The sequence below is a fragment of the Enterobacter sp. MGH 37 genome (assembly GCF_000534515.1).
In the GTDB taxonomy this organism is placed as follows: Bacteria; Pseudomonadota; Gammaproteobacteria; order Enterobacterales; family Enterobacteriaceae; genus Enterobacter; species Enterobacter kobei.
Window position 1 is genome coordinate 1,524,438 of the sequence record NZ_KI973206.1, and the last position, 57,546, is coordinate 1,581,983.

Annotated in this window: 54 protein-coding genes (2 of these 54 running past the window's edge); 34 read left to right on the plus strand and 20 right to left on the minus strand. The window is 55.9% G+C overall.

Going from position 1 to position 57,546, the window contains the following annotated elements; all coding sequences use genetic code 11:
* On the plus strand, window positions 1–536 hold the 3' portion of the coding sequence (locus L383_RS04100; protein WP_014882127.1) for a sn-glycerol-3-phosphate import ATP-binding protein UgpC. 535 nt of this gene lie to the left of the window's left edge; only the last 536 of its 1,071 coding nucleotides appear in the window; the start codon falls outside the window, past its left edge; it ends in the stop codon at window positions 534–536.
* Window positions 533–1,279, plus strand: a complete 747-nt coding sequence (gene ugpQ / locus L383_RS04095; RefSeq protein WP_023331794.1) for a glycerophosphodiester phosphodiesterase — start codon at window positions 533–535, stop codon at window positions 1,277–1,279. The genes L383_RS04100 and ugpQ overlap by 4 nt, the downstream gene beginning before the upstream one ends.
* Here the strand turns inward: ugpQ and L383_RS04090 are convergent.
* Window positions 1,263–1,640, minus strand: coding sequence for a DUF2756 family protein (locus L383_RS04090; protein WP_023331795.1), 378 nt, complete (start codon window positions 1,638–1,640; stop codon window positions 1,263–1,265). The genes ugpQ and L383_RS04090 overlap by 17 nt on opposite strands.
* A gap of 123 nt (window positions 1,641–1,763) precedes the next feature.
* Between L383_RS04090 and ggt the strand changes: the two genes are divergently transcribed.
* Window positions 1,764–3,509: a gamma-glutamyltransferase gene (ggt, locus tag L383_RS04085; RefSeq protein WP_023331796.1), complete on the plus strand. Its 1,746-nt coding sequence runs from the start codon at window positions 1,764–1,766 to the stop codon at window positions 3,507–3,509.
* Window positions 3,510–3,596: 87 nt separating this feature from the next.
* On the opposite strand, the gene yhhY is transcribed toward ggt, so the two are convergent.
* Window positions 3,597–4,085 (minus strand): N-acetyltransferase, encoded by a 489-nt coding sequence (yhhY, locus tag L383_RS04080; RefSeq protein WP_014882131.1) that lies wholly within the window; start codon window positions 4,083–4,085, stop codon window positions 3,597–3,599.
* Window positions 4,086–4,341: 256 nt separating this feature from the next.
* Between yhhY and L383_RS04075 the strand changes: the two genes are divergently transcribed.
* The 5 genes from L383_RS04075 (at window position 4,342) to gntU (ending at window position 9,283) form a co-directional block, all read left to right on the plus strand.
* The gene (locus L383_RS04075) at window positions 4,342–5,379 is read left to right on the plus strand and encodes an oxidoreductase (RefSeq protein ID WP_014882132.1); all 1,038 of its coding nucleotides are present in this window, start codon (window positions 4,342–4,344) and stop codon (window positions 5,377–5,379) included.
* Between the two features lie 123 nt (window positions 5,380–5,502).
* Entirely contained in the window at window positions 5,503–6,198 is a 696-nt protein-coding gene (locus L383_RS04070) for a pirin family protein (RefSeq protein ID WP_000639796.1), read from the plus strand.
* 91 nt (window positions 6,199–6,289) lie between these two features.
* Window positions 6,290–7,285, plus strand: a complete 996-nt coding sequence (gntR, locus tag L383_RS04065; RefSeq protein ID WP_014882133.1) for a gluconate operon transcriptional repressor GntR — start codon at window positions 6,290–6,292, stop codon at window positions 7,283–7,285.
* 126 nt (window positions 7,286–7,411) lie between these two features.
* Window positions 7,412–7,939, plus strand: coding sequence for a gluconokinase (gntK, locus tag L383_RS04060; protein WP_014882134.1), 528 nt, complete (start codon window positions 7,412–7,414; stop codon window positions 7,937–7,939).
* A 3-nt stretch (window positions 7,940–7,942) separates the two neighbouring features.
* Window positions 7,943–9,283, plus strand: coding sequence for a gluconate transporter (gene gntU, locus L383_RS04055; protein ID WP_014833577.1), 1,341 nt, complete (start codon window positions 7,943–7,945; stop codon window positions 9,281–9,283).
* Window positions 9,284–9,409: 126 nt separating this feature from the next.
* Here gntU and plsB read toward each other — a convergent pair whose 3' ends face one another.
* Entirely contained in the window at window positions 9,410–11,830 is a 2,421-nt protein-coding gene (gene plsB / locus L383_RS04050; protein WP_014882135.1) for a glycerol-3-phosphate 1-O-acyltransferase PlsB, read from the minus strand.
* Between the two features lie 154 nt (window positions 11,831–11,984).
* Here plsB and L383_RS04045 point away from each other — a divergent pair, with 154 nt between their 5' ends.
* The 4 genes from L383_RS04045 (at window position 11,985) to L383_RS04030 (ending at window position 14,801) form a co-directional block, all read left to right on the plus strand.
* The gene (locus L383_RS04045) at window positions 11,985–12,353 is read left to right on the plus strand and encodes a diacylglycerol kinase (RefSeq protein ID WP_014882136.1); all 369 of its coding nucleotides are present in this window, start codon (window positions 11,985–11,987) and stop codon (window positions 12,351–12,353) included.
* 108 nt (window positions 12,354–12,461) lie between these two features.
* Entirely contained in the window at window positions 12,462–13,070 is a 609-nt protein-coding gene (lexA, locus tag L383_RS04040) for a transcriptional repressor LexA (protein WP_014882137.1), read from the plus strand.
* A gap of 63 nt (window positions 13,071–13,133) precedes the next feature.
* A complete protein-coding gene (dinF, locus tag L383_RS04035) occupies window positions 13,134–14,471 on the plus strand; it encodes an MATE family efflux transporter DinF (RefSeq protein ID WP_014882138.1) in 1,338 nt (445 codons plus the stop codon).
* Between the two features lie 120 nt (window positions 14,472–14,591).
* Window positions 14,592–14,801: a CsbD family protein gene (locus L383_RS04030; RefSeq protein WP_014882139.1), complete on the plus strand. Its 210-nt coding sequence runs from the start codon at window positions 14,592–14,594 to the stop codon at window positions 14,799–14,801.
* A 48-nt stretch (window positions 14,802–14,849) separates the two neighbouring features.
* On the opposite strand, the gene zur is transcribed toward L383_RS04030, so the two are convergent.
* Entirely contained in the window at window positions 14,850–15,362 is a 513-nt protein-coding gene (zur, locus tag L383_RS04025) for a zinc uptake transcriptional repressor Zur (protein ID WP_023331798.1), read from the minus strand.
* Between the two features lie 115 nt (window positions 15,363–15,477).
* Between zur and L383_RS04020 the strand changes: the two genes are divergently transcribed.
* The 4 genes from L383_RS04020 to pspG all read left to right on the plus strand — a co-directional run bounded on the left by L383_RS04020 (window position 15,478) and on the right by pspG (window position 18,906).
* Complete coding sequence (locus L383_RS04020; protein WP_014882141.1) at window positions 15,478–15,966, plus strand: cupin domain-containing protein; 489 nt, start codon at window positions 15,478–15,480, stop codon at window positions 15,964–15,966.
* A gap of 223 nt (window positions 15,967–16,189) precedes the next feature.
* Entirely contained in the window at window positions 16,190–17,449 is a 1,260-nt protein-coding gene (gene traF, locus L383_RS04015; RefSeq protein WP_176602214.1) for a conjugal transfer protein TraF, read from the plus strand.
* Between the two features lie 82 nt (window positions 17,450–17,531).
* Window positions 17,532–18,527 carry a tRNA dihydrouridine(20/20a) synthase DusA gene (gene dusA, locus L383_RS04010; protein ID WP_023331800.1) on the plus strand — a complete coding sequence of 332 codons (996 nt, stop codon included), beginning with the start codon at window positions 17,532–17,534 and terminating at the stop codon, window positions 18,525–18,527.
* 136 nt (window positions 18,528–18,663) lie between these two features.
* Window positions 18,664–18,906, plus strand: coding sequence for an envelope stress response protein PspG (gene pspG, locus L383_RS04005; RefSeq protein ID WP_014882144.1), 243 nt, complete (start codon window positions 18,664–18,666; stop codon window positions 18,904–18,906).
* Between the two features lie 184 nt (window positions 18,907–19,090).
* Here the strand turns inward: pspG and L383_RS04000 are convergent, their stop codons facing one another.
* Window positions 19,091–20,074, minus strand: a complete 984-nt coding sequence (locus tag L383_RS04000; protein ID WP_023331801.1) for a quinone oxidoreductase — start codon at window positions 20,072–20,074, stop codon at window positions 19,091–19,093.
* Window positions 20,075–20,140: 66 nt separating this feature from the next.
* Between L383_RS04000 and dnaB the strand changes: the two genes are divergently transcribed.
* The 6 genes from dnaB (at window position 20,141) to L383_RS03970 (ending at window position 25,779) form a co-directional block, all read left to right on the plus strand.
* Window positions 20,141–21,553, plus strand: a complete 1,413-nt coding sequence (gene dnaB / locus L383_RS03995) for a replicative DNA helicase (protein ID WP_008503375.1) — start codon at window positions 20,141–20,143, stop codon at window positions 21,551–21,553.
* 16 nt (window positions 21,554–21,569) lie between these two features.
* Window positions 21,570–22,649: an alanine racemase gene (alr, locus tag L383_RS03990; protein WP_014882146.1), complete on the plus strand. Its 1,080-nt coding sequence runs from the start codon at window positions 21,570–21,572 to the stop codon at window positions 22,647–22,649.
* A 119-nt stretch (window positions 22,650–22,768) separates the two neighbouring features.
* Window positions 22,769–23,962 (plus strand): aromatic amino acid transaminase, encoded by a 1,194-nt coding sequence (gene tyrB / locus L383_RS03985; RefSeq protein ID WP_014882147.1) that lies wholly within the window; start codon window positions 22,769–22,771, stop codon window positions 23,960–23,962.
* Between the two features lie 217 nt (window positions 23,963–24,179).
* A complete protein-coding gene (gene aphA / locus L383_RS03980) occupies window positions 24,180–24,893 on the plus strand; it encodes an acid phosphatase AphA (protein ID WP_023331802.1) in 714 nt (237 codons plus the stop codon).
* 113 nt (window positions 24,894–25,006) lie between these two features.
* Entirely contained in the window at window positions 25,007–25,423 is a 417-nt protein-coding gene (locus L383_RS03975) for a secondary thiamine-phosphate synthase enzyme YjbQ (RefSeq protein ID WP_014882149.1), read from the plus strand.
* A 2-nt stretch (window positions 25,424–25,425) separates the two neighbouring features.
* The gene (locus tag L383_RS03970; RefSeq protein ID WP_014882150.1) at window positions 25,426–25,779 is read left to right on the plus strand and encodes an MmcQ/YjbR family DNA-binding protein; all 354 of its coding nucleotides are present in this window, start codon (window positions 25,426–25,428) and stop codon (window positions 25,777–25,779) included.
* Window positions 25,780–25,781: 2 nt separating this feature from the next.
* On the opposite strand, the gene uvrA is transcribed toward L383_RS03970, so the two are convergent.
* Window positions 25,782–28,604 (minus strand): excinuclease ABC subunit UvrA, encoded by a 2,823-nt coding sequence (gene uvrA / locus L383_RS03965; RefSeq protein ID WP_023331804.1) that lies wholly within the window; start codon window positions 28,602–28,604, stop codon window positions 25,782–25,784.
* A gap of 251 nt (window positions 28,605–28,855) precedes the next feature.
* Between uvrA and ssb1 the strand changes: the two genes are divergently transcribed.
* A complete protein-coding gene (ssb1, locus tag L383_RS03960; protein WP_014882152.1) occupies window positions 28,856–29,383 on the plus strand; it encodes a single-stranded DNA-binding protein SSB1 in 528 nt (175 codons plus the stop codon).
* 59 nt (window positions 29,384–29,442) lie between these two features.
* On the opposite strand, the gene L383_RS03955 is transcribed toward ssb1, so the two are convergent.
* Window positions 29,443–29,724 (minus strand): YjcB family protein, encoded by a 282-nt coding sequence (locus L383_RS03955; protein ID WP_014882153.1) that lies wholly within the window; start codon window positions 29,722–29,724, stop codon window positions 29,443–29,445.
* Between the two features lie 527 nt (window positions 29,725–30,251).
* On the opposite strand from L383_RS03955, the gene L383_RS03950 reads away from it, so the two are divergent.
* The gene (locus tag L383_RS03950) at window positions 30,252–31,823 is read left to right on the plus strand and encodes an EAL domain-containing protein (RefSeq protein ID WP_023331805.1); all 1,572 of its coding nucleotides are present in this window, start codon (window positions 30,252–30,254) and stop codon (window positions 31,821–31,823) included.
* On the opposite strand, the gene soxS is transcribed toward L383_RS03950, so the two are convergent.
* The gene (gene soxS / locus L383_RS03945) at window positions 31,824–32,150 is read right to left on the minus strand and encodes a superoxide response transcriptional regulator SoxS (RefSeq protein ID WP_008503387.1); all 327 of its coding nucleotides are present in this window, start codon (window positions 32,148–32,150) and stop codon (window positions 31,824–31,826) included.
* Between the two features lie 98 nt (window positions 32,151–32,248).
* Here soxS and soxR point away from each other — a divergent pair, with 98 nt between their 5' ends.
* The 4 genes from soxR (at window position 32,249) to L383_RS03925 (ending at window position 37,193) form a co-directional block, all read left to right on the plus strand.
* Entirely contained in the window at window positions 32,249–32,707 is a 459-nt protein-coding gene (gene soxR, locus L383_RS03940) for a redox-sensitive transcriptional activator SoxR (RefSeq protein ID WP_023331806.1), read from the plus strand.
* A gap of 373 nt (window positions 32,708–33,080) precedes the next feature.
* On the plus strand, window positions 33,081–33,752 hold the full coding sequence (locus L383_RS03935) for a glutathione S-transferase family protein (RefSeq protein WP_023331807.1): 672 nt from the start codon (window positions 33,081–33,083) through the stop codon (window positions 33,750–33,752).
* A gap of 294 nt (window positions 33,753–34,046) precedes the next feature.
* Window positions 34,047–35,396 (plus strand): guanine/hypoxanthine transporter GhxP, encoded by a 1,350-nt coding sequence (gene ghxP, locus L383_RS03930; RefSeq protein ID WP_014882157.1) that lies wholly within the window; start codon window positions 34,047–34,049, stop codon window positions 35,394–35,396.
* Between the two features lie 150 nt (window positions 35,397–35,546).
* Window positions 35,547–37,193 (plus strand): Na+/H+ antiporter, encoded by a 1,647-nt coding sequence (locus L383_RS03925; RefSeq protein ID WP_014882158.1) that lies wholly within the window; start codon window positions 35,547–35,549, stop codon window positions 37,191–37,193.
* Window positions 37,194–37,273: 80 nt separating this feature from the next.
* Here L383_RS03925 and L383_RS03920 read toward each other — a convergent pair whose 3' ends face one another.
* A complete protein-coding gene (locus tag L383_RS03920; RefSeq protein ID WP_023331808.1) occupies window positions 37,274–38,161 on the minus strand; it encodes a LysR family transcriptional regulator in 888 nt (295 codons plus the stop codon).
* Between the two features lie 102 nt (window positions 38,162–38,263).
* Between L383_RS03920 and L383_RS03915 the strand changes: the two genes are divergently transcribed.
* Window positions 38,264–38,674: a CidA/LrgA family protein gene (locus L383_RS03915; RefSeq protein WP_014882160.1), complete on the plus strand. Its 411-nt coding sequence runs from the start codon at window positions 38,264–38,266 to the stop codon at window positions 38,672–38,674.
* Window positions 38,667–39,356, plus strand: a complete 690-nt coding sequence (locus L383_RS03910) for an LrgB family protein (protein WP_023331809.1) — start codon at window positions 38,667–38,669, stop codon at window positions 39,354–39,356. Before L383_RS03915 ends, L383_RS03910 begins: the two co-directional genes overlap by 8 nt.
* Window positions 39,357–39,388: 32 nt before the next feature.
* Here the strand turns inward: L383_RS03910 and actP are convergent, their stop codons facing one another.
* The 3 genes from actP to acs all read right to left on the minus strand — a co-directional run bounded on the left by actP (window position 39,389) and on the right by acs (window position 43,446).
* Window positions 39,389–41,038 (minus strand): cation/acetate symporter ActP, encoded by a 1,650-nt coding sequence (gene actP, locus L383_RS03905; RefSeq protein WP_014882162.1) that lies wholly within the window; start codon window positions 41,036–41,038, stop codon window positions 39,389–39,391.
* A complete protein-coding gene (locus tag L383_RS03900) occupies window positions 41,035–41,349 on the minus strand; it encodes a DUF485 domain-containing protein (RefSeq protein ID WP_014882163.1) in 315 nt (104 codons plus the stop codon). Before L383_RS03900 ends, actP begins: the two co-directional genes overlap by 4 nt.
* Window positions 41,350–41,487: 138 nt before the next feature.
* Window positions 41,488–43,446 (minus strand): acetate--CoA ligase, encoded by a 1,959-nt coding sequence (acs, locus tag L383_RS03895; protein WP_023331810.1) that lies wholly within the window; start codon window positions 43,444–43,446, stop codon window positions 41,488–41,490.
* Between the two features lie 423 nt (window positions 43,447–43,869).
* Here acs and gltP point away from each other — a divergent pair, with 423 nt between their 5' ends.
* A complete protein-coding gene (gltP, locus tag L383_RS03890) occupies window positions 43,870–45,183 on the plus strand; it encodes a glutamate/aspartate:proton symporter GltP (RefSeq protein WP_014882165.1) in 1,314 nt (437 codons plus the stop codon).
* 80 nt (window positions 45,184–45,263) lie between these two features.
* Here the strand turns inward: gltP and L383_RS03885 are convergent, their stop codons facing one another.
* Window positions 45,264–45,938 carry a tetratricopeptide repeat protein gene (locus L383_RS03885; protein WP_023331811.1) on the minus strand — a complete coding sequence of 225 codons (675 nt, stop codon included), beginning with the start codon at window positions 45,936–45,938 and terminating at the stop codon, window positions 45,264–45,266.
* Between the two features lie 106 nt (window positions 45,939–46,044).
* Entirely contained in the window at window positions 46,045–48,192 is a 2,148-nt protein-coding gene (gene fdhF / locus L383_RS03880; protein ID WP_078309985.1) for a formate dehydrogenase subunit alpha, read from the minus strand.
* A gap of 257 nt (window positions 48,193–48,449) precedes the next feature.
* Here fdhF and L383_RS03870 point away from each other — a divergent pair, with 257 nt between their 5' ends.
* Window positions 48,450–49,181 (plus strand): response regulator, encoded by a 732-nt coding sequence (locus L383_RS03870; RefSeq protein WP_032629669.1) that lies wholly within the window; start codon window positions 48,450–48,452, stop codon window positions 49,179–49,181.
* Window positions 49,182–49,184: 3 nt separating this feature from the next.
* Here the strand turns inward: L383_RS03870 and lpxO are convergent, their stop codons facing one another.
* The 4 genes from lpxO to L383_RS03850 form a co-directional block, all read right to left on the minus strand.
* Window positions 49,185–50,093, minus strand: coding sequence for a lipid A hydroxylase LpxO (lpxO, locus tag L383_RS03865; RefSeq protein ID WP_014882169.1), 909 nt, complete (start codon window positions 50,091–50,093; stop codon window positions 49,185–49,187).
* A 233-nt stretch (window positions 50,094–50,326) separates the two neighbouring features.
* Window positions 50,327–51,268 (minus strand): ABC transporter substrate-binding protein, encoded by a 942-nt coding sequence (locus L383_RS03860; RefSeq protein ID WP_014882170.1) that lies wholly within the window; start codon window positions 51,266–51,268, stop codon window positions 50,327–50,329.
* 32 nt (window positions 51,269–51,300) lie between these two features.
* Complete coding sequence (locus L383_RS03855; RefSeq protein ID WP_014882171.1) at window positions 51,301–52,296, minus strand: ABC transporter permease subunit; 996 nt, start codon at window positions 52,294–52,296, stop codon at window positions 51,301–51,303.
* Window positions 52,297–52,298: 2 nt separating this feature from the next.
* On the minus strand, window positions 52,299–53,813 hold the full coding sequence (locus L383_RS03850) for a sugar ABC transporter ATP-binding protein (RefSeq protein WP_014882172.1): 1,515 nt from the start codon (window positions 53,811–53,813) through the stop codon (window positions 52,299–52,301).
* A gap of 181 nt (window positions 53,814–53,994) precedes the next feature.
* On the opposite strand from L383_RS03850, the gene L383_RS03845 reads away from it, so the two are divergent.
* Together L383_RS03845 and yjdP are read left to right on the plus strand one after the other, a co-directional pair.
* Window positions 53,995–56,274 (plus strand): hybrid sensor histidine kinase/response regulator, encoded by a 2,280-nt coding sequence (locus tag L383_RS03845; RefSeq protein ID WP_023331815.1) that lies wholly within the window; start codon window positions 53,995–53,997, stop codon window positions 56,272–56,274.
* 69 nt (window positions 56,275–56,343) lie between these two features.
* Entirely contained in the window at window positions 56,344–56,664 is a 321-nt protein-coding gene (yjdP, locus tag L383_RS03840) for a DDRRRQL repeat protein YjdP (RefSeq protein WP_014882174.1), read from the plus strand.
* A gap of 82 nt (window positions 56,665–56,746) precedes the next feature.
* Here the strand turns inward: yjdP and phnP are convergent, their stop codons facing one another.
* Window positions 56,747–57,505, minus strand: coding sequence for a phosphonate metabolism protein PhnP (phnP, locus tag L383_RS03835; protein ID WP_023331816.1), 759 nt, complete (start codon window positions 57,503–57,505; stop codon window positions 56,747–56,749).
* Window positions 57,506–57,514: 9 nt separating this feature from the next.
* Window positions 57,515–57,546, minus strand: the end of a protein-coding gene (phnO, locus tag L383_RS03830; protein ID WP_023331817.1) for an aminoalkylphosphonate N-acetyltransferase. It continues 403 nt past the right edge of the window; only the last 32 of its 435 coding nucleotides appear in the window; the start codon falls outside the window, past its right edge — the gene reads right to left on this strand; it ends in the stop codon at window positions 57,515–57,517.

Genomic DNA, 57,546 nt, shown 5'->3' on the forward strand with positions numbered 1-57,546 from the left:
AGCTCCATCGCCGTCTGAAAACCACCTCCCTGTACGTGACCCACGATCAGGTCGAAGCTATGACCCTTGCCCAGCGCGTGATGGTGATGAACAAAGGCATCGCCGAGCAGATTGGTACGCCGGTGGATGTTTACGAGAAACCGGCCACCCGCTTTGTGGCGAGCTTTATCGGCAGCCCGGCAATGAATTTGCTGGAAGGGCGTATCAGCAATGCAGGCACGCACTTTGAGCTGGAAAGCGGGATGGCATTACCGATCAACTGGTACTATCGTGGCTACGCCGGGCGTAAGATGACGCTCGGGATCCGCCCCGAGCATATCGGTTTAACCTCTCAGGCGGACGGCGGCGTGCCGCTGGTGATGGACACGCTGGAGATGTTGGGGGCAGATAACCTGGCGCACGGGCGCTGGGGCGAGCAAAAAATGGTGGTGCGTCTGGCACATCAGGAGCGCCCGAAAGCAGGCAGCACGCTGTGGCTGCACCTGCCGGAAAATCATCTGCACCTCTTTGATGGTGAAACAGGACAACGAGTATGAGCAACTGGCCTTATCCCCACATCGTCGCCCACCGTGGCGGCGGTAAACTGGCGCCGGAAAATACCCTGGCGGCGATTGATGTTGGCGCGCGCTACGGTCACACGATGATCGAGTTTGACGCCAAGCTGTCAAAGGACGGCGAGATTTTCCTGCTGCATGACGACAACCTCGAACGCACCAGCAACGGCTGGGGCGTGGCGGGTGAACTGCCGTGGCGCGATCTGCTGAAAGTGGATGCCGGAAGCTGGTACAGCGGTGAATTCAAAGGCGAACCGCTGCCGCTGCTGGCGGAGGTGGCGGACCGCTGTCGTCAGCACGGCATGATGGCAAACATTGAAATCAAACCGACCACCGGCACCGGGACGCTGACGGGTAAAGTCATTGCGCTGGCCGCGCGTGAGCTATGGGGAGGGATGACGGCGCCGCTGCTCTCCTCGTTTGAAATTGACGCCCTGGAAGCGGCCCAGGCTGCCGTGCCTGAACTCCCGCGTGGGCTGCTGCTGGACGAGTGGCGTGAGGACTGGCGCGAGCTGACGACCCGCTTAGGCTGTGTCTCTATCCATCTCAATCACAGGCTGCTGGACGAGGCGCGGGTGAAGATGCTCAAAGACGCGGGTCTGCATATTCTGGTTTATACCGTGAATAAACCCCAGCGTGCAGCCGAACTGCTGCGCTGGGGCGTGGACAGCATCTGTACCGATGCCATAGACCTGATCGGCCCGAACTTTAGTTCTGCGGGTTAAGCATACTGCCATTCGACTGCGACGGCAGCATATGCTGCTGTCCGCTGCCTGACGACGTCATCCCACCTAACATCCCACCGTTTTTATTCGGCAGCGGCTGCTCACGCACCTGTCCCTGCTGTACGCGCTGGGTGTTGGCGTTCATCTGATTTTGCAGGCTCTGCTGCTGCATCTGGGTCTGTGTTTTCAACTGCTGGTTCAGCATCCCTTTTTGCTGTTGCTGCTGGCTCATCATCTCCGTCTGCATACGCTGCTGGCTCGGGATGACATAACCCTGCTGGTTCGGGTTGTTCATGGTGTTAAGTGGCTGTGCGAGCGCGGCAAACGGGATCAGCGCCGCAAGAATCAGTAAGCGTTTCATTGTCATTTCCTCCTGTTGAGGTCTCTCTTAAGTTTACCCTGATTTCACCATGACGATGATTTTTTAGGAGTTGTGAACCAGGCTTAAGCGGGGAATATGGATCCCTTCACCTGGAGAACAATAATGATGAAACCAACGTTTTTGCGCTGGGTCGCCATCGCCGCGCTGATGGCAGGCGGGACATTTAGCGTGGCGGCCAACCCGCCAGCGGCTCCGCCAGTATCGTATGGCGTGGAGGAAGATGTTTTTCATCCCGTGCGGGCAACCCACGGTATGGTGGCGTCCGTGGATGCGCTGGCAACCCATGTGGGCGTCGACATTCTCAAACAGGGCGGTAACGCGGTAGATGCGGCGGTCGCGGTGGGATATGCACTGGCGGTAACGCACCCGCAGGCGGGGAATCTGGGCGGCGGCGGCTTTATGATGCTGCGCACCAAAGACGGCAAAACGACCGCCATCGACTTCCGCGAAATGGCGCCTGCTCAGGCGTCCCGCGATATGTTCCTCGACGACCAGGGGAACCCGGACAGTAAAAAATCCCTGACTTCCCATCTCGCAAGCGGCACGCCGGGCACCGTGGCGGGCTTCTCGCTGGCGCTGGAGAAATACGGCACCATGCCGCTGAACAAAGTGGTGCAGCCAGCCATTAAACTGGCCCGGGACGGCTTTGTGGTGAATGACGCTCTGGCGGACGATCTCAAAACCTACGGCAGTGAAGTGATTCCCAATCACGAAAACAGTAAAGCCATCTTCTGGAAAGACGGCGAGCCGTTGAAGAAGGGCGATAAGCTGGTGCAGAAGAACCTCGCCAAAAGCCTTGAGCTGATAGCTGAAAACGGTCCGGACGCGTTCTACAAAGGGGCGATTGCTGACCAGATTGCTGAAGAGATGAAGAAAAACGGCGGGCTCATCACCAAAGCGGACCTGGCCGAGTATAAGGCGGTAGAGCGTGAGCCGATTAGCGGAACCTATCGCGGCTACGAAGTCTTCTCGATGCCACCGCCGTCCTCCGGCGGGATCCACATCGTGCAGATCCTCAATATTCTTGAAAACTTCGATATGCATAAGTTCGGCTTCGGCAGCGCGGATGCGATGCAGGTAATGGCGGAGGCCGAAAAACGCGCCTACGCCGACCGCTCGGAATACCTCGGTGACCCGGACTTCGTGAAGGTGCCGTGGCAGGCGTTGACCAACAAGGCATATGCCAAATCCATTGCTGATGAGATCGACATCAACAAGGCTAAACCGTCCAGCGAGATCCGCCCCGGCAAGCTGGCACCGTATGAAAGCAACCAGACCACCCACTTCTCGGTGGTGGATAAAGACGGTAACGCGGTGGCGGTGACCTATACGCTCAACACCACCTTTGGTACCGGGATTGTGGCGGGCAACAGCGGCATTCTGCTTAACAACGAGATGGATGATTTCTCTGCCAAGCCGGGCGTGCCGAACGTCTACGGTCTGGTCGGCGGCGATGCGAATGCGGTTGGGCCGAAGAAGCGACCGCTGTCATCCATGTCACCCACTATCGTGGTGAAAGACGGTAAAACCTGGCTGGTCACCGGCAGTCCTGGCGGAAGCCGGATTATCACTACGGTATTGCAGATGGTGGTCAACAGTATCGATTTTGGGATGAACGTCGCCGAAGCGACCAACGCGCCGCGTTTTCATCACCAGTGGCTGCCGGATGAACTGCGCGTTGAGAAGGGCTTTAGCCCGGACACCATCAAACTGCTGGAGCAACGTGGACAGAAGGTGGCGGTAAAAGAGGCGATGGGCAGTACTCAGAGCATTATGGTCGGGCCGGACGGCGCGCTGTTTGGGGCGTCGGACCCGCGCTCGGTGGATGATTTAACAGCGGGGTACTGATTTTGTTGCCCGGTGGCGCTGCGCTTACCGGGCCTACAACGGCACGAATGTAGGCCGGGTAAGGCGAAGCCGCCACCCGGCAACAAATTACTTCATTCTCGCCATATAATACGCATCCACATACTCACCGTTGCGCAGGGCGTAGCGCTTGCCAGTACCTTCAATCTCGAATCCGTGTTTTTTGTACACGGCTATTGCCGGCTCGTTATCCACAAACACCGTTAATTCGATGCGGTCGACGCGCAGCCAGTTGTCGCACATGTCGATCATGGTGCGGATCAGCGCGCTGGCGACGCCGCGGTTGTGCCACTGTGCGCCTACGCAGATACCAAAATCGGCCACGTGGCTGCGGCGCGGGCGCTGGGCAACATCAATGGTGAGGTGCCCAACCACGATATCGTCAATACAGGCAACCAGTTGCTTAATACCGGGCTGGTCGCCTAGCCGCATCTGCCACATTTCCAGCGAAGGGTGAGGAACCTGTAGCGTGTTGTGGTACACCTCCGGCTGGGCGTGGATCTGACGAATGGCGTCATAATCTTTCGGTTCCGCGTGGCGTATCACAATCTCACTCATCCCTTGTTCCTCAGTCAGTTAAATGTCCCTCTCAACATCATTGACTTTAAAATTTGAGTCAACCGCTATTTTTTGCAAAAAGTATTGGACAAGTGCGAATGAGAATGATTATTATTGCTCTGCATTCAGGAAGACCCCTACGGGAACCTGAAAGCACGACATTGCTCACATTGCTTCCAGTATTACTTTAGCCAGCTTTTAGCTGGCTTTTTTTTTGTTATGGTTAGACTCAATAACCTTCCAAAAGGACTGAGCCATGACACTACATTGCGCATTTATTGGATTTGGTAAAAGTACGACCCGCTATCACCTGCCGTATGTTCTCAACCGTAAAGACAGCTGGCACGTCGCGCACATCTTCCGCCGCCGCGCGAAGCCGGAAGAGCAACTCCCGCAGTACTCCCATATTCATTTCACCAGCGATCTCGATGAGGTGCTTAACGACCCGCAGGTTAAGCTGGTGGTTGTCTGCACCCACGCCGACAGCCATTTTGACTATGCGAAACGCGCGCTGGAAGCGGGCAAAAACGTGCTGGTGGAAAAACCGTTCACCCCAACCCTTGCCGAAGCGAAAGCGCTGTTCGCGCTGGCAAAAAGCAAAGGGCTAACCGTGACGCCGTACCAGAATCGTCGCTTTGACAGCTGTTTCCTGACGGCGAAAAAAGCGATTGAAAGCGGTAAGCTCGGTGACATTGTGGAAATCGAAAGTCACTTTGATTACTACCGTCCGGTAGCGGAAACCCAACCCGGGCTGCCTCAGGATGGCTCTTTCTACGGGCTTGGCGTGCACACCATGGACCAGGTCATCTCCCTGTTTGGCCGGCCGGACCACGCTGCGTATGACATTCGCAGTCTGCGCAATAAAGCCAACCCGGACGATACCTTTGAAGCGCAGCTGTTCTACGGTGACCTGAAAGCCATCGTCAAAACCAGCCATTTGGTGAAAATCGACTATCCGAAATTTATCGTTCACGGCACCCGTGGCTCGTTCATCAAGTACGGTATCGACCAGCAGGAGACGAGTCTGAAGGCCAACATTATGCCGGGTGAACCGGGCTTTGCGGCGGATGATTCCGTGGGCGTACTGGAATATGTCAACGACGAAGGCGTAACGGTCAAAGAAGCGCTGAAGCCGGAAACCGGCGACTATGGTCGCGTCTACGATGCGCTGTTTGAAACGCTGACCCGCGGGGCACCCAATTACGTCAAGGAATCTGACGTTCTTACCAACCTCGAACTGCTCGAACGGGCGTTCGAACAGGCTTCTCCTGCCACGATCACCCTCGCGAAATAAGCAAAAATGGCTCCTCTGCGCTTGTTCACAATTTTTGAACAGAGGAGTCAATTTTCACCCTCTATGATCCCAGGACGTTTGCGTCCACACTTACTCCATCGAAACGAACTGAGGGTGAAAACAATGATCTATTTACGCAAAGCAAACGAACGTGGTCACGCGAATCATGGCTGGCTGGACTCATGGCATTCATTCTCGTTTGCCGACTACTACGACCCGAACTTCATGGGCTTCTCTGCACTGCGCGTCATTAACGACGACGTGATTGATGCAGGTCAGGGCTTCGGTACCCACCCGCACAAGGACATGGAAATCCTGACCTATGTGCTGGAAGGGGCGGTTGAGCACCAGGACAGCATGGGCAACAAAGAGCAGGTTCCGGCGGGCGAGTTCCAGATCATGAGCGCGGGTACCGGGGTGCGTCATTCCGAGTACAACCCGAGTAAAACGGAAAAACTGCACCTGTATCAAATCTGGATCATTCCAGAAGAGACCGGCATCACGCCGCGCTATGAGCAGCGCCGCTTCGACGCCAAACAGGGCAAACAGCTGGTGCTGTCCCCGGATGCGCGTGAAGGTTCCCTGAAAGTGCATCAGGACATGGAGCTGTACCGCTGGGCGCTGGCGAAAGATGAACAGTCTGTGCATCAGATTGCCGCTAACCGCCGCGTCTGGATCCAGGTAGTGAAAGGTGAGGTGTCCATCAACGGCACCAAAGCCACCACTGCCGATGGTCTGGCGATCTGGGATGAACAGGCACTCTCCGTGCATGCCGACAGCGAAAGTGAAATCCTGCTGTTTGACCTGCCGCCGGTCTAAATAATTTCTCAACCTTCCCTTTAAACGGGGAAGGTTGAGCTTTGTCCGTGATAAACTGAGCAAATCTCTCACTTCAAGATTTCTCAGGACGATGAAAAAGAAACGCCCCGTACTTCAGGATGTCGCCGATCGCGTCGGTGTGACCAAAATGACGGTCAGCCGCTTTTTACGTAACCCGGAACAGGTTTCCGTGGCGTTGCGTGGCAAGATTGCCGCAGCCCTTGATGAACTGGGTTATATCCCCAACCGCGCACCCGATATTCTTTCCAATGCGACCAGCCGTGCGGTGGGTGTCCTCCTGCCTTCCTTAACCAACCAGGTTTTCGCCGAGGTGCTTCGCGGCATTGAAAGCGTCACCGATGCGTTTGGTTACCAGACCATGCTCGCCCACTACGGGTACAAGCCGGAGCTGGAAGAAGAACGTCTTGAATCCATGCTTTCCTGGAACATCGACGGCCTGATTTTAACCGAACGTACGCACACCGCCCGCACGCTCAAAATGATTGAAGTGGCGGGTATTCCGGTGGTGGAGCTGATGGACAGCCAGTCGCCGTGCCTCGACATCGCCGTGGGTTTTGATAACTTCGAAGCGGCACGTCAGATGACGGCGGCCATCATCGCCCGGGGACATCGTCATATCGCCTATCTGGGCGCGCGTCTTGATGAACGTACTATCATCAAACAGAAGGGATACGAGCAGGCGATGCTCGACGCGAACTTAACCCCGTACAGCGTAATGGTTGAGCAGTCCTCTTCCTATACGTCGGGTATTGAGCTGATGCGTCAGGCGCGACGCGAGTATCCGCAACTGGACGGTATTTTCTGTACCAACGATGACCTTGCGGTCGGTGCAGCGTTCGAATGCCAGCGTCTGGGGCTGAAGATCCCGGAAGATATGGCGATTGCGGGTTTCCACGGCCATGACATCGGCCAGGTGATGGAGCCGCGTCTGGCGAGCGTGCTGACACCGCGTGAACGTATGGGCCGCATTGGCGCAGAACGCCTGCTGGCGCGCATTCGTGGCGAGACGGTTACGCCTAAGATGTTAGATTTAGGTTTCACCTTGTCACCGGGTGGATCTATTTGAGCTGACAAATTTGAACTAGCTCACACTTATTCACTTCGCGCACGTTTGGATATTGCTTCTCTTTTGCCCCGGCAGGACAATGTTACCGATAACTGTTACCCGTAACAATTGACTGAGGGACACCCTTTGAGCACGACTAATCATGATCACCACGTTTACGTCCTGATGGGCGTGTCCGGTAGCGGTAAATCTGCCGTGGCGAGCGAAGTGGCGCATCAACTCCAGGCTGCGTTTCTTGATGGTGACTTCCTCCATCCGCGCAGCAACATCATGAAAATGGCCTCCGGCGAGCCGCTGAACGACGACGATCGCAAACCGTGGCTGCAGGCGCTGAACGACGCCGCATTCGCCATGCAGCGTACCAACAAAGTTTCGCTGATCGTCTGCTCCGCGCTGAAAAAAACCTACCGCGATCTGCTGCGCGACGGCAACCCGAACCTCTCTTTCATCTACCTGAAAGGCGATTTCGAGGTGATTGAAAGCCGACTGAAGGCGCGTAAAGGTCACTTCTTCAAAACCCAGATGCTGGTGACGCAGTTCGACGCGCTCCAGGAGCCGGGTGAAGATGAGAAAGACGTCTTAGTGGTTGATATCGATCAGTCACTGGAGGGTGTTGTAGCCAGCACCATCGAGGTCATTAATAAAAGGCAGTAAGTTTTGAGTACATTAACGCTAGTTTTGACAGCAGTGGGTTCGGTATTGCTGCTGCTGTTTTTAGTGATGAAGGCGCGTATGCACGCCTTCGTTGCTTTGATGGTGGTTTCTATTGGTGCAGGTCTCTTTTCCGGTATGCCGCTCGACAAGATCGCTGCGACGATGGAAAAAGGGATGGGAGGCACGCTCGGCTTCCTGGCGATAGTGGTCGCGCTGGGCGCGATGTTTGGCAAGATTTTACATGAGACGGGCGCGGTCGATCAGATTGCCGTCAAGATGCTGAAATCCTTCGGCCACAGCCGCGCGCACTATGCGATTGGTCTGGCGGGTCTGATTTGCGCGCTGCCGCTGTTCTTCGAGGTGGCGGTTGTGCTGCTGATTAGCGTGGCATTCTCTATGGCGCGTCATACCGGTACCAACCTCGTGAAGCTGGTCATTCCGCTGTTTGCGGGCGTGGCGGCAGCGGCAGCGTTTCTGTTGCCTGGGCCCGCGCCGATGCTGCTGGCCTCCCAGATGCACGCTGACTTTGGCTGGATGATCCTGATTGGCCTGTGCGCCGCGATCCCGGGAATGATCATTGCCGGCCCGCTGTGGGGCAACTTCATTAGCCGTTACGTTGAGCTGCACATTCCGGATGACATCACCGAGCCGCATTTGGGCGAAGGCAAAATGCCGTCCTTTGGCTTCAGTCTGTCACTGATCCTGCTCCCGCTGGTCCTCGTGGGTCTGAAAACCATCGCAGCGCGTTTTGTGCCGGTGGGCTCTACCGCCTACGAATGGTTTGAGTTCATTGGTCACCCGTTTACGGCGATCCTGGTGGCATGTCTGGTGGCTATTTACGGCCTTGCGATGCGTCAGGGAATGCCGAAAGACCGCGTGATGGAGATCTGCGGTGCCGCGCTGCAGCCTGCGGGTATTATCCTGCTGGTGATTGGTGCCGGTGGCGTGTTCAAGCAGGTGCTGGTGGATTCTGGCGTGGGCCCGGCTCTGGGTGAAGCGCTGACCGGAATGGGCCTGCCGATTGCGGTAACCTGCTTCGTGCTGGCGGCGGCCGTGCGTATTATCCAGGGTTCCGCCACCGTGGCGTGTTTAACTGCGGTGGGTCTGGTAATGCCGGTGATTGAACAGCTGAACTACTCCGGTGCGCAGATGGCAGCGCTGTCTATCTGTATCGCGGGCGGTTCAATTGTGGTCTCTCACGTTAACGACGCTGGCTTCTGGCTGTTCGGTAAATTTACCGGCGCCACCGAAGCGCAAACCCTGAAAACCTGGACGCTGATGGAAACCATCCTCGGTACGACGGGTGCGATTGTCGGGATGATTGCCTTTACGTTGCTGAGCTGAATGCGGTGATTTAACCCGGCTCAAAAATAAGGCCCGGTAGCGTTAACGCTGACCGGGCCTTAATCTTTTCATCTTATGCAGAACATCAGGCCGGGAAAGGTGAAACCACCACCCGGCTTTTTTACATCATTCGCCCTGCGTCGCGCTCTCAATCGTCAAGCGCACATCTGACGTAATCAGCTCTGCCAGCATCTGGTAAACCTTCAGCGTCTCTTCTGGCTCGGCATCGCCCGTATCACTGATGAAGCCTTCATCACGCAGCGTCAGCACGAGGGAACTGAAGACCGCTTTGTCGAAGAATTCTGGTGCGTTAATGCCGTGCAGCACAGACAGGCGCTGTGCCAGCGTCCGGCTCTCTTTCTCCAGCGTACCGCGGTTGATCGACGGGTTCGCACTCAGCAGCCAGAACGTAATGGCGTAGCGCTGCAGCGTTTCGCGCGCACCGGCCGCCAGCAGCTGCAGGGTTCGGGAGCGTGACGGATTGATATGCAGCTCATCGTTGGCAACGGTGATCAGCCCCTGACGACGAAGTTCTTCCGTCAGTTTATCCAGCTCAACGGCCAGCTCATCTTTGCTCCAGCGCAGGAACAACTCCGCTTTCAGCATCGGGTAGAGCGTATCAACGTGACGCAATAGCTCCTGACGTGAAATGTGGCGATGCTGGGTAATGATAGCCGCCATCAGCGACGGCAGCATCAGCATATGCGCGATGTTGTTGCGATAGTACGTCATCAACACGGCCTGTTCGCGCGGCAGAATGATAATGTCGCCGATCGTATCCTTCTCGACTTCAAACTTGTTCATCTGCAACGCGTGATCGATGAGCTCGCTGGCGGTAGCCGCAGGAACCGTTGAATCAACCGAGTAAGGCACGTTGCGCATCATGTCCAGGTAGCAGTCCAGCTGCTCCGTGAGCTGTTCACGGGTCAGGGAGCGCTGACGAGAAGCCAGTAGCGCGGTACAGCACAGGTTCATGGCGTTAGCCGCCCCCGCGTTGTTAATACGCACCATCAGCTCGGATGCAATGCCGTTAACCGTTGGTGTCAGCCAGGCAGGACGAACCGCTTCGATAGGATCGATGGATTCGCGCCACTCCGGAACGTGATGGTTCAGGTACGTCATCAGCGGCATTGGCTCGCCAAAGTTCACGTAGCCCTGACCCAGGTTGCGTAACTTGCTCAGGCCGCGCAACATCTGCGGCAGGCTCTCTTTCTCTTTGGTTGCGCCACGCAGTTCTTTGGCATACGTACCCACTTCCATGACGTGCTCATAACCAATGTAGATAGGCACCAGCGTGATCGGACGGGTTCCGCCGCGCAGCATCGCCTGAATGGTCATCGACAGCGTGCCGGTCTTCGGATCAAGCAGACGTCCGGTACGGGAGCGACCACCCTCCACGAAGTACTCCACGGAATAGCCGCGGCTGAACAGTTCGCCCAGATACTCGCGGAACACGGTGGAGTAGAGCTTATTGCCCTTGAAGGTACGACGGATAAAGAAGGCGCCCAGGCGGCGGAAGATCGGGCCCGCTGGCCAGAAATTCAGGTTAATACCGGCCGCGATGTGCGGTGGTACCAGCCCCTGGTGATAGAGCACGTAGGAGAGAAGCAGGTAGTCCATGTGGCTGCGGTGGCAGGGGACATAGACAATTTCATGGCCATCATGCGCCAGCTGGCGTACACGCTCGGCGTTATGAACGTTGATGCCCTGATACAGGCGGTTCCAGGTAAAGCCGAGAATACGATCGGAAAGGCGAATCATCTCGTAAGAGAAGTTCGCGGCAATCTCTTCCATCAGCGCAATGGCGTTCTGCTGGGCTTTCTCATGCGAAATCTTCTTGCTACGCGCTTCGTCTTCAACGGCGCGGGCGATCGCTTTGGAGGCCAATAGTTTGTTGAACAGGTCCTGACGCGCCGGGAGTCGTGGCCCGACGGCCGCGAGGCGCTGACGGGCGAAGTGCATACGTGCTACGCGCGCCAGCTTCTGCGCGATGATCTTGTCGGTACCGTGCTCATCTGCCATTCGGCGCAGTGAAACGGAAGGGGAGAAGCGCACAAAGCTGTCGCGTCCCAGCCAGGAGACCGCGAAGAACTTCTGGATGCCGTTAAGCATACGCAGCGGCGGATTCTCTTCGCCTTTTTCACGGCCCGGACGGCGGCCAAACATCACCGATACCGGCACCATCTGCACATCCAAATCGGGATTGCTGCGGTGCAGGTCGAGATAGTCGTGGAACAGCTTAATGGACTCTTCTTTTGGCGTGTAATAGGTAAATACACGCGGCCCGCCATGAATGAACACGTAGCGCGGCAACAACGTGCCGTCGACTTCCAGCGGTTCAAGCGGGTCAGGTAAGTCATGCGCCAGACATTGGGCGCGAAGGGTCAGTAAGTCTGCCTTCGAGTTATAAGGCAAAACGTACATAATAGGACGCGACGTATCGAGCCCCAATTCCAGCGCGGGTTCTGCTGGGATAGACTTGCTTTTTACCAGGATGCTTAATGGTAAATTAAGTAATTTGTAGTAAATTCGTGGCCAGCCGGACATAAACGATGTAAAGCCTCTGGTTAATAATGCAATTGCGGCGCAAGGATAACAGAAAGCGCGCAAAATTTCTGTTGTTACCCGTCATACTTCAGGCTGTAGCGAAACGCGCTACAGTTCCTGTTACTGACGCTTTTTTTCATAAAAGGTTCTTTTAATGGCCAATAATACCACTGGGTTAACGCGTATCATCAAAGCCGCCGGCTATTCATGGAAAGGTTTCCGTGCAGCGTGGATCAACGAAGCCGCCTTTCGTCAGGAAGGTGTCGCCGCTATCATCGCGGTCATCATCGCCTGTTTCCTTGATGTCGATGCTATTACCCGCGTACTTCTCATCGGTTCCGTGCTTCTGGTGATGATAGTGGAAATTCTCAATAGCGCTATTGAGGCCGTTGTTGACCGTATTGGCTCAGAATTCCACGAGCTCTCCGGTCGCGCGAAAGACATGGGTTCTGCCGCTGTGCTGCTGGCGATTATCACTGCAGTCATTACCTGGGTCACGCTGCTTTGGTCACATTTCCGATGAGCCTCGAGGAATAATTAAGTCCCTGGTTTTTTGTGCAGTTTTTGGTTCCAAATTCACCTTTGACTGTATATACTCACAGCATAACTGTATATACACCCAGGGGGCGGAATGAAAGCATTAACGACCAGGCAGCAAGAGGTGTTTGATCTCATTCGGGATCATATCGGCCAGACGGGTATGCCACCCACGCGTGCGGAAATCGCTCAGCGTCTGGGCTTCCGTTCTCCGAATGCTGCCGAAGAACACCTGAAAGCGCTGGCACGTAAGGGCGTGATTGAAATTGTTTCAGGCGCGTCACGCGGTATCCGCCTGCTGGTGGAAGAAGAGACGGGCATTCCGCTGATAGGCCGTGTTGCTGCGGGTGAGCCGCTGCTGGCGCAGCAGCATATCGAAGGCCACTACCAGGTTGATCCTGGTATGTTCAAGCCGAGCGCAGATTTTCTGCTGCGCGTAAGCGGCATGTCGATGAAAGATATCGGCATTCTCGACGGCGATCTGCTGGCGGTACACAAAACGCAGGATGTGCGGAACGGCCAGGTGGTGGTCGCGCGCATTGATGACGAAGTGACCGTTAAGCGTCTGAAAAAGCAGGGTAACACCGTTCAGTTGCTGCCCGAAAACAGCGAGTTCTCTCCCATTGTGGTCGATCTCCGCGAACAGAGCTTCTCTATCGAAGGTCTGGCGGTCGGTGTGATTCGCAACGGTGAATGGCTGTAATCTCTTCCTGACAGGCTACGGTTCCGCTGTAGCCTGCCTTATTGACCACTCCCGGTGTTTCTCATGTCACTGCTGACGGCATCCGATAAGGCATTGTGGCGTCTTGCACTGCCGATGATTTTCTCCAATATCACCGTGCCCTTGCTGGGTCTGGTCGATACGGCCGTTATTGGGCATCTCGATTCCCCTGTCTATCTTGGCGGCGTGGCGATTGGCGCGACGGCAACCAGCTTCCTCTTTATGCTGCTGCTCTTTTTGCGCATGAGCACCACCGGACTCACGGCACAGGCGTATGGTGCAAAAGATCCGTTACGTCTGGCGCGGGCGCTGGTGCAGCCGCTGATTCTTGCGTTGGGCGCGGGCGCGTTAATCGTTTTACTCCGTGATCCCCTGATTGACCTTGCGCTCCATATCGTTGGCGGCAGTGAGGCGGTACTGGAGCAGGCGCGACGTTTTCTCGAAATCCGCTGGCTCAGTGCGCCCGCTTCGCTGGCAAATCTGGTTCTGCTGGGTTGGTTACTGGGCGTTCAGTATGCTCGTGCGCCAGTGATTCTGCTGGTCGTGGGAAACCTGCTCAACATCGTGCTGGATCTCTGGCTGGTGATGGGCCTCCATATGAACGTGCGGGGCGCGGCACTGGCGACGGCGATTGCTGAATACGGGACCTTTGTGATGGGGCTGTGGATGGTCTGGCGCGTGCTGGCGATGCGCGGGATCTCCCTCGCGCTGCTGAAAACCGCATGGCGCGGCAATATCCGTAAGCTGCTGGCGCTTAACCGTGACATCATGCTGCGCTCGCTGCTTCTGCAACTCTGCTTCGGCGCGCTGACGGTCTTCGGTGCACGGCTGGGGCCTGAAATCGTCGCGGTCAACGCGGTATTGATGACGCTGCTGACGTTTACCGCCTATGCGCTGGACGGCTTTGCCTACGCGGTTGAAGCACATTCAGGGCAGGCGTATGGAGCGCGTGAAAGCGGGCAGCTTCATGATGTCTGGCGGGCAGCCTGCCGTCAGTCAGGACTGGTAGCGCTGGTGTTTGCCGTGGTCTATGCCTGCTTCGGCGAACAGATTGTTGCCTTACTGACCTCTCTCCCTGCGCTGCGCGAACTGGCGAGCCACTATCTCATCTGGCAAGTCATCTTACCGGTGGTGGGTGTCTGGTGTTATCTGCTGGACGGCATGTTTATTGGTGCGACGCGCGGGGCGGAAATGCGTAACAGTATGGCCGTTGCGGCGGCGGGATTTGGCCTGACGCTGCTGACGCTTCCCTGGCTGGGTAATCACGGTTTGTGGTTGGCGCTTGCGGTCTTTCTCTCTCTGCGTGGCCTGTCGCTGGCTTTTATATGGCGCCGCCACTGGCAAAACAATACCTGGTTTCCTTCGCGTCACGATATATCGTGATGGTTAAAGATTCCGAATATGAAATCAACCGCCGAATCCTTAACTACAATAATTATCACGTCCAGCAGAAAAGAACGTAACGGACGTTACGACCCGACGCTTAACTAAGAGGACACGATGATGAATAAAGACGAAATCGGCGGCAACTGGAAGCAGTTCAAAGGTAAAGCGAAAGAACAGTGGGGTAAGCTGACGGATGACGATATGACCGTCATTGAAGGTAAGCGCGATCAGCTTGTCGGTAAAATTCAGGAACGTTACGGCTACGCGAAAGATCAGGCGGAAAACGAAGTCAAAGACTGGGAAACCCGCAACGATTACCGCTGGTAACGCTGAATAACCTACTGGGGCGGCTTTAGGCCGCCTTTTCTTTTGCTGCTAACGCGGCTTTTTTTTCACCAGAATAGAGTGGTCATGCTGACACTCATCCTGATGTCGACACGCTTCCACCTCGACACACGCTGAACACAGCCCGTGTGCTTCAATCACATTATGACGCAGGGCAAACCCCATTCTTGCCGCCAGCGTATGCATAATGTCTTCCACGCCTTCCGCAGCTTCTTCTTTCACTACGCCACAACGGTTGCAGATAAACATGGCCGACGTGTGGGTGGGCTGATCGAAAAGATGGCACAGTACATAGCTGTTTGTGGATTCCACTTTATGAACAAATCCTTGTTCCAGCAGGAAATCCAGCGCGCGATACACTGTCGGCGGTTTAGCCTGCGGCTCGCTTTCACGGAGCAGGTCGAGCAGGTCATAGGCGCTGATGGCACCCTGTTGTAGGCTCATCAGACGTAAGACTTCAAGGCGCTGCGGAGTCAGGCGCACATTGCGTTGCGCGCACAGCTTTTCGGCCTGCGCTAACAGCTCTTTTGTGGACTTATCCATTGAGCACCTCGGATGTTCTGGGACGTAAAACCCTCACTTTATCATGTTCTGGTAAAAACACCGATATCCGTCAGGCTGTGCTATACCTGACGCATCGCAAATCGGGAATATCATCATGAAAAAACCAGACTGTATTAAGCACTGGCGCGACATAGAAGGACCGGATGACGCCACCTACCCCGACAGTAATGAGCTCTTTTCTATCGGTGCACCGCTGGCCCGCAGCCTTGGCCTCCGACGTATCGGCATTCATCATGAGCGTTTATTGCCCGGGCGTCGGACATCCTATCCCCATGCAGAGAGTGACGAAGAAGAGTTTATCTACGTGCTTGAGGGCTATCCTGAAGCCTGGATTAATGGCTATTTGTGGAAACTTGAACCCGGCGACAGCGTGGGATTTCCTGCCGGAACTGGCGTCTGCCATACCTTTATCAACAACACGGATGAAGAGGTTCGGTTACTGGTGGTGGGCGAGGCCAACAAGAAGCACAACCGCATCTACTATCCGCTCAATCCGGTCTATGCCGCCACGCGGGAGGATCGCTGGGTTGACCATCCTCCGCAGTTTTTTGGCCCGCATGATGGAAAACCTGTGAAAAAATAATTTCCTCTTCTATAAATATTGAAGGCCGTCACAAATTACAACAGGCCGTAAAGGAATTTCACTTAGGGAAAGAAATAGCGGGTCTTTTGCTTCTTATTCACAGCAATAGTTCGTTCCTGTTTGGGTGATAACAGACAGGGGTTATCTAATAACAAACTATTACGGGCATACTGTGAAAAAACATTTTAAATTTTCGGTGGTTAGCATTGCTGTTTCCCTGTTTATGGCAAATCAGGCGGGAGCAGCCAATACCTGGACAGAATCACGTAGCGACGCCATGGGCGGGACGGGCGTAGCCGCTGGCAGTTATGGCAGCGGAGCGTTAATCAACCCCGCGCTGCTGGCAAAGGCAAAACCGGACGATGATGTGACGGTCATTTTGCCATCCGTTGGGGTGCAGGTGACGGATGAAGACAATCTTCAGGATGAGATTGATACCATCAACGACAAAATCAATCACTATAAGGATGTGGTTGATAACCTTACGCCTATTGAAGTCATCACCAATCCGTTAGGTTCGATCAACCAGTTCCAGGGCGCGGCCAAAGATCTTGCCGATGAACTGGACTATCTCAAGGGTAAAACTGCACGTGCAACGGCAGGGGCAGGACTTGCCGTGAGTATCCCTAACGATGTGCTTTCCGTGGCCTTTATGGCCAAAGGTTATGCTCATGGTCGGGTTAGCTCATCTATCGACCAGCAAGATATTGATTATCTGCGCAGTATTCAACGAAGCGATGTGGTTGCGGCCGGTGTTGCTCTGGATGCAGCGCTGAATGGCACGGATCAGATTACCAAAAACCTCAACTCAACGGCGTCTGGCCGTGCGGCGATTGTGTCCGACTACGGTATTGCGGTTGCCCGTCAGTTCGATCTCGGGGGCATCCCGGTTTCTGTTGGCGTCACGCCAAAACTGCAAAAAACCTGGATCTATAACTACACCACTTCCATCTACGATTACGACAGTAATAAGTGGAACGATAGCCGCTACCGTACAGACGATACGGGCTTTAACGTTGATGCTGGTATTGCCGCTGATTTTGGCGAAAACTGGACGGTCGGCCTGAGCGGGCAAAACCTGATGTCACGCGATATCGACAGCAAGGATATCCGCATCCGCAACGGGCGTACGGGAGAAGTGGTGAGCTATAAAGACACCTACCAGATCCGTCCGCTGGTCACCGCGGGCGCCGCCTGGCACAACGATCTTGTTACGCTGACCGCTGATGGCGATCTGACCGAAACCAAAGGTTTCAAGAGCGAAGATACGTCGCAGTATGTTGGGGTAGGTGCTGAAGTAACCCCGCTGAGCTGGCTGGCGGTACGCGCAGGTTATCGCGCTGACGTGAAGGGTAACGACAGCAACGTCTTTACCGGTGGTGTCGGCTTCGCGCCGTTCAACACCGTGCATGTTGACCTGATGGGCCTCTACGGTGAAGACGAAACCTGGGGCGCAGGGGCACAGCTAAGCATGACGTTCTAAAGTGCACCGGAGGCGCTGCGCCTCCGGCTTTTCTTTGTGCTATAGTAGCGCCCCTTTTCCACCAGATGCTTAAAACTTCGCCATGTTGTCAGAATACCAGACCGCTTTCCCAGCACACCGTTTCTCCATTGCGCCAATGCTCGACTGGACGGACAGACACTGCCGCTTCTTCCTGCGTCAGCTCTCCCACCATACGCTGCTGTACACCGAAATGGTGACCACTGGTGCAATCATTCACGGCAAGGGCGACTATCTGGCATACAGTGAAGAAGAGCATCCGGTTGCCTTGCAGCTGGGTGGCAGCGATCCGGCCGCGCTGGCGCAGTGTGCGAAGCTGGCGGAAGCGCGCGGCTATGACGAGATTAACCTCAACGTTGGCTGTCCTTCAGACCGTGTGCAAAACGGTATGTTCGGTGCGTGTCTGATGGGGAACGCGCAGCTGGTTGCCGACTGTATCAAGGCGATGCGTGATGTGGTCTCCATTCCCGTGACGGTCAAAACCCGTATCGGCATTGACGACCAGGACAGCTACGAATTCCTGTGCGATTTCATCAACACGGTGTCCGGCAAAGGCGAATGCGAGATGTTTATCATCCACGCCCGTAAAGCCTGGCTCTCCGGCCTGAGCCCGAAAGAGAACCGTGAGATCCCACCGCTGGACTATCCGCGCGTATATCAGCTTAAACGTGATTTCCCGCATCTGACGATGTCGATCAACGGCGGTATTAAGTCGCTTGAAGAAGCCAAATTGCACCTCGAACATATGGACGGCGTGATGGTCGGACGCGAGGCCTATCAGAACCCGGGCATTCTGGCGACGGTCGACCGTGAAATCTTTGGCGTTGACGGCGCCGATACCGATCCGGTTGCCGTCGTGCGCGCCATGTATCCTTACATTGAGCGCGAGCTGAGCAACGGCACGTATCTCGGCCACATTACCCGCCATATGTTGGGCCTGTTCCAGGGCATACCGGGGGCGCGGCAGTGGCGTCGTTACCTCAGTGAGAACGCACATAAAGCCGGTGCGGATATCGAGGTGCTGGAACATGCGCTGCGACTGGTCGCAGATAAGCGATAATTTTCGCTAAAAGATCGTCAAATTCACCACGCCCTGCATATCATTGCGGGGCGTTTTTCTTTAAGAACAATGGTTTAGTTTTGGCATGATTCTTGTAATACAGACTGTATTACTCGGGAATTCGTGGGAGAGCACCATGCTGGAACTACTTTTTGTCATTGGCTTTTTTGTCATGCTGTTAGCCACGGGCGTTTCGCTGCTCGGCATTCTCGCTGCGCTCGTCGTGGCGACGGTGGTGATGTTTATCGGCGGACTGTTTGCCCTGACCATCAAACTGCTGCCGTGGTTATTACTGGCCATTGCGGTGGTGTGGGCGATACGGGCGATTAAATCACCAAAACTGCCGACTTATCAGCGCAATAACCGCTTCCGTTACTAAGGTATTGAGGGGTTCGTCACATACTTGTAACTTTCCCGGCAGCATTACTTAGAACAGAATAGGATTTACTTATCGAATCTGTCACTATGGCTGCCGCTACAGAATTCATCGAGCTGTACCCTACATACAGCCGAACTAAAAAAAGAAAGGGCTTCCCACGGGAAGCCCAATTTCTTTTTGGGGCTCAGGGAATGAGTAAACTTGAACCCTGTGTCGCCCGGCTTTCCAGCACCTCATGCGCACGCTGCGCATCGGTCAGCGGATATTTCTGCGCATCCGCCACGTCCACCTTAATCACGCCGCTGGCGATCAGCGAGAATAGCTCGTTGCTGGCTTCCTCCAGTTCTTCCCGGTTGGTGATATAGCCCTGCAGGGAAGGGCGGGTCACGTAGAGCGAGCCTTTCTGATTCAGGATGCCAAGATTGACGCCAGTGACAGCGCCTGACGCATTCCCAAAGCTCACCATCAGCCCGCGACGTTGCAGGCAGTCCAGCGACGCCTCCCAGGTGTCTTTGCCCACCGAGTCATACACCACACGCACTTTTTTACCGCCAGTAATCTCTTTCAGGCGCTCGACGATGCTCTCTTCGCGATAGTTGATCACCTGCCACGCCCCCGCGTCCAGCGCACGCTGCGCTTTTTGGGCATTGCCCACGGTACCGATGAGTTTCGCGCCTAAGGCTTTCGCCCACTGGCAGGCAATCAGCCCCACGCCACCCGCTGCGGCATGAAAAAGAAACTGCTCGTCGGGTTTAATTTCATAGGTTTTGCGCAGCAGATAGTAAACCGTTAACCCCTTCAGGAACGAAGCGGCCGCCTGCTCGAAGGAGATTGCGCCAGGCAGCAGAGCGGCTTTATCCGCCGGAACGTTGTGGACGGAGCTGTAAGCGCCCAGCGCAGATTGCGCATACACCACGCGGTCGCCCTCTTTAATATGCTTAACCGCGCTGCCCACTTTAATGACGACACCGGCCGCCTCGGTGCCCAGACCACTCGGCATTGACGGAGGCGGGTAGAGACCGCCGCGAATATAGGTATCGATGTAGTTAATGCCGATAGCTTTGTTTTCAACCTGAATTTCGTTCTCGCCAGGCACTGCGGGGGTAAACTCCACCGCTTTCAGTACTTCCGGACCGCCGTGTTTCTGGAACTCAATGCGCGTTGCCATGCTCCCTCCGTAAGAAAAATATGGTAATCTTTCGACCCACTCTTTATCTCGGTAACTCCATTCACTATGGCAGGAAACAAACCCTTCAACAAACAGACTGAACCCCGCGAGCGTGATTTCCAGGTCGCAGGGTTAAAAGTCCCGCCGCACTCGATTGAAGCGGAACAGTCGGTGTTGGGCGGTTTAATGCTGGATAACGAACGCTGGGACGACGTCGCTGAGCGCGTGGTGTCTGAGGATTTCTACACCCGTCCGCACCGTCATATCTTTACCGAAATGGCGCGCCTGCAGGAGTCGGGCAGCCCGATTGACCTGATTACGCTCGCGGAATCGCTTGAGCGTCAGGGTCAGCTGGACAGCGTCGGCGGGTTTGCCTACCTGGCAGAACTGTCAAAAAACACGCCAAGCGCGGCGAACATCAGCGCTTATGCCGATATCGTGCGGGAGCGTGCCGTCGTCCGTGAAATGATATCGGTGGCGAACGAGATCGCCGAAGCCGGTTTTGATCCGCAGGGGCGCACCAGCGAAGACCTGCTCGACCTGGCGGAGTCCCGCGTCTTTAAAATCGCCGAAAGCCGTGCGAACAAAGACGAAGGGCCTAAAAACATTGCCGATGTGCTCGACGCGACCGTGGCGCGTATCGAGCAGTTGTTCCAGCAACCGCACGATGGTGTCACCGGGGTCAACACCGGTTATGACGACCTCAACAAAAAGACCGCCGGCCTGCAGCCGTCGGATCTGATTATCGTTGCGGCGCGTCCGTCGATGGGTAAAACGACATTTGCGATGAACCTCGTCGAAAACGCCGCAATGTTGCAGGATAAACCTGTACTCATCTTCAGTCTTGAGATGCCCTCCGAGCAGATTATGATGCGTTCTCTGGCATCGCTGTCGCGCGTGGACCAGACCCGTATCCGTACCGGCCAGCTCGATGATGAAGACTGGGCGCGTATCTCCGGCACGATGGGCATTCTGCTGGAAAAACGTAACATCTATATCGATGACTCCTCTGGCCTGACGCCGACGGAAGTGCGCTCCCGCGCGCGCCGTATCGCCCGCGAACACGGCGGTATCGGCCTCATCATGATCGACTACCTCCAGCTGATGCGCGTGCCGTCGCTCTCCGACAACCGTACGCTGGAAATTGCAGAGATTTCCCGCTCGCTCAAGGCGTTAGCCAAAGAGCTGCACGTGCCGGTGGTGGCGCTGTCGCAGCTGAACCGCTCCCTGGAACAACGTGCCGATAAACGCCCGGTCAACTCCGACCTGCGTGAATCCGGCTCCATCGAGCAGGATGCCGACTTAATCATGTTCATCTACCGTGATGAGGTTTATCACGAGAACAGCGACCTGAAAGGGATCGCCGAAATTATTATTGGTAAACAACGTAACGGCCCGATCGGGACGGTGCGTCTGACCTTTAACGGACAGTGGTCGCGTTTCGACAACTACGCCGGTCCTCAATATGATGATGAGTAATTTCTAAGGAATTCAAATGCAAGCGGCAACTGTAGTCATTAACCGCCGCGCTCTGCGACACAACCTGCAACGTTTGCGTGAACTGGCGCCCGCCAGCAAGCTCGTTGCAGTCGTGAAAGCGAACGCTTACGGACACGGTCTTCTTGAGACCGCGCGAACGCTCCCCGATGCCGACGCCTTTGGCGTCGCCCGTCTTGAAGAAGCTCTCCGCCTGCGTGCGGGGGGGATCACGCAACCCATTTTGCTGCTGGAAGGCTTTTTCGAAGCCACAGACTTGCCTACGATTGCTGACCAGCATCTGCACACGGCGGTACATAATGAAGAACAGCTGTCCGCGCTGGAAAACGCCGAGCTGAGTGAACCCGTTACCGTCTGGATGAAGCTCGACACGGGCATGCACCGTCTGGGCGTTCGCCCGGAAAATGCGGAGGCGTTTTATCAGCGTTTGTGCCGGTGCAAAAACGTGCGCCAGCCCGTGAACATCGTCAGCCATTTTGCGCGTGCCGATGAGCCTGAATGTGGGGCAACCGAGCAGCAGCTCGATATCTTTAACACCTTCTGCGAAGGCAAGCCGGGAATGCGCTCGATTGCGGCTTCCGGCGGGATCCTGCTGTGGCCGCAGTCGCACTTTGACTGGGCGCGCCCGGGCATTATTCTTTATGGCGTGTCGCCTCTGGAGAGCAAACCCTGGGGGCCGGACTTTGGCTTTAAGCCAGTGATGTCGCTGGTCTCGAATCTGATTGCCGTGCGTGAGCACAAAGCGGGCGAGCCGGTGGGCTATGGCGGCACCTGGATTAGCGAGCGCGACACGCGCCTTGGCGTGGTGGCGATGGGCTACGGAGATGGCTATCCGCGTGCTGCACCGACAGGTACACCGGTGCTGGTCAATGGTCGCGAGGTCAACATTGTCGGTCGCGTCGCGATGGACATGATTTGCGTGGACCTTGGACCCGACGCCCAGGATAAAGCAGGTGATGATGTGGTGATGTGGGGTGAGGGCCTGCCCGTTGAGCGCATTGCTGAAATCACGAAAGTGAGTGCTTACGAACTTATCACGCGCCTGACCTCCCGGGTGGCGATGAAATACCTTGACTGAACCGTCTGTGAAGTGAGGTTATTAACCTCACTTCAACTTTATTAACATCCTCTCGACCTTCTCCCACTTCCGGTTTATTGTTGAAACTCCTGCCTCATCGAATTCCGGAGAACCATCGCGTGTTTCAGAACGTTGACGCCTATGCCGGCGACCCTATTCTCTCCTTAATGGAGCGTTTCAAAGAAGATCCTCGCAGCGATAAAGTGAACCTCAGCATCGGTTTGTATTACAACGAAGAGGGTATTATTCCTCAGTTACAAGCCGTTGCCGAAGCCGAAGCGCGTCTGAATGCGGTCCCGCATGGAGCGTCGCTCTATCTGCCGATGGAAGGGCTCAATGCGTACCGCAATACCATTGCACCGCTGCTGTTTGGGGCCGATCATCCGGTACTTGCGCAAAAACGTGTGGCGACCATCCAGACGCTGGGTGGATCGGGCGCGCTGAAAGTCGGTGCTGATTTCCTGAAAAAATACTTCCCGGATTCCGGCGTGTGGGTCAGTGACCCGACGTGGGAAAACCACGTCGCAATTTTTGAGGGCGCAGGCTTTAATGTCGAGACTTATCCGTGGTTTGACAGCGAAACCAACGGCGTGCGCGTTGAAGCCCTGCTGGAAAAACTGAAAACGTTGCCGGCGCGCAGCATTGTGCTGCTGCATCCGTGCTGCCACAACCCAACGGGTGCGGACCTCACCAATGACCAGTGGGATGCCGTCATTGAGGTGCTCAAGGCTCGCAACCTGATTCCATTCCTCGACATCGCCTATCAGGGCTTTGGCGCCGGGATGGAAGACGATGCCTATGCTATCCGCGCCGTTGCGAGTGCCGGCCTGCCTGTGCTGGTGAGCAACTCTTTCTCGAAAATCTTCTCCCTGTATGGCGAACGCGTCGGCGGGCTATCCGTGGTCTGCGAAGATGCCGAAGCTGCCAGCCGCGTGCTGGGCCAGCTTAAAGCTACGGTGCGCCGTATCTACTCCAGCCCCCCGAACTTTGGTGCGCAGGTTGTGGCGACGGTACTCGGTGACGAACAGCTGAAAGCTAGCTGGCTTGCCGAAGTGGAATCCATGCGTAAGCGCATTCTGTCGATGCGTCAGGAGCTGGTCAACGTGCTGAAAGAGGCGGTACCGGGGCATAACTTTGATTATCTGATCAGGCAGCGCGGGATGTTCAGCTACACCGGTTTGAGCGCCGCGCAGGTCGACCGTCTGCGCGACGAGTTCGGCGTCTACCTGATTGCCAGCGGCCGCATGTGCGTCGCGGGTCTCAATGCCAGCAACGTTCATCGCGTGGCACAGGCATTTGCTGCGGTAATGTAAGTACTCACTATGGTTTCTCCCTCTCCCTGTGGGAGAGGGCCGGGGTGAGGGCATCAGGCTACTCAGGTCGATGTCTCGCTTTGTGATCGTCTTCTTTTTCTTCAGATTGATAATCAAAAACTCCTTTTCTTCACCTGCCGCTGGGGTTATGGTCGGATAGTTTTTTGACCATTCACTCAAAATAAAACGATAACGAACTGAATATTCAGGGGAAAATATGCGCAAGATCACACTGGCGCTCAGCGCCGCCTGCTTATTGTTCTCACTTAATAGTGCCGTCGTCGCGCGCGCTTCTGCGCCAACGCCGCTTTACACCGGCACTACCGCTGCCATTCTTGCCGAACAGGCTCCTATTCACTGGGTATCCTTGGCCCAAATCGAAAACAGTCTGATGGGCCGCCCGCCCATGGCCGTTGGCTTTGATATTGACGACACCGTTCTGTTCTCCAGCCCGGGATTCTGGCGCGGCAAAAAAATGTATTCGCCGGACAGCGAAGCGTATCTGAAGAACCCGGCGTTCTGGGAAAAGATGAATAACGGCTGGGACGATTACAGTATCCCGAAAGAGGTCGCCCGGGCGGTCATTGCCATGCATGTGAAGCGCGGCGACAGCATTTACTTCGTCACCGGTCGTAGTCAGACCAAAACAGAAACCGTCTCCAGAACCCTGCAGGATGATTTCCAGATCCCGGCTGCCAACATGAACCCGGTCATTTTTGCGGGTGACAAAGAAGGGCAAAACACCAAAACCCAGTGGCTGGAGAAGAAAAACATCAAAGTGTTCTATGGTGATTCGGATAACGACATTACCGCGGCGCAGGATACAGGAGCCAGAGCGATCAGGGTGTTACGCGCCTCTAACTCGACCTATCGACCGCTGCCGATGGCCGGAAAATTTGGCGAAGAGGTGATTGTTAACTCGGAGTATTAAGCGTCTGGCCGCGAGTTTGATTCTTTTTTAATCAAATCTCGCTGCGGCGGGTTTTACCTTTCGACTTCTTGCTGCACACTTAGAAAGGTTCATCTTTCTAAACGGAGCAGCACATGTGGTATCAACAGACCCTGACCTTAAGCGCTAAACCCCGCGGATTTCACCTGGTGACGGAGGAAGTCATCGGGCAAATCCGCGATTTGTCGCGCGTCAGAACGGGTTTACTGCATCTGCTGCTTCAACACACGTCAGCCTCCCTCACGCTTAATGAAAATTGCGATCCCACTGTCCGGTCTGATATGGAAAACCATTTTCTGAAGAGTGTCCCGGACAACGCCCCCTATGAGCACGATTATGAGGGCGCAGATGACATGCCTTCGCATATCAAATCTTCTCTGCTCGGGGTATCGCTGATGCTGCCGGTACACAACGGGCGGCTACTGCTGGGAACGTGGCAAGGGATCTGGCTGGGAGAACATCGCATTCACGGTGGTTCGCGTAAAATTATCGCAACGCTACAAGGGGAATAATGATGACAATTTCGGAGCTACTTCAGTACTGCATGAGTAAACCTGGCGCGGAGCAGAGCGTGCATAGCGACTGGAAAGCCACGCAGATAAAAGTGGGAGATGTGCTGTTTGCGATGGTGAAAGAGGTCGAAGGTCGCCCGGCCGCGTCGCTGAAAACCAGCCCGGAGCTGGCGGATTTGCTACGTCAGCAGCATGATGATGTGAGGCCGAGCAAACACCTGAATAAGGCGCACTGGAGCACGGTTTATCTGGATGGATCCCTGCCCGGCTCGCAAATTTACTATCTGGTGGATGCGTCTTATAAACAGGCCGTAGAGCTGCTGCCGGAAGCGACCCGACAACAACTCTCCGTCTGACATTACAGCAACGGTTTAAGGAAGCGCGCGGTGTGCGAGGCTTCGCACTCTGCAACGGTCTCCGGCGTACCGGAGACGAGGATTTCACCGCCGCCGCTGCCGCCTTCCGGGCCGAGATCGACAATCCAGTCCGCGGTTTTAATCACGTCCAGATTATGTTCGATGACCACAATCGTGTTGCCCTGATCGCGCAGCTGATGCAGCACGTCGAGCAACTGCTGGATATCCGCAAAGTGCAGACCGGTAGTCGGCTCATCCAGAATATACAGCGTCTGACCGGTGCCGCGTTTGGAGAGCTCACGCGCCAGCTTCACGCGCTGGGCTTCACCGCCCGACAGCGTAGTGGCGGACTGCCCCAGACGAATGTAGGTCAGACCGACGTCCATCAGGGTCTGCAGCTTACGCGCCAGCGCAGGGACGGCGTCAAAGAACTCGCGCGCCTCTTCGATGGTCATGTCCAGCACTTCGTGGATGGTCTTGCCTTTGTACTTAATTTCCAGCGTTTCGCGGTTATAGCGTTTACCTTTGCACTGGTCGCATGGGACGTAGATGTCCGGCAGGAAGTGCATTTCAACTTTAATGACGCCATCGCCCTGGCACGCTTCACAGCGGCCGCCGCGCACGTTAAAGCTGAACCGTCCCGGCGTGTAACCGCGTGAACGCGCTTCCGGCACGCCGGCGAACAGTTCACGTACGGGCGTGAAGACGCCGGTATAGGTCGCCGGGTTCGAGCGAGGGGTTCGGCCAATCGGGCTCTGGTCAATGTCGATAACCTTATCGAAATGTTCCAGCCCCTGAATGTCTCGGTACGGCGCGGGCTCGGCCAGCGTCGCACCGTTCAGCGCCGTCTGCGCAATCGGGAACAGGGTATCGTTAATCAGCGTCGATTTACCGGAACCGGACACGCCAGTGATGCAGGTAAACAGGCCAACCGGTAGCGTCAGCGTCACATCTTTCAGGTTGTTGCCGCGCGCGCCGGTCAGCTTCAGCACTTTTTCCGGATCTGCCGCTACGCGCTGTTTTGGCACCTCAATCTTACGCTTGCCGCTCATGTACTGGCCGGTCAGCGACTCGGGTACCGCCATAATGTCTTTCAGCGTCCCTTCCGCTACCACCTGACCGCCGTGTACGCCCGCGCCAGGACCAATGTCGATCACGTGATCCGCAGCGCGAATCGCGTCTTCGTCGTGCTCCACCACAATCACCGTGTTACCGAGGTTGCGCAGGTGGACCAACGTGCCGAGCAGACGTTCGTTGTCGCGCTGGTGCAGGCCGATTGACGGCTCATCCAGCACGTACATCACGCCCACCAGGCCTGCGCCAATCTGGCTGGCCAGGCGGATACGCTGGGCCTCACCGCCGGACAGCGTTTCTGCCGAGCGGGAAAGCGTCAGGTAGTTCAGACCCACGTTCACCAGGAACTTGAGACGATCGCCAATCTCCTTCAGCACTTTTTCAGCTATTTTCGCGCGCTGACCGGAGAGCTTCAGGTTGTTGAAGAAGTCCATCGCGTGGCCGATGCTCATGTCTGAGATGGTCGGCAGCGCCGTGTTTTCGACAAAGACATGACGCGCTTCGCGACGCAGACGCGTGCCTTCACAGGTGGCACAGGAGCGGTTGCTGATGAACTTCGCCAGCTCCTCGCGTACCGCGCTGGATTCGGTCTCTTTGTAGCGGCGCTCCATATTGTGCAGCACCCCTTCGAACGGGTGGCGACGCACGGAGGTATCACCGCGATCGTTCATGTATTTGAACTCGATGTTCTCTTTACCGGAACCGAACAGGATCACTTTGTGCACGTTCGGGCTCAGGCTGGCCCACGGGGCTTCCACGTCGAACTTATAGTGCTCCGCCAGCGATTTCAGCATCTGGAAGTAGTAAAAGTTACGCTTATCCCAGCCGCGAATGGCGCCGCCTGCCAGCGACAGCTCAGGGTTCTGGATCACGCGGTCCGGGTCGAAATACTGCTGTACGCCCAGGCCGTCGCAGGTTGGGCATGCGCCTGCCGGGTTGTTGAACGAGAACAGACGCGGTTCCAGCTCGCGCATGCTGTAGCCGCAAATCGGGCAGGCAAAGTTGGCGGAGAAGAGCAGCTCTTCCGCTTTCGGGTCGTCCATATCGGAAACAACGGCGGTACCACCGGAGAGTTCCAGCGCCGTTTCGAACGATTCCGCAAGACGCGTCGCGAGGTCTTCACGCACCTTAAAGCGATCGATCACCACCTCAATGGTGTGCTTTTTCTGCAGCTCCAGTTTTGGCGGATCCGACAGGTCGCACACTTCGCCGTCAATACGGGCGCGGATATAGCCCTGGCTTGCCAGGTTCTCCAGCGTTTTGGTGTGTTCGCCTTTACGCTCTTTAATAATTGGCGCCAGCAGCATCAGGCGTTTGCCTTCCGGCTGCGACAGCACGTTATCCACCATCTGGCTCACGGTCTGCGCCGCCAGCGGGACGTCGTGGTCCGGGCAGCGCGGCTCACCCACGCGCGCATACAGAAGACGCAGGTAGTCGTGAATTTCAGTAATGGTACCGACCGTTGAACGCGGGTTATGCGAAGTCGACTTCTGCTCGATGGAGATCGCAGGCGATAACCCTTCAATATGATCGACATCCGGTTTTTCCATCAGCGACAGGAACTGACGCGCGTACGCGGAGAGAGATTCAACGTAACGACGCTGTCCTTCGGCATACAAGGTGTCGAAAGCCAGTGAGGATTTGCCAGACCCCGAAAGCCCGGTCACGACGATGAGTTTGTCGCGAGGGATTATGAGGTTGATATTTTTGAGATTGTGGGTGCGGGCGCCCCGAACTTCGATCTTATCCATTCACCTTTCCCGGTTGAAACACGGATTGCCTGGTTTGTTTGAAGGACAAACGGCTGTCAGAAACGGCTAATTATGACACAATTTAACCTGTTTGAATATACAGTATTGGAATGCATTTTCTGATTCGCTGTGTAACAATGTCGAGTTCGCGTGAGATTTCGGAACCGACTACGCAACTATGCAAATTGCCGCGTGGAAATGGTACACTCGCGCGTTTACACTATTAAGAAACGTATTCAGGAGACACGAACATGGCCAGCAGAGGCGTAAACAAGGTGATTCTCGTCGGTAATCTGGGCCAGGACCCGGAAGTACGCTACATGCCGAGTGGTGGCGCAGTTGCCAACATTACGCTGGCTACTTCCGAATCCTGGCGTGATAAAGCGACCGGTGAGATGAAAGAGCAGACTGAATGGCACCGCGTGGTGCTGTTTGGCAAACTGGCAGAAGTTGCCGGTGAGTATCTGCGTAAAGGTTCTCAGGTCTATATCGAAGGCCAGCTGCGCACCCGCAAATGGACCGATCAGTCCGGCGCTGAGAAGTACACCACCGAAGTTGTGGTAAACGTTGGCGGTACCATGCAGATGCTGGGCGGCCGTCAGGGCGGTGGTGCACCAGCAGGTGGCGGTCAGCAGCAGCAGGGCGGTTGGGGTCAGCCTCAGCAGCCACAGGGCGGCAACCAGTTCAGCGGCGGCGCGCAGTCTCGTCCGCAGCAGCAGTCTGCTCCGGCACCGTCTAACGAGCCACCAATGGACTTCGACGACGACATCCCGTTCTGATCAACGGATGCTCAAACAAAAAACCCAGACATCGTCTGGGTTTTTTGTTTATACAGGAATCAGGTAATCACCATTGGCCAGTCTGGTGGCTGGTGGCTCATTGCCTCTACCATCACGACTTTAATATTTTCCCAGACAGCGGCAATATCCAGCAGGGTGATGCCCAACAGGCCCGTTGCGAACCAGCAAGCCGCGCCAAGTCCCAGCAGAGTGCTGATGACCGCAAGACCCGCGTAGTCAGATTTACGAAACTGAATGTTCAGCGTGCTGGCTAAAAACATCAGTACCGCGCTCAACAAAGGCCAGCGCAGGAGAACCATGCTGGTAGTAATGGTTGCCATAGAACCCATCCTCTACAAAACAGACGAACTGAATGAAACGGTGTTTCTCGTTACAGAATATGTGTGAACTATATCACATTTGTTGATTTATTCGCCAGCGTCTGAGCGTTCAAAATGGGGATTTTATTACGCAAAAAAGGCGATGGTGCCGGGTACCTGGGTCCCGATACCTGGCTGAGCGGACACACGATGGGCCAGCCACGTTGTTTTTATAAGTGGCACGTTATTTTTTGCTCATCCTGAAAATAATGTGGTAATAGCCGGGCATTTATAAAACATCGATTCTCTGTTGTGTTATCTTCAAACCCCACATGTGCGCTGGATAATTATTTCCCTTAATTGAAACGGAACGAATACTTACAGTTTAGCTTACGGGAAAATATTATCGTCATAACGAAATTTAAGATTTTTAATACTAAAAGTCAGTTGCTAACTTCGCATGATTCATGCAACGTAATCACCTGTTTAACAAAGCATCCGGCCTTCATTACTACAGGCGTACAACATGCAGGGATATAGGGCGGGAAATGAATCGTAGCGCGCGGCGCAAAATGCTCAGGGTAGTAGGGATCATCATGGTAGTTATGCTGCCGGTGATGCTTGCCCTATGGTTTGCCCAGCTAAGAGCCGTGTCGGAAACAAGCGCTCAGCTCCGTACATTTGCTGAACTGGCTTTAGACAAAACAGAACTGGTTATTCAACAAGTTGATCTGGCCCGGGACGAGGCCGAAAAATATCAGGGTAAACTTTGTACACCGGAACATCGCCAATATATGTTGAACGTTGTGCGTGGCCGCCTGTTTGTCGCTGATTTAATTTATGCAGAAGGTCAGAATTTTCTTTGTTCAACCGTTTTTACACCGGACCAACCTTACGCGATCCCGATTGCCAATTACACCCGTAAACCTGACATCGCTATCTATTATTTTCGCGACACGCCATTTTATACTGGCTATAAAATGACATATATGCAGCGTGGAAATTATGTCGTGGTGGTCAATCCGCTTTCTTACAGCGAAGTGATGTCTACCGATCATTCTCTCTCCTGGGGAGTGTACGACACGGTAACCAATGCATTCTTTTCCGTTAGCCAGAAAGCTAATCCTTCTTTATTAAATTCGATGATTCAGGATAAGGAATCGGTATTTCAAAAAGATAACCGTTTCTATACCGTCGTGAAATCACCGAAACGGCCTATTGCCGCTATCGTGTCGACGTCAAATAAGCGTTTTTACGAAACGCTCTACCATCAGGCGACGTTGACGCTGCCGCTGGGGATGATCTGCAGCATTATTATTTTGCTGGTATGGTCGCGGACGCACCGCGAGCTTAATTCGCCAGGGCGGTTGCTGCATCGGGCGTTGCACAAACGACAGCTTTGCCTGCACTATCAGCCGATTATTGATATCAAGAACAACCAGTGCGTGGGGGCAGAGGCGTTGTTGCGCTGGCCGGGTTTCAACGGGCAGGTGATGAGTCCGGCTGAGTTTATTCCGCTGGCTGAAAAAGAGGGAATGAGCGAGCGGATTACGGATTATGTCGTTGAGGAGGTATTCAGCGATCTGGGTCATTTCCTGGCTGAGCATCCGCATCTCTATATTTCAATTAACCTGTCGGCCACGGATTTCCACTCCTCGCGGCTGATCGCCATGATTTCTGACAAGGCGCGCCACTATGCCGTCCGTGCCCAGCAAATCAAAATCGAAGTGACGGAACGTGGGTTCATTGATGTGCCCAAAACCACTCCGGTGATTCAGGCTTTCCGGCAGGCGGGTTATGAAGTGGCGATCGATGATTTCGGGACCGGTTACTCGAACCTGCACAACCTCTATTCGCTGAACGTCGACATTCTGAAGATCGATAAATCGTTTATTGATACTCTAACGACCAACAGCACCAGCCACCTGATCGCCGAGCATATTATCGAGATGGCGCAAAGCCTGCGGCTTAAAACCATTGCGGAAGGGGTCGAAACGGCAGAGCAGGTGAGTTGGTTGCTGAAGCGTGGCGTCCAGTTCTGTCAGGGATGGCACTTCGCGAAAGCGATGCCGCCCCAGGAATTTATGACCTGGCAGCAGCAACCTTTGCACTATGGGTGATTAATTCAACTGGTGGCGATAGTCGCTCGGCGTACGGTCAAACTCGCGGCGAAACACGCGGGAAAAGGTTTGTTGCGACACATAGCCAAGATCCATCGCGATATCAAAAATTGGTCGCTGCGTTGAGCGTAACGCCTGCGCCGCCAGCAGCAATCTGCGCTGACGAATGTACTCTCCCAGGGTTTGATGCATAACCGTGCGGAACATTCTCTGTAAATACCATTTCGAATAGCCCGACTTTTTAGCGACCACATCAATGTTCAACGGTTGATCGATATGATCATCAATCCATTCAATAAGTGTCTGAATAATCTGCTGATGCGACATAAGGTTGCCCCTCTGTAGATACAACTTTCTTGGTTGATTCGTCGTTTTCTCTGCGGGGGAGTATAATTCCTCAAGTTAACTTGAGGTAAAGAGGTTTTATGGAAAAGAGATTGCCGCGTATTAAAGCGCTTTTAACCCCCGGCGAAGTGGCAAAGCGAAGCGGTGTTGCGGTATCGGCGCTCCACTTCTATGAAAGCAAAGGGTTAATTAAAAGCATCCGTAACGGCGGAAACCAGCGCCGCTATACCCGTGACGTTCTCCGTTATGTGGCGATTATCAAAATTGCGCAACGAATCGGCATTCCCCTGGCGACGATAGGTGAGGCGTTTGGGGTGTTGCCAGAGGGCCACACGCTGAGCCCGAAAGAGTGGAAAGAGCTCTCCTCCCAGTGGCGTGAAGAGCTGGACAGACGTATTCATACGCTGGTTGCGCTGCGCGATGAACTGGACGGTTGTATCGGCTGCGGCTGTCTGTCCCGTAGCGACTGCCCGTTGCGGAACCCTGGCGACAGGCTGGGCGAGCAGGGGACAGGGGCGCGGCTGCTGGAAGAAGATTGAGGTTGTGCGGCCTGTTTGCCGGGTGGCGCGTCGCTTACCCGGCCTACAACACCTGCGAACGTAGGCCGGGTAAGGCGCAGCCGCCACCCGGCATACACACGCACCCTATAAAGAACTAAAGCGCCACTAAGGGCGCTTTAGTTTTTCCCGGTCTTTGTCTTTCTCTCTATCCCGCTGGTTCACGGGAGGGTTTCCCCCGACATCAGCACCCCTCGTGTCGAGCTGGTTGGTGAGGTTCCGGATTGTGCTGACACTTTAATTCTATGCAAGATCGGTTTTTTCGCCAGCGTCTCTGACCGGTTTTTAGCCGAATTTTTTTCGCGGTGTTGTTCAATTTTCTATAGTTAAAAAGTATGAATCACAGGAGAAGACCATGCTCACGGTACATCACCTTAACCAGTCGCGCTCACATCGTGTGATCTGGGCGCTGGAAGAACTCGCCCTGCCTTATGAGATCGTTCACTACCAGCGCGAAAAGAACATGCTGGCGCCGGAGGCTCTCAAAAAGGTGCATCCGTTGGGCAAATCACCCATCATCGAAGATAACGGACTGATCCTCGCGGAATCGGGTGCCATTCTGGAGTACCTCCAGGAAACCTATGATGCCGAATCGCGCCTTAAGCCGTTAGATCCGGCGCATAAGGTGCAATACCGCTTCTGGCTGCATTACGCGGAAGGATCGCTGATGCCACTGCTGTTAATGAAGCTGGTTTTCAACAGCCTCGGCAAGCCGCCCGTGCCGCCAGGCATCCGACTCCTGGGCAAGGCGCTGGGTAAGGGGGTGCAGAAAGCGTATCTCAATCCCCAGCTGGAAACGCATGCGCGCTTTATTGACTCGCATCTCGCTCAAAACAGCTGGTTTGCCGGGGACGCGCTCAGCATGGCCGACATTCAGATGAGTTTCCCGATCTTTGCCCTGCTGGCGCGTGGGGGCATAGACAATCTGCCGCATATTGAGGCCTGGAAGCAAAAGGTCGACAACAGTCCCGGCTGGAAGCGAACCCTGGAACAGGGTGGGCCATTATCCATCCCGGGTGAGGATTAAATGTAAACAAATTGCGCATAGACGATAACGTTTGCGCATCCTCTGTTTATTTCTTCAGCGTCATAAGCGAATTTTAGCGAAAAACGATAAAGTTCAGTTGAAAAGGGCGGTGTTTAGGCTGGATAATCGTTTGCCTTAATTTGACCACCCGTTTTTAAGCGCGGAGCTAAACGTTTGCTTTTTTTGTGACGCCCTTTCGTCGCAAACGCAAGACAAGGATTTGACGTTTAGCTGGCAGTGGCGTCTCCACCACGCTTATGAACGTTCTATAAAAACTCTCAGGGGATGTTTTCTATGTCTACGCCATCTGCGCGTACCGGCGGTTCACTTGACGCCATGTTTAAAATTTCGGCTCGCGGCAGCACCGTGCGTCAGGAAGTTGTTGCCGGTCTGACAACGTTTCTGGCGATGGTTTACTCCGTCATCGTTGTGCCGGGCATGCTGGGTAAAGCGGGCTTCCCGCCAGCAGCTGTTTTTGTCGCGACCTGCCTGGTGGCCGGTGTGGGCTCCATTGTGATGGGGCTGTGGGCGAACCTGCCGCTGGCGATTGGTTGCGCCATCTCTTTGACCGCGTTCACCGCGTTCAGCCTGGTGCTGGGTCAGCAGATCAGCGTACCGGTCGCACTCGGCGCCGTGTTCCTGATGGGTGTGCTGTTCACCGTTATCTCTGCTACCGGCATTCGTAGCTGGATTTTGCGCAACCTGCCGCAGGGCGTGGCGCACGGCACCGGTATCGGCATCGGTCTGTTCCTGCTGCTGATTGCCGCTAACGGCGTGGGCCTGGTGATCAAGAACCCGCTGGACGGCCTGCCGGTGGCGCTGGGGCATTTCGCGAGCTTCCCGGTGATCATGTCGCTGATCGGTCTGGCGGTGATTATCGGTCTGGAAAAACTGAAAGTGCCGGGCGGCATTCTGCTGACCATTATCGGTGTATCCATTGTCGGCCTGATTTTCGATCCGAACGTCCACTTCTCCGGTATTTTCGCCATGCCGTCGCTGAGCGATGACAAGGGCAATTCTCTGATTGGCAGCCTGGATATCGTTGGTGCGCTTAACCCGGTAATCCTGCCAAGCGTGCTGGCGCTGGTGATGACCGCCGTGTTTGACGCAACCGGTACGATTCGCGCGGTGGCCGGTCAGGCTAACCTGCTGGATAAAGACGGTCAGATTATTGATGGCGGCAAAGCCCTGACGACTGACTCCCTGAGCAGCGTCTTCTCAGGACTGGTGGGCGCAGCGCCTGCGGCAGTGTATATCGAGTCCGCAGCGGGCACGGCAGCAGGCGGTAAAACCGGCCTGACGGCCATCACCGTCGGCGTGCTGTTCCTGCTGATCCTGTTCCTCTCTCCGCTCTCTTATCTGGTACCGGCTTACGCGACCGCGCCAGCGCTGATGTATGTCGGCCTGCTGATGCTGAGCAACGTGGCGAAGATCGACTTTGCGGATTTCGTGGATGCCATGTCTGGCCTGATTACCGCCGTGTTTATCGTGCTGACCTGTAACATCGTAACCGGCATCATGATCGGTTTCGCGTCGCTGGTCATTGGTCGTCTGGTCTCTGGTGAATGGCGCAAGCTGAACATCGGCACCGTGGTGATCGCCGTTGCGCTGGTGGCATTCTACGCGGGCGGCTGGGCCATCTAAGTTGTCCATTGATGCGAAAACGGGTGGCTCAGGCCGCCCGTTTTTATTTTCAGAGCTCATCCCGTTGCCTTTTGCGTTACTCTGAAGAAGATAGAATAAAAGGCACGACGCCTTCCGTAGTACATAAGTAACACAGCAAACAGGGAACGCATGGAAATCTTCTTCACAATACTCATCATGACCCTTGTGGTCTCATTATCCGGGGTGGTTACACGCGTACTGCCCTTTCAGGTCCCCCTGCCATTAATGCAAATTGCCATCGGCGCGCTGCTGGCGTGGCCGACGTTTGGCCTGCACGTGGAATTTGACCCCGAACTGTTCCTCGTGCTGTTTATTCCGCCACTGCTGTTTGCTGATGGCTGGAAAACGCCCACGCGCGAATTCCTTGAGCACGGGCGAGAGATCTTCGGCCTGGCGCTGGCGCTGGTTGTCGTCACCGTCGTCGGGATTGGCTTCCTGATTTACTGGGCCGTACCGGGTATCCCGTTAATCCCCGCCTTTGCGCTGGCCGCCGTGCTCTCGCCAACCGATGCCGTGGCGCTTTCCGGCATTGTGGGTGAAGGTCGTATTCCGAAGAAAATCATGGGGATTTTGCAGGGCGAGGCGCTGATGAATGACGCCTCTGGTCTGGTCGCCCTGAAGTTTGCCGTGGCGGTTGCCATGGGGACGATGGTCTTTACCATTGGCGGCGCGACGCTGGAATTCTTCAAAGTGGCGATTGGCGGTATCCTCGCGGGCTTTGTGGTGAGCTGGCTGTATGGTCGCTCCCTGCGCTTCCTCAGCCGCTGGGGCGGTGATGAACCCGCCACGCAAATAGTACTGCTGTTCCTGCTGCCGTTTGCCTCCTACCTGATTGCCGAACATATTGGCGTATCGGGCATTCTGGCGGCGGTAGCGGCAGGGATGACCATTACCCGCTCCGGCGTGATGCGCCGCGCGCCGCTGGCAATGCGTCTGCGTGCCAACAGCACCTGGGCGATGCTGGAATTTGTGTTTAACGGCATGGTATTCCTGCTGTTGGGCCTGCAACTGCCGGGCATTATGGAGTCCTCGCTGATTGCGGCAGAGGCCGATCCGAACGTTGAAGTCTGGATGCTGTTTACCGACATCGTGCTGATCTACATGGCACTGATGCTGGTGCGTTTTGGCTGGCTCTGGACGATGAAGAAATTCAGCGTGCGCTTCCTGACGAAAAAGCCGATGGAGTTTGGCTCCTGGACCACACGCGAGCTGCTGATTGCCTCTTTCGCTGGCGTGCGTGGGGCGATCACCCTTGCCGGTGTGCTCTCTATTCCGCTGCTGCTGCCGACGGGCGATGTCTTCCCGGCGCGCTACGAGCTGGTGTTCCTGGCGGCAGGCGTGATCCTCTTCTCGCTGTTCGTGGGCGTGGTGATGCTGCCGATTTTACTGCAGCACATTGACGCCGGGGATTCGACCCAACAGCATAAAGAGGAGCGTATTGCGCGTGCGGCTACCGCCGAAGTGGCGATAGTCGCTATTCAGAAAATGGAAGAGCGTCTGGCGGCGGATACAGACGAGAACATCGATAATCAGCTGCTGACGGAAGTGAGTTCCCGCGTGATTGGTAACCTGCGCCGTCGGGCTGACGGACGTAATGACGTGGAAAGCTCGCTGCAGGAGGAAAACCTGGAACGCCGGTTCCGCCTGGCGGCGCTGCGTTCAGAGCGTGCCGAGCTGTACCATCTGCGTGCCACGCGGCAGATCAGCAACGAGACGCTGCAAAAGCTGCTGCACGATCTGGATTTGCTGGAAGCGTTGTTGATAGAGAATCAGTAGCGCGCTTTTGCCCGGTGGCGCTGCGCTTACCGGCCTACATTCGAATCGTAGGCCGGGTAAGGCGAAGCCGCCACCCGGCACTATTCAGACTGCACCCAAAACCCCTTACAGCACTCCAGCCACGCCTGCGCGCTATGCGACAGATACACTCCTTCACGCCAGATCATCCCTAACTGCCAGTGCAGCTCGCTCTCCAGCGGGATCCAGCGCAGGGTGTTTTTATCCAGCCGCTCGCAAATTGGCTGCGGCAGAATGGCAATCCCCACGCCAGCCTGAACCATCGCGGCCAGAAAATCCCACTGACCGCTGCGCACCGCAATGCGTGGCTTCACATTATGTTGGTTAAACAGCGTCATCAGCTGGCGGCTTAAGGCGAAGTCTTCGTTGTAGATCAGCAACGGATGTTCGCCGAGCAGTTCGGGTTTCACCGAGTCAATTTGCAGCCAGTCACCGGAGCGCGGTACGAGCACGCACAGCGGATGGCTGAACAGCGGCAGCGTCGCCAGACCGCTCTCTTCCTCTACGGGGAGGGCCGTCATCGCCACATCCAGCTCGCCGTTCATCACGGCCTGCTGGACGGTCAGGCCGCCAAATTCAGAAATTTTTAGCTCAACGCCGGGGTAGCGCTGACGAAAGAGGCTAATCGGCCCGGCCATCATCATGCCGACCATCGGCGGAATGCCAAGACGTAATAGCCCTTTGGTAAGGTGGTTGATATCCGCAAGCTCAGCCTCAAGCTGGCGGAACTCAGCCAGAATCGCCAGCCCACGCTCGAAGACCACGCGCCCGGTATCCGTTAGCAGCAGCTTGCGTCCGTCACGAAGCAGCAGGGTACAGTTCAGCTCGTCCTCAAGGTTTTTCAGCATCTTGCTGATGGTCGGCTGGGTAACGAACAACTTCTCCGCTGCGCGGGTAAAACTTTGCTGGCGAACCACCTCGACAAAATAGCGCAGCGTTCTTATGTCCATGATTATTCCTCGAAACTATACCTTCGATGATTTTAATTCATTTCTGTCCCTGACGTGCGCTCACTATACTGGCGCCTCGTCTCAATTTTGAGGAAAACCCCCATGGCCGTGGCGTTAAGTCGTGTTACGCCTGCCGTTGTGCAACGACTCCAGGTACCGGTTCAGGTACTGCTCTATGCCGGACTGTTTGTTTTCGCGGAATATCTTGTCGACTGGCTGCACCTGCCTTTACCCGCCAACCTGGTCGGGATGGTGCTAATGCTAACGCTGATCCTCTGTCGCGCGTTGCCCCTTAGCTGGGTGCGAGCCGGCGCGCGCTGGCTGCTGGCGGAGATGCTGCTGTTCTTCGTGCCTGCGGTGGTCGCGGTGGTGAACTATGCCCAGCTGCTGATGGTCGACGGCTGGCGCATCTTCGCGGTTATCGCCCTGAGTACGCTGATGGTATTGGGCGCCACTGCCTGGGTGGTGGATAAAGTCTATCGCTTTGAAATCAGCAGGCAGAAGCATGACTAACGTTCAGATAAGCGTGCTGTGTCTGATTGCGACCATCGTAATCTACTTTGCCAACAAGCGTTTGTACCGCCGCTTTCGCGCGCTGCCGCTCATGCCGCTGGTGTTCACCCCCATCCTGCTGGTGCTCATGCTGGTCTTCGGCCATATTTCCTGGCAGAACTACATTGGGGAATCCCACTGGCTGCTGTGGCTGCTCGGCCCGGCAACTATCGCTTTTGCCGTACCCGTTTATGAAAACTTGGCCATTATCAAACGCCACTGGATGTCGCTCAGCGCGGGCGTCGTCACCGCGACGGTGGTGGCGGTCTGTAGCTCCGTCTGGCTGGCGCGGCTGTTTACCCTCTCCGATGAAATTCAGCGCAGCCTGGCCGTGCGCTCGGTGACCACGCCGTTTGCGCTGGCAGCGGCTAAACCGCTCGGCGGGCAGCCGGATCTGGTGGCGCTGTTTGTGGTCGTGACCGGCGTCTTTGGCATGGCGGTGGGCGATATGCTCTTTTTGCGGCTTTCTATTCGGGAGGGGATGGCGAAAGGGGCAGGGTTTGGCGCGGCGTCTCATGGCGCAGGTACGGCGCGTTCGTATGAGCTGGGTCAGCAGGAAGGCGTGGTGGCAAGTCTGGTGATGATGCTCTCTGGCGTGACGATGGTGCTAATCGCACCGCTGGTGGCATGGGTGATGTTTTAAACTCCCCGGCCTGAGAGACCGGGGAGAAAGGCTTAGTGTGCGCGGCCCTGTTCAACGCCAAGGCCGGTTTGGGAGCGAATAAACTGGGCGCGGAATTTCTCACGCTCCAGGTTACCTTCCGGCGAGTTGTCGGTGGCCGAGAAGACCCAGATACCAATAAACGCCACGGCAATCGAGAACAGCGCCGGATACTCATACGGGAAAATGGCGCTTTCGTGACCGAGGATCTGTACCCAGATGGTCGGACCCAGAATCATCAGGATCACCGCCGTCAGCAGCCCCAGCCAGCCGCCAATCATCGCCCCACGGGTGGTCAGTTTTGACCAGTACATGGAGAGCAGGATGATCGGGAAGTTACAGCTCGCCGCAATCGAGAAGGCCAGCCCCACCATAAAGGCGATGTTCTGCTTCTCGAACAGAATACCGAGCAAAATGGCGACCACACCCAGCACCAGCACGGTGATCTTAGAGACTTTCAGCTCGTCACGTTCGCTTGCCCCTTTACGGAACACGTTGGCGTAGAGGTCGTGCGAGACCGCAGAGGCACCTGCCAGCGTCAGTCCCGCTACTACGGCAAGGATGGTGGCGAAGGCCACGGCGGAGATAAAGCCGAGGAACAGGTTACCGCCCACCGCGTCGGCCAGATGCACCGCCGCCATGTTGTTGCCGCCAATCAGCGCACCCGCCGCGTCTTTAAACGCCGGGTTTGCCCCTACCAGCATGATCGCGCCAAAGCCGATGATAAAGGTCAGGATGTAGAAATAACCCATAAAGCCGGTGGCGTAGAAGACGCTCTTACGCGCTTCACGCGCATCGCTCACGGTGAAGAAACGCATCAGAATGTGTGGCAGGCCCGCGGTACCGAACATCAGGCCGAGACCGAGGGAGAGTGCGGATATCGGATCTTTCACCAGCCCGCCCGGGCTCATGATTGCCTCTCCTTTTGGATGAACCGCCATCGCTTCGGTAAACAGGTTATTGAAGCTGAACCCGACGTGCTTCATCACCATAAAGGCCATAAAGCTGGCGCCGAACAGCAGCAGGACCGCTTTGATAATCTGTACCCAGGTGGTCGCCAGCATGCCGCCGAACAGGACGTACATCACCATCAGGACGCCAACCAGTACCACGGCGATGTGGTAGTTCAGACCGAACAGCAGTTCGATCAATTTACCTGCCCCGACCATCTGCGCAATGAGGTATAGCGCGACCACCACCAGCGAACCGCAGGCTGAGAGGGTACGAATGGGCCCCTGTTTCAGGCGATAGGAGGCCACGTCAGCGAAGGTATAGCGCCCGAGGTTGCGCAAGCGCTCGGCAATGAGGAACAGGATGATCGGCCAGCCGACGAGGAAGCCCAGGGAGTAGATCAGGCCGTCGTAGCCGGAGGTATAAACCAGCGCGGAGATCCCGAGGAACGAGGCGGCAGACATAAAGTCGCCCGCTATCGCCAGCCCGTTCTGGAAACCGGTAATGTTGCCACCCGCGGTGTAATAATCATTACGGGAGCGCACGCGCTTCGACGCCCAGTAAGTGATGTACAGCGTCAGCAGGACGAAAATCAGGAACATCACAATCGCCTGCCAGTTAGTCGGCTGACGCTGAACGTCGCCGGTGATGGCATCCGCCGCGTGGGCGGCAAAAGGAAGTGTGGCGGCAAGCGCCGTCAGGATCCGCTTCATGATGCTTTTACCTCTTGCAGTACCGCTCTGTTGAGACGATCGAATTCACCGTTCGCGCGCCAGACGTACACGCCGGTCAGCAAGAAGGAGATCACAATCACGCCAATACCAATAGGAATGCCGCGCGTGACGCTGGTGCCCGCGTGCAGCGGGGTGCCCAGCCAGTGCGGAGCAAAGGCGATCAGCATAATAAAGCCGACGTAGATAATCAGCATGATGATAGAAAGGATGAAGGCAAACCGTTGCCGTTTTTCGACGAGCTCCCTGTAGTGCGCACTATTCTCTATCTGCTGACAAATATGGTCATTCATCACAGAGTCTCCAGAGGTTTGTAGGGTAGGTGTTTGTAGTTATTCCCTCTCCCTGTGGGAGAGGGTTAGGGTGAGGGGAGAAGGTGCGATCAGATGCCCTCACCCCGGCCCTCTCCCACAGGGAGAGGGAGAAAACATTTACGAAGGCATTGCGATGGACTGCTTCTCTTCGAGCAGTTTTTCCACCACGCCAGGATCCGCGAGCGTTGAGGTATCACCGAGGTTGCTGGTATCCCCCGCCGCGATTTTGCGCAGGATACGGCGCATAATCTTGCCGGAGCGGGTTTTCGGCAGCGAGTCGGTCCAGTGCAGCACGTCCGGCGTAGCAAGCGGGCCGATCTCCTTACGTACCCAGTTGCGCACCTCGGCGTACAGCTCGGGTGATGGCTCCTCGCCGTGGTTCAGCGTGACGTAAGCGTAAATCGCCTGGCCTTTGATGTTGTGCGGGATCCCGACAACGGCGGCTTCAGCAATTTTCGGATGCGACACCAGCGCCGATTCAATTTCAGCCGTCCCCAGACGGTGACCAGAAACGTTCAGCACGTCATCCACGCGACCGGTGATCCAGTAATAACCGTCTTCATCACGGCGCGCGCCGTCACCGCTGAAGTACATGTTTTTAAAGGTCGAGAAATAGGTCTGCTCAAAGCGTTCGTGGTCGCCGAACAGGGTACGCGCCTGGCCTGGCCACGAGTCGACGATCACCAGGTTGCCTTCGGTGGCCCCGTCCAGCGGGTTGCCCTCGTTATCCACCAGCGCAGGCTGTACGCCGAAGAATGGACGCGTGGCGGAACCGGCCTTCAGCTGTGTGGCGCCAGGCATAGGAGTGATCATGAAGCCGCCGGTTTCGGTCTGCCACCAGGTGTCCATCACCGGGCATTTTTCATTGCCGATTTTCTTCCAGTACCACTCCCAGGCTTCGGGGTTAATAGGTTCACCCACGGAACCGAGGATGCGCAACGAAGAGCGGTCAGTGCCTTCGATGGCCTTATCGCCTTCCGCCATTAACGCGCGGATCGCCGTTGGCGCGGTGTAGAGAATGTTGACCTGGTGCTTGTCGACTACCTGACACATACGCGCCGGGGTCGGCCAGTTTGGCACGCCCTCAAACATCAGCGTGGTGGCTCCGCAGGCCAGCGGGCCGTAGAGCAGGTAGCTATGCCCGGTCACCCAGCCCACGTCGGCGGTACACCAGTAGATGTCGCCCGGGTGGTAATCGAAGACATATTTAAAGGTCGTGGCCGCATAAACCAGATAACCGCCGGTGGTGTGCAGCACGCCTTTCGGTTTACCGGTTGAACCGGAGGTGTAAAGAATGAACAGCGGGTCTTCAGCATTCATCTCTTCCGGCTGATGCTGGTCACTCGCTTTCTCGATCAGGTCACTCCACCACAGGTCACGTCCCTCGTTCCAGTCGATCTTGCCGCCGGTACGCTTCAGCACGATAACGTTACTGACCGTTTTGACATTCGGGTTTTTCAGCGCTTCATCGACGTTTTTCTTCAGCGGGATACCGCGTCCGGCGCGCACGCCTTCATCGGCGGTGATCACCAGTTTTGAACTGGAATCGACAATACGGCCGGCAACGGCTTCCGGTGAGAACCCGCCGAAGATAACCGAGTGAATTGCGCCGATACGCGCGCAGGCCAGCATAGCAACCGCGGCTTCCGGCACCATTGGCATATAGATAGCGACCACATCGCCCTTTTTAATGCCTTTTTCCAGCAGGACGTTGGCGAAACGGCAGACGTCGCGATGCAGTTCTTTATAGGTAATGTGTTTGCTCTGTGAGGCATCATCGCCTTCCCAGATGATGGCGGTTTCATTCCCGCGTTCGGCAAGATGGCGATCCAGGCAGTTCGCCGCCAGGTTCAGCGTGCCATCTTCATACCATTTAATGGAGACGTTGCCGGGCGCAAAGGAGGTGTTTTTCACCTTCTGATAAGGTTTGATCCAGTCAAGGATGTGTCCCTGCTCGCCCCAGAAGGCGTCAGGGTGGGAAACTGATTGCTGATATTTCTCGTGGTACTGCTCCGGGGTGATCAGGCAACGGTCCGCAATGTTTGCGGGAATGTCGTGTTTATGTATTTGGCTCATGGCTTTTTTTCTCCTTGTAAGATGTTAATAATATGTCGCAAAAACGTTAATAGTAGGGGCTTTACAAGCTTTGTTTATTATTTGGGCTACAGATCACGCATTGTTTGAAGAGGTTGAAAAACGAGCGAATGAAACTTTGAAGGGAAATAATTCAGCCTGACGATTATTCGCATTTAGATTTAAAAAAGCGTTTTTATAACAAATGGTTATTTATCAGGATAATGACAAACTCGCGTTATACCGTCATTTTCCAGTGAAATGCGTCGTTCTTTAAGGCTTGCGCAACAGGTCGCGCAAATGATACTCATACGCCGCGTTAAAAAATCCCATAAACCAACGCAACACAATTCATACCCTTTCAGTATGTCTCCATATTCATGCAGTTTTGCTGGTGCGGAGATTTCATTGAGGAAGTCAGTTTCTATGAAAAACGTTAAAGTCAGCCTGGCCTGGCAGATCTTGCTAGCCCTTGTGCTGGGCATCTTGCTGGGCAGTTATCTCCACTATCATAGCGACAGCCGCGAATGGCTGATTGCCAACCTGCTCTCCCCGGCGGGCGATATCTTTATTCATTTGATCAAGATGATCGTGGTGCCGATTGTGATCTCGACGCTGGTGGTCGGCATTGCCGGGGTCGGTGACGCGAAACAGTTAGGCCGTATCGGTGCGAAAACCATTCTCTATTTCGAAGTGATCACTACGGTTGCGATTATTCTGGGGATTACCCTGGCAAACGTGTTCCAGCCAGGTTCCGGGATCGATATGTCGCAGCTGGCCACGGTGGATATTTCGAAATACCAAAGCACAACGGCGGAAGTGCAGAGCCATGCGCACGGCCTGATGGGCACGATCCTTTCACTGGTGCCGACCAATATCGTGGCATCGATGGCGAAAGGCGAGATGTTGCCGATCATCTTCTTCTCGGTGCTGTTTGGCCTGGGGCTCTCCTCGCTGCCTGCCACGCACCGTGAACCGCTGGTCACCGTCTTCCGCTCTATCTCCGAAACCATGTTCAAAGTGACCCACATGGTGATGCGCTACGCGCCGGTTGGGGTGTTCGCATTGATTGCGGTGACCGTGGCAAACTTCGGCTTTGCCTCCCTGTGGCCGCTGGCGAAGCTGGTGATCCTGGTGCACTTCGCCATCCTGTTCTTTGCGCTGGTGGTGCTGGGCATTGTGGCGCGCCTGTGCGGGCTGAGCATCTGGATCCTGATCCGTATCCTGAAAGATGAGTTGATTCTGGCGTACTCCACGGCAAGCTCTGAGAGCGTGCTGCCGCGCATTATTGAGAAGATGGAGGCTTACGGTGCGCCTGCCTCTATCACCAGCTTCGTGGTGCCGACCGGCTACTCTTTCAACCTGGACGGTTCAACGCTGTACCAGAGTATCGCCGCTATCTTTATTGCGCAGCTGTATGGCATTGACCTGTCGCTGTGGCAGGAGATCGTGCTGGTGCTGACCCTGATGGTGACGTCTAAAGGTATTGCAGGCGTACCGGGCGTTTCGTTCGTGGTGCTGCTGGCGACGCTGGGCAGCGTGGGTATTCCGCTGGAAGGTCTGGCGTTTATCGCCGGTGTCGACCGTATCCTCGACATGGCGCGTACGGCGCTGAACGTGGTGGGGAATGCCCTGGCGGTGCTGGTTATCGCCAAGTGGGAACACAAATTCGACCGTAAAAAAGCGCTGGCGTATGAACGCGAGGTGCTGGGGCGTTTTGATAAGACGGCCGATCGGTAACATCTTATGCCCGGTGGCGCTGCGCTTACCGGGCCTACGGGTTTTGTAGGCCGGATAAGGCGAAGCCGCCACCCGGCGCTTTACTCCCCGCTCAACGCATCAAACTCTTCACATCCCGTATCAAACCCTTCCGTACAGCTCAGGTTCAACCAGTAAAGCGCTTTCTGCTTATTCGGCGTGATAAACCCTTTCTCGCCCTGTCTGAACAGCATTCCCGCCCAGTACTCCGCATAGCCCGTTCGCGACAGGGTAGAACTTCGCTTGAACCACGACGCGGCCCGCACGTCATCCTGAGCCACCTCAACGCCGTTGGCATAGATCAGCCCCAGCAGCAGCTGCGCGTCTACCGCCGAATCGTTGTCGATATCTTCAGTCGCCGTTTGCAGGAGCTTAATGGCCTGGGGATAGTCGGTTTGACCGGCCTGAGTGTTGACCAGCACGCGCGCCAGCATGATCGCGCCGCGTTTGCTGCCTGCAATGTTTGCCTGCTGCGCCAGAGCCTTGGCCTGCGCGTAATCCCCCTGCGTAAAGTGAATTTGCGACAACAGCGCCATGGCATCGACATCGCCACCTTTTGCGGCTTTTTCGGCCCACCGCGCGGCCTGTGTGCGGTCCCCCGAGCTGAAGTAGGTATCAGCAAGATAATACTGGGCGCGGGCATCGCCCGCTTCCGCCTGCTTCAGATACTGGCTGCCTATCTCATCCGCGCAGGCGAACGAGGTTATAAAGAATAACAACAGAAAAATGGCTTTCATGGATTCTTATCTTCTGGGTACACGCCGCGCAGTATAATCGCGGTGGCGGAAATAAAAAAAGGGAGTGAATATATCACTCCCTTTGTTCATTAATTAATTACCCGCTTCAACCCATTGCGCTTTCACGCAGTCGGGCTTTCAGCTTGTTATATTCGTCAATCACATACTGTTCGGCAGCGTGTTGATCCGCAATGGGCTCCACGTTGACGGCACAATATTTATACTCCGGCGTTTTGGTTATCGGGCTTAAATTCTCCGTCACCAGTTCGTTACAGGCACCAATCCACCACTGGTAGGTCATATAGACCGCTCCTTTGTTGGGACGATCGCTCACCTGCGCACGGGTGATGATTCGCCCTTTGCGCGAGTTCACCCATACCAGCGCCTCATCCTCAATACCCAGGCGTTCCGCGTCGGCAGTGTTGATTTGCGCGTAGCCGGGTTCATCTGCCAGCGCGGCCAGCGCGGCGCAGTTCCCGGTCATTGAGCGACAGGAGTAGTGGCCTACTTCGCGCACGGTGGAGAGCACCATCGGATACTCGTCGGTGAGTTTATCTATAGGTGCGACCCAGTCGCAGGTGAAGAACTGCGCCAGCCCGTTCGGGGTGTCGAACGTCTCTTTAAAGAGGTATGACGTCCCCTGGTCGGCTTCCGACTCATCGCGGCATGGCCACTGGATATACCCCAGCTCACCCATTTTTTCATAGGTGGCACCGTAGAAGTCCGGGCACAGATGCCGCAACTCGTCCCAGATCTCCTGGGTGTTGTTGTAGTGCATCGGGTAGCCCATACGGGTGGCGATTTCGCTGATGATCTGCCAGTCGGTTTTCAGATCCCACTTCGGTTCGACCGCTTTGAAGAAGCGCTGGAAACCGCGGTCAGCCGCCGTGTAGACGCCTTCATGCTCACCCCATGACGTCGACGGTAAAATAACATCCGCCGCCGCCGCGGTTTTGGTCATGAAGATGTCCTGGACAATCACCAGCTCAAGATCCTCAAACCCTTTACGTACCGCAGAGAGTTCGGCATCGGTCTGGAGCGGATCTTCACCCATGATGTAGGCCGCACGCACTTCACCGTGCGCCGCACGGTGCGGCAGCTCGCTGATGCGATAGCCGGTGTGTTCCGGCAGGCTTTCGACCCCCCAGGCTTTCGCGAATTTCTCGCGGTTTTCCGGGAATTTGACGTACTGATATCCTGGATAGGTATCCGGCAGCGCGCCCATATCGCAGGCCCCCTGGACGTTATTCTGACCACGTACCGGGTTGACGCCGACGTGGGCCTTGCCCAGGTTACCCGTCAGCATGGCGAGGCTGGTCAACGAACGCACGGTTTCCACGCCCTGGTAGAACTGGGTCACGCCCATGCCCCACAGAATGGCGGCGGTTTTCGCCCCGGCGTACATGCGTGCGGCCTGGCGGATCTCCTGTGCGCTGACGCCGGTTATCGCTTCAACGGACTCTGGCGTATAGCCTTCGACAATTTTACGATACTCTTCAAAGCCTTCCGTGCGGCTGGCCACAAACGCCTGGTCGTACAGATTCTCCTCAATAATGACGTGCCCCATCGCATTCAACAGCGCAATATTCGAGCCGTTTTTCAATGCAATGTGCATATCTGCAATGCGCGCGGTTTCAATTTTGCGCGGATCGCAGACGATGATTTTCGCCCCGTTCTGTTTGGCGCGAATAACATGGTTCGCGACGATAGGGTGAGAATCCGCTGGGTTATAGCCGAAAATAAACACCAGATCGGTGTTGTCTATCTCGTTGATGGCATTACTCATTGCGCCGTTACCGACCGACTGGTGCAGACCTGCAACCGATGGGCCGTGTCAGACGCGAGCGCAGCAGTCGACGTTATTGGTTCCAATAACGGCGCGTGCGAATTTTTGCATCACATAGTTGGTTTCATTCCCAGTCCCGCGTGAGGAACCGGTCGTCTGAATCGCATCCGGGCCGTACTTGGCCTTGATGGCGCTGAGGCGCGTGGCGACGTAATCGAGCGCCTCGTTCCAGCTGACGGCTTCCAGCTTGCCACCGCGCTCGCGGCGGATCATAGGGGTTTTCAGGCGCGGGGTGAGGATTTGGGTATCATTGATAAAATCCCAGCCGTAATACCCTTTCAGACACAGCGTGCCCTGGTTGGTTTTCCCCTGTGCGGCCTCCGCCCGGACGATTTTGCCGTTATCGACCACCAGGTGGATCTTGCAACCTGAGGCACAATAAGGGCAAACCGTGACGACTTTTTTCATCAGTCTGCTCCAGTTAATCGAATCTTTCGCACCGACTAATGCAGCTTCTATGCCATGTTTTTAGTAGGGGTAATTGCGCGCTTTACGGCGTATTCCTGCCCACAACCCTGACGAAAAGCAGACCATCGTCAAAATTGACGTGTCGAATGGGCAGGGTATGTGACATGGGTTGAATTTCCATCACGGAAAACGCCCTTTCACTGGAGCTGACGGCAGAATGGTTCAGACTTAACATAATCCCCTGACGGAAGCATATGATGAAACCGGCGATTCTGGTGGTTGATGACGATTTGGCAGTGTGCGAACTGCTGCAGGATGTGCTGAGTGAACACGTCTTTGACGTGCTTGTCTGCCATAACGGCCAGGATGTGCCAGGCCGGGTACAACAGACGCCGGAGATCGCCCTTGTCCTGCTGGATATGATGCTGCCGGATATCAATGGGTTACAGGTTTTGCTGCAGTTGCAAAAGCAGCGTCCGGCGCTACCGGTGATCATGTTAACCGGGTTGGGCAGTGAATCCGACGTGGTAGTGGGGCTGGAGATGGGAGCCGACGACTATATTGGCAAACCGTTTAATCCGCGCGTGGTGGTTGCCCGGGTTAAAGCGGTCCTGCGTCGGACCGGCGTGCTGGCCGCAGAAACGCCGATGCCACGCGCAGCGGGGATAACCTTCGACAACTGGACGCTGGATACCTCCCGCTGTGAACTGATTGATCCGCAGCGTAACGTCGTGCCGTTGACCCAGGGTGAATATGGCCTGCTGCTGGCGCTTACGCAAAATGCCCGCCGGGTACTCAGCCGCGATCAACTGCTGGAACTCACCCACAGCGAAAGCACGGAGGTGTTTGACCGGACTATTGACGTGCTGATCATGCGTCTGCGCCGGAAAATCGAGGCCAATCCGCATCAGCCTGCACTCATTAAAACCATTCGTGGACTGGGGTATGTATTTGCCACCGATGTTAGCCGCCCCGAACAGGCGGCATAAGGTCTATGTTATCGCCGGAATAAGAAGGGCGGCAAAAATGGCGCTGATGCACAGGTACTTGAGGGCATAATAGGCTTTACGATTTCGTTTTTTAAGACGCTGTCCGCGTTCGCGCCCCGCATGAACATATTTAAAAATGCGATTAATGCCGCCAGTGCGGTCATTCTCATCATTGGGTGAGCTGGCTGCAGACATCAGCGTCGTCCCTACCCAATGGTTAACTGCCTGTGCCCAGCCCCACTTCATAGGACGCTCGATATCACAGAAAAGAATAATGCGCGTTTGATCGGTTTTATTTTCTGCCCAGTGAACGTAAGTCTCATCAAAAATGACGGCCTCGCCATCGCGCCAGCTATGGCGCTGCTGGTCCACTTCAATAAAGCAGCGATCGTCATTCGGGGTAGATAAGCCCAGATGATAGCGAACCGAGCCCGCGTAGGGATCGCGATGCTTGCCCAGCTTTGCCCCCGCAGGCAGTTCGGCAAACATCGCCGCCTTTACGCAAGGAATTTGACTCACCAGTTGCGTGGTCACCGGGCAAAGCGCTTGCGCAGAAGGGTGAGCGTCGGCGTACCATTTCAGATAAAAACGTTTCCAGCCGCGTTTAAAAAAGGTGTTAAAGCCAGCGTCGTTATTATTTTGCGCCGCCTTTATATGATCCTGTAAACGCACAGCCTCTTCACGAATAACCTGCCAGTTTTCCGTCAGCGTTTTTAATTCAGGGAAACGCTCTGTCTCAAAGAAAGCCTGCCTGGCGGGCAGGGAAGAGAACGCCGTCATAAACATATTGATGGGGGCCATGAACGTCGAATGGTCGAACAACTGACGAGACAGCGTCTGTTTTTCTTTCCCGCGTGAATGCGCGTAAATAACGCTAATAATGAAAATACCGATGATGATGGCTGCGAACATTTTTCCCTTGTCCTCTTTCTATCTCATTTCGGAAAAGCGTGCGGACAGAGTGCTGCCCACGCCGAATATGCCAGATGGAGAGAGTGTAGTTCGGGAATGTAAAATTCATAGAACTGTAATGAAAAATCGCAATTATTGTTAAATTAATTGCCCTCGCGAATAAAAGCCTGCAGCCCGGCCAGCGTTTTTTGCCACCCACTCTCCCCAAAGGGGAGAGGGTTTAGGCTGAGGGGTTACTTAACCGTCCATCCTTTATAGGTACCGACGTTCTTTTTATCGATCATCGTCACCGGGATCAGCACCGGTTCTTTCGGTGCCGGTTTACCCTGGAGAATGTCGTAGCCGATCTCGACCGCTTTTGCCGCCATCACCTGCGGATCTTGTGCCGGGGTTGCCACAAACAGGGAGTTTTCCCGCTTCAGCGCTTCTTCACCATCCGGGCTGCCATCCACGCCCACAATGAAGAATTCATTGCGCTGCGCCTGTTTTGCCGCCAGATCGGCGCCGATCGCGGTAGGATCGTTAATCGCGAATACGCCGTCGATCTTCGGATTGGCCGCCAGAAGAGAGGTCATGACTTCCAGACCGCCTTCACGGCTGCCTTTGGCGTTCTGGTTATCCGAGAGCACCTTGATATCCGGATGTTTTTTGAATTCCATCTGGCAACCTTCCACACGGTTTTGCACCGCTGAGACCGGTGGTCCGTTGATGATCACCACATTGCCTTTGCCTTTCAGGCGGTCGGTAATGTACTTACAGGCCATTTCGCCCGCCTGGGTGTTATTGGAGGTGATGGTCGCATCGGCACCTTCCGCCGCCACGTCAACCGCCACGACCACGATCCCGGCATCCTTCGCGCGTTTCACCGCCGGGCCGATCCCTTTGGAATCCGCGGCGTTGAGGATGATCATGTCCACTTTCGCGGCGATAAAGTTATCGATCTGCGCCACCTGCTGACCGAGATCGTAACCGCTGGAGACCAGCGTCACTTTGACGTTATCGCCCGCCAGCTTGCGCGCTTCCAGCTCGGCACCTTTGGTGATCTGCACAAAGAACGGATTGGCCAGGTCACCCACCGTCACGCCGATGGACTTCAGATCTTTCGCCTGCGCAAACGGCGTTGCGGCAAGCAGCGCGCCAGCACAGAGCGCGGTCACTAACGGTTTTAAACGCATATTGTATTCCTCGAAGCTGTAGGGTTTTGTTGTTATGCACTTTGATGGTGTCGGGTACGGTATTTGTCGATCAGCACCGCAATGATGATCACCGCCCCTTTGATCACCAGTTGCCAGAAGTAGGAGACGCCCATCAGCGTCATGCCGTTGTTGAGGGTGGCGATAATCAATGCCCCCACCAGCGTGCCGGTGATCGTGCCGATCCCGCCGACGAAGCTGGTACCGCCGAGGATCACCGCCGCAATCGCATCCAGCTCATAGCCGGTACCGAGGTTGCCGTTGGCGCTGTAAAGGCGTGAGGCGCTCATCACGCCACCAAGGCCGGAGAGCAGCCCGCTCATGCCGTAGACAAACAGCAGTACCATCCAGACCTTGATGCCCGTCAGGCGCGCCGCCTGCATGTTGCCGCCCACGGCGTAGATGTGAACGCCCAGCGTAGTGCGGCGCAGGATAAACCAGCAGATAGCAATGACCGCCAAAGCAATGACCACCAGCCATGGCACGGGACCGAGGTAGTTATTGCCGATCCACTCGAAGTTGATGTTCGAGTTGATCACCGTGGTGCCGTCTGCCAGCAGGTAGGCCGCGCCGCGCAGCGCCGTATAGGTACCGAGCGTGACGATAAACGGCGGTAGCCCGGCAAAGGCCACCAGCGCGCCGTTGAACAGCCCCAGCACCATGCCGAGCATCAGCGCCGCCGGAATAGAAAGTCCGGCGAATTCCGGGATCAGCGACACCACCATTGCCGCAACGGCGGTAGTACCGAGAATCGACCCCACGGAGAGGTCAATCCCACCGGTTAAGATGATGAAGGTCATCCCCGCAGCCAGCACGATGTTGATTGACGCCTGACGGGTGATGTTGAGCAGGTTGCTCTCGGTGAAGAAGTTAGGGGCGATAAAGCCAAATACCGCCACGATCAGAATTAAAATAGGTAAAATGCCGATCGTTTGCATCAGATCGCTCATCAGCATTTTTTTGGCGGAGGCGGATTTCGCCACCTGCTGCGGATGGGTTGGAGTTGTCATAATTACACCGCCTGATGATGTGTGTCGTCCACGCCGGTTGCCAGCGTCATGATGTTTTCCTGAGAGATATCGCGCCCGTGGAGTTCACCCGCAATGCTGCCTTCGCGCATCACGTATACCCGGTCACTCATGCCCACCACTTCCGGCAGTTCGCTGGAGATCATCAAAATCGCCACGCCCTTACGCGCCATCTGGTTCATGATGCGGTAGATCTCGCTTTTCGCGCCAACGTCCACGCCGCGGGTGGGTTCGTCCAGAATCAGAATGCGCGGGCCTATCGCCACCCAGCGCGAGATCAGCAGTTTTTGCTGATTACCGCCGGACAGTCCGCCCGCGCGTACCTGTGAATGAGGCACACGAATGTTGAGCAGGGCGATAGCGTCATCGGAAATGGACTGGGCTTTTTTGCGGTTCAGCATGCCGAAGGTGGCATCGCGTTCCAGCGTCGCCATCGTGATGTTCTCCTGCGCCGCCAGCTCCAGAAACAGCCCCTGCTCCTTACGGTTCTCGGTGAGAAAACCGATCCCGTTTTCAATGGCCGCGCGCGGGGAGTGGATCACCACCGGCTCGCCGTCCACCTCAATCATGCCGCCCGTGGCTTTGCGCACGCCGAAAATCAGCTGCGCCAGCTCGGAGCGTCCGGCACCGACCAGCCCGGCCAGCCCGACGATTTCGCCGGAACGGACCTGTAAACTGCACGGCCGCACTTTTTTACCGTCGGTAAGGTGGTGGACGTTCAGGCGCGGGCTGCCGAGAGGGATATCGCGCTCTTTGTTGAACAGATCGCTTAAGGGGCGGCCCACCATCATTTTCACCAGCTCGGAGGCGTTGAGCTTGTCGCGCGTCAGGCTGCCGACGTACTGCCCGTCACGCAGAACGCTGACGCGGTCAGAGAGTTCATACACTTCCGCCATGCGGTGGCTGATATAGATAATCGCCATGCCTTCATCGCGCAGGCGCAGAATCAGTTCAAACAGGCGGTGGGTTTCGCGGGAAGAGAGGGCAGCGGTGGGTTCGTCCATCACCAGAATGCGGCTGTTGCGGTGCAGCGCGCGGGCAATTTCCACCTGCTGCTGTTCGGCGATGGTCAGCTTCATCACCCGATCGGTGGCGCTGAACTGGGCGCCGAGGCGATCGATCACCGCCTGCGCCTGGGCGGCCATCTCTTTACGCTGAACCAGCCCGCCGCGCGACAGTTCGCTGCCGAGGAAAATGTTTTCCGCCACGGTCAGATTGGGGGCGAGCTGCATCTCCTGGTAAATCAAGGTAATGCCTGCGGCCAGGGCATCTTTCGGCCCTTTGATGTGAAACGGCTGTCCGTCGATCAGGATCTCACCGCGGGTGGCAGTGTAGGCACCTGCGAGGATTTTCATCAGCGTGCTTTTGCCCGCGCCATTTTCGCCCATCAGCGCGTGGATCTCACCGGGGAAAACCGTCAAATCCACGCCCTTGAGCGCGTGGAAATTGCCAAAGGTTTTGGCTATGCCGCGCATCTCTAAAACCGGGGTTCTGCTCATGGCGGATCTCCTGTGAATGTCGATATCTGCACTTCATCACAGGTGCGTAAATGCAAAATGTCAGAAGCTGTTCATATTTGTCATAGTTATGAATAGCTAACCGCCGTCACATTTCTCTTTTCCCTCTCCCCGTGGGTGAGGGCCAGGGTGAGGGCATCAGACCGCTAAGGAGCCTAAAGTGATGTCATCACGCCCCCCGTTTTTTACCAGTGCCCGCGGCCGCCTGCTGATGTTCAATCTGCTGGTTGTTGCGGTCACGCTGATGGTCAGCGGCGTGGCGGTGCTTGGCTTCCGTCATGCCAGCCAGATCCAGGAGCAGGTGCAGCAGCAAACGCTGGATGACATGACCGGCAGCATGAACCTCGCTCGCGATACGGCTAACGTGGCGACGGCGGCGGTGCGGCTGTCGCAGGTAGTCGGATCGCTGGAGTACAAAGGCGAGGCGGAGCGGTTAAAGCAGATGCAAACGGCATTGCGCCGCTCGCTGGAGCAGCTGGCCGATGCGCCGCTGGCGCAGCAGGAGCCGGCGCTGGTGGCGCGGATTATTCAGAGAAGCAATGAATTACAGCAAGGCGTGACGGGGATGCTGGAGCGCGGGCAGCGACGCCATCTGGAGCGTAACGCGCTGCTCAGTTCGCTCTACCAGAGCCAGAGTTACCTGCGTCATCTGCAGGACATCAACCGCCGTACTGGCAGCGATGTTCCGGATGCGCAGCTGCTGATGGAAATGGACAGGCTGATCGCCGCCGCCATCGAAACCCCTTCACCACGCGCCACGATACAGCAGCTGGATACGGTGACGGCGATGTTGCCCCAGCGCGCGACGCAGCCTGCGGTCAACGTTGTGCTGCCCGACTTAAACGCCGAGCTGCGTAAGCTTGCCCCGCTGTCGACGCAGCTGGCAGAGAGCGATCTGGCAATAAGCTGGTATATGTTCCACATCAAGGCGCTGGTGGCGATACTGAATAGCGATATCAATCAGTACGTTGAACAGGTCGCGCAAGCCTCCCGGCTTCGCACAGCCCAGAGCCATCACGAGCTGCAATCCATTAGCGTTTTTATCAGCATTTTCGCCGTGCTGGCGCTGATCATCACCGGATGCGCCTGCTGGTATATTTACCGTAACCTGGCCTCCAACCTGACGGCTATCTCCCGGGCCATGTCGCGCCTTGCCCGTGGCGAACAGGATGTCTCGGTGCCCGCATTGCAGCGGCGGGACGAGCTGGGCGAGCTGGCGCGCGCGTTTAACGTTTTTGCCCGCAACACTGCTTCACTTGAGCACACGACGCGTCTGCTGAAAGAGAAAACGACGCAGATGGAGATTGACCGCATCGAGCGTCAGGGACTGGAAGAAGCGTTGCTCCACAGCCAGAAGATGAAGGCTGTCGGACAGCTGACCGGCGGGCTGGCGCATGATTTTAATAATCTTCTGGCGGTGATCATCGGCAGTCTTGAGCTGACCGACCCCGAATCAAAAGACGCGCCGCGTATTACCCGGGCGCTGAAGGCGGCCGAACGCGGCGCCATGCTGACCCAGCGCCTGCTGGCATTTTCCCGCAAGCAATCCCTGACGCCCCATACCGTTGAGATGAAACCGCTGCTGGAGAACCTGCGGGAACTGATGCGCCACTCCTTGCCTGTCACCCTGACTCTGGAGATTGAAGCGCAAACCCCGGCATGGCCCGCATGGATAGACGTCGGCCAGCTGGAAAACGCGATTATCAACCTGGTGATGAACGCCCGCGATGCGATGGAAGGGCAAAGCGGCGTCATTAAAATTCGTACATGGAACCAGCGCGTGACCCGCAGCGACGGCCGCAGGCAGGATATGGTGGCGCTGGAGGTCATTGACCATGGTAGCGGTATGGCGCAGGAGGTGAAATCCCGGGTCTTTGAACCGTTCTTTACCACCAAACAGACCGGAAGTGGCAGCGGATTAGGGTTGTCGATGGTGTACGGTTTTGTGCGTCAGTCCGGGGGACGCGTGGAGATTGAAAGCGCGCCGGGGCAGGGCACCACCGTTCGGCTCCATCTGCCGCGCTCGACGTTTTCCACCGTGTCTGAAAGTGAGGCGCTCCCGGCTACCACCTCCCCGGATAGCGAGCGGCTGGTGCTGGTACTGGAAGATGAGGCGGATGTCCGCCAGACCCTGTGTGAGCAGCTGCATCAGCTAGGCTACCTGACACTCGAAGCGGAGAATGGCGAGCAGGCCCTGAGCATGCTGGAGGCATCGCCGGATATTGGCATGTTTATCAGCGACCTGATGCTGCCCGGAAGCCTCAGCGGAGCGGAGGTCATTAACCATGTGCGCAGTCATTATCCGCAGCTTCCGGTGCTGCTGATCAGCGGCCAGGATTTGCGGCCTACGCATAACCCTCAGCTGCCGGACGTTCAGCTACTGCGTAAGCCGTTTACCCGCGTACAGCTGGCACAGGCGCTGCGTAAGGTGATGGTAATTTGAGATTCCTCCGCTACTCCGGCACAGTCCCGTTGATTACCTTAACGCCAGTCCACCTGTGAGTCTGGCCTTATGAAACGTTACTTTTCCGCTCTGATATTGGGTCTGCTGTCACTCACCAGCCAGCTGGCCCACGCCGACGTGATTGATGATGCCATTGGCAACATTCAGCAGGCGATCAACGATGCTTATAACCCCGACAGCAGCCGTAATGACGACGACGATCGCTACGATCGCAGCCGTCAAAGCGACAGCCGTCAGTACGACGATCGCCGTCGGCAGCTCGAAGACAGACGCCGCCGTTTAGACGAGCGTCAACGTCAGTTAGATGACGACAGGCGCAGGCTGGAAGAGGATGAACGGCGGTTAGAAGACGATTACGATCGCGGCTAAAGCCTGGTGGCGCTTCGCTTACGCAGGCCTACAAAACCCTGGCCCGTAGGCCGGGTAAGGCGCAGCCGCCACCCGGCAAAACTCAGTCGAGTACCAGCACCATGCCGTCATACCCCGCTTCGATACCGTTCGGCAGCGGGTTGTTCATCATCCACACGTCAAACTGATGGCTGATGTGCGTCAGGATCACCTGCGGACAGCCAATCACCTCGTTTAACGCAACCACGGTGTTCAAATCACAATGGTTACGCGGCGGCTCGTCACGCGGTTCATGACTGCAGTCGATGATTATCGCCTGCGGCTGATTGTTGAGCAGAAACTTCACCGTTTTTTCCGGTAATCCCGCCGTGTCTGAAAGCCACGCCACGCGGCTGTGGGCGGATTCCAGCAGATAGCCAAACGTCAGCTTCGAATGGTTGAGGGGCAGCGGCGTCACCCGCAGTCCCTGTAGCTCAAACACCACAAACGGTTCGACCGTATGACTGAAATCCAGGATCCCCGGATGTTTGAACAGGTCGTCACACCCCGCGTCGTCCGGTGGGCCGTAGACCGGAATCGTTGCACCCACGCCCCAGCGCAGGGGAAACAGCCCCTGAACGTGATCCATATGATAGTGAGTGAGTAAAAACTGCTGAAAACTGCCCGCGGGCCAGTCCTCCATCAGGTGTGGAATACCGGCGTCCAGCAACGTGACCGCATCGTTGTATTTGACCACCGCACTGCAGGGACGACGGCGATAATTTTCCTGCAAACGCGCGCGTCTACACGCCGCGCAGTCGCAGCCAAAGACGGGCACCAGCTGGGCACCGCCGGTGCCGGTTAACGTTATGGTCAGACTCATCACTCACCTCTACAGCGGTTTGGTGAAGCGGAAATGGCTCT

Coding starts and splice junctions, on each gene's coding strand:
- L383_RS04000 (WP_023331801.1), bottom strand. CDS start 20,074: ATGGCAACGCGCATTGAGTTCCAGAAACACGGCGGTCCGGAAGTACTG.
- ugpQ (WP_023331794.1), top strand. CDS start 533: ATGAGCAACTGGCCTTATCCCCACATCGTCGCCCACCGTGGCGGCGGT.
- L383_RS03920 (WP_023331808.1), bottom strand. CDS start 38,161: ATGGACATAAGAACGCTGCGCTATTTTGTCGAGGTGGTTCGCCAGCAA.
- actP (WP_014882162.1), bottom strand. CDS start 41,038: ATGAAGCGGATCCTGACGGCGCTTGCCGCCACACTTCCTTTTGCCGCC.
- ghxP (WP_014882157.1), top strand. CDS start 34,047: ATGTCTACGCCATCTGCGCGTACCGGCGGTTCACTTGACGCCATGTTT.
- lpxO (WP_014882169.1), bottom strand. CDS start 50,093: ATGTTCGCAGCCATCATCATCGGTATTTTCATTATTAGCGTTATTTAC.
- L383_RS04020 (WP_014882141.1), top strand. CDS start 15,478: ATGAAAAAACCAGACTGTATTAAGCACTGGCGCGACATAGAAGGACCG.
- L383_RS03900 (WP_014882163.1), bottom strand. CDS start 41,349: ATGAATGACCATATTTGTCAGCAGATAGAGAATAGTGCGCACTACAGG.
- lexA (WP_014882137.1), top strand. CDS start 12,462: ATGAAAGCATTAACGACCAGGCAGCAAGAGGTGTTTGATCTCATTCGG.
- zur (WP_023331798.1), bottom strand. CDS start 15,362: ATGGATAAGTCCACAAAAGAGCTGTTAGCGCAGGCCGAAAAGCTGTGC.
- traF (WP_176602214.1), top strand. CDS start 16,190: ATGGCAAATCAGGCGGGAGCAGCCAATACCTGGACAGAATCACGTAGC.
- alr (WP_014882146.1), top strand. CDS start 21,570: ATGCAAGCGGCAACTGTAGTCATTAACCGCCGCGCTCTGCGACACAAC.
- L383_RS04090 (WP_023331795.1), bottom strand. CDS start 1,640: ATGAAACGCTTACTGATTCTTGCGGCGCTGATCCCGTTTGCCGCGCTC.
- L383_RS04070 (WP_000639796.1), top strand. CDS start 5,503: ATGATCTATTTACGCAAAGCAAACGAACGTGGTCACGCGAATCATGGC.
- L383_RS03885 (WP_023331811.1), bottom strand. CDS start 45,938: ATGAAAGCCATTTTTCTGTTGTTATTCTTTATAACCTCGTTCGCCTGC.
- L383_RS03925 (WP_014882158.1), top strand. CDS start 35,547: ATGGAAATCTTCTTCACAATACTCATCATGACCCTTGTGGTCTCATTA.
- ggt (WP_023331796.1), top strand. CDS start 1,764: ATGATGAAACCAACGTTTTTGCGCTGGGTCGCCATCGCCGCGCTGATG.
- L383_RS04045 (WP_014882136.1), top strand. CDS start 11,985: ATGGCCAATAATACCACTGGGTTAACGCGTATCATCAAAGCCGCCGGC.
- L383_RS03860 (WP_014882170.1), bottom strand. CDS start 51,268: ATGCGTTTAAAACCGTTAGTGACCGCGCTCTGTGCTGGCGCGCTGCTT.
- aphA (WP_023331802.1), top strand. CDS start 24,180: ATGCGCAAGATCACACTGGCGCTCAGCGCCGCCTGCTTATTGTTCTCA.
- yhhY (WP_014882131.1), bottom strand. CDS start 4,085: ATGAGTGAGATTGTGATACGCCACGCGGAACCGAAAGATTATGACGCC.
- ssb1 (WP_014882152.1), top strand. CDS start 28,856: ATGGCCAGCAGAGGCGTAAACAAGGTGATTCTCGTCGGTAATCTGGGC.
- L383_RS03970 (WP_014882150.1), top strand. CDS start 25,426: ATGACAATTTCGGAGCTACTTCAGTACTGCATGAGTAAACCTGGCGCG.
- soxS (WP_008503387.1), bottom strand. CDS start 32,150: ATGTCGCATCAGCAGATTATTCAGACACTTATTGAATGGATTGATGAT.
- soxR (WP_023331806.1), top strand. CDS start 32,249: ATGGAAAAGAGATTGCCGCGTATTAAAGCGCTTTTAACCCCCGGCGAA.
- L383_RS03910 (WP_023331809.1), top strand. CDS start 38,667: ATGACTAACGTTCAGATAAGCGTGCTGTGTCTGATTGCGACCATCGTA.
- dnaB (WP_008503375.1), top strand. CDS start 20,141: ATGGCAGGAAACAAACCCTTCAACAAACAGACTGAACCCCGCGAGCGT.
- dusA (WP_023331800.1), top strand. CDS start 17,532: ATGTTGTCAGAATACCAGACCGCTTTCCCAGCACACCGTTTCTCCATT.
- L383_RS04075 (WP_014882132.1), top strand. CDS start 4,342: ATGACACTACATTGCGCATTTATTGGATTTGGTAAAAGTACGACCCGC.
- L383_RS04030 (WP_014882139.1), top strand. CDS start 14,592: ATGAATAAAGACGAAATCGGCGGCAACTGGAAGCAGTTCAAAGGTAAA.
- L383_RS03915 (WP_014882160.1), top strand. CDS start 38,264: ATGGCCGTGGCGTTAAGTCGTGTTACGCCTGCCGTTGTGCAACGACTC.
- acs (WP_023331810.1), bottom strand. CDS start 43,446: ATGAGCCAAATACATAAACACGACATTCCCGCAAACATTGCGGACCGT.
- gltP (WP_014882165.1), top strand. CDS start 43,870: ATGAAAAACGTTAAAGTCAGCCTGGCCTGGCAGATCTTGCTAGCCCTT.
- L383_RS03975 (WP_014882149.1), top strand. CDS start 25,007: ATGTGGTATCAACAGACCCTGACCTTAAGCGCTAAACCCCGCGGATTT.
- L383_RS03870 (WP_032629669.1), top strand. CDS start 48,450: ATGAAACCGGCGATTCTGGTGGTTGATGACGATTTGGCAGTGTGCGAA.
- phnP (WP_023331816.1), bottom strand. CDS start 57,505: ATGAGTCTGACCATAACGTTAACCGGCACCGGCGGTGCCCAGCTGGTG.
- gntR (WP_014882133.1), top strand. CDS start 6,290: ATGAAAAAGAAACGCCCCGTACTTCAGGATGTCGCCGATCGCGTCGGT.
- uvrA (WP_023331804.1), bottom strand. CDS start 28,604: ATGGATAAGATCGAAGTTCGGGGCGCCCGCACCCACAATCTCAAAAAT.
- dinF (WP_014882138.1), top strand. CDS start 13,134: ATGTCACTGCTGACGGCATCCGATAAGGCATTGTGGCGTCTTGCACTG.
- L383_RS03845 (WP_023331815.1), top strand. CDS start 53,995: ATGTCATCACGCCCCCCGTTTTTTACCAGTGCCCGCGGCCGCCTGCTG.
- L383_RS03855 (WP_014882171.1), bottom strand. CDS start 52,296: ATGACAACTCCAACCCATCCGCAGCAGGTGGCGAAATCCGCCTCCGCC.
- plsB (WP_014882135.1), bottom strand. CDS start 11,830: ATGTCCGGCTGGCCACGAATTTACTACAAATTACTTAATTTACCATTA.
- yjdP (WP_014882174.1), top strand. CDS start 56,344: ATGAAACGTTACTTTTCCGCTCTGATATTGGGTCTGCTGTCACTCACC.
- L383_RS03850 (WP_014882172.1), bottom strand. CDS start 53,813: ATGAGCAGAACCCCGGTTTTAGAGATGCGCGGCATAGCCAAAACCTTT.
- L383_RS03950 (WP_023331805.1), top strand. CDS start 30,252: ATGAATCGTAGCGCGCGGCGCAAAATGCTCAGGGTAGTAGGGATCATC.
- L383_RS03935 (WP_023331807.1), top strand. CDS start 33,081: ATGCTCACGGTACATCACCTTAACCAGTCGCGCTCACATCGTGTGATC.
- pspG (WP_014882144.1), top strand. CDS start 18,664: ATGCTGGAACTACTTTTTGTCATTGGCTTTTTTGTCATGCTGTTAGCC.
- L383_RS03955 (WP_014882153.1), bottom strand. CDS start 29,724: ATGGCAACCATTACTACCAGCATGGTTCTCCTGCGCTGGCCTTTGTTG.